This is a genomic window from Sphingobacterium sp. N143 (assembly GCF_030325625.1).
Lineage (GTDB): Bacteria > Bacteroidota > Bacteroidia > Sphingobacteriales > Sphingobacteriaceae > Sphingobacterium.
Map to the genome: position 1 here is coordinate 1 of NZ_JACAIS010000007.1, position 57,671 is coordinate 57,671.

33 protein-coding genes are annotated in these 57,671 nt (G+C 41.2%); 20 read left to right on the top strand and 13 right to left on the bottom strand.

Annotation, left to right across the window (positions count from 1 at the left end; translation table 11 throughout):
• A partial coding sequence (locus HX021_RS13855; RefSeq protein WP_286590998.1) for a hypothetical protein occupies positions 1–240 on the top strand: 240 nt, incomplete at its 5' end.
• Between the two features lie 375 nt (positions 241–615).
• On the opposite strand, the gene HX021_RS13860 is transcribed toward HX021_RS13855, so the two are convergent.
• Positions 616–2,739, bottom strand: a complete 2,124-nt coding sequence (locus tag HX021_RS13860) for an ATP-binding response regulator (RefSeq protein WP_286590999.1) — start codon at positions 2,737–2,739, stop codon at positions 616–618.
• Positions 2,740–3,061: 322 nt separating this feature from the next.
• On the opposite strand from HX021_RS13860, the gene HX021_RS13865 reads away from it, so the two are divergent.
• The 3 genes from HX021_RS13865 to HX021_RS13875 all read left to right on the top strand — a co-directional run bounded on the left by HX021_RS13865 (position 3,062) and on the right by HX021_RS13875 (position 10,578).
• On the top strand, positions 3,062–5,068 hold the full coding sequence (locus tag HX021_RS13865) for a beta-N-acetylhexosaminidase (protein ID WP_286591000.1): 2,007 nt from the start codon (positions 3,062–3,064) through the stop codon (positions 5,066–5,068).
• 365 nt (positions 5,069–5,433) lie between these two features.
• Complete coding sequence (locus tag HX021_RS13870) at positions 5,434–8,736, top strand: SusC/RagA family TonB-linked outer membrane protein (protein ID WP_286591001.1); 3,303 nt, start codon at positions 5,434–5,436, stop codon at positions 8,734–8,736.
• Positions 8,737–8,808: 72 nt separating this feature from the next.
• Positions 8,809–10,578, top strand: coding sequence for a RagB/SusD family nutrient uptake outer membrane protein (locus HX021_RS13875; RefSeq protein WP_286591002.1), 1,770 nt, complete (start codon positions 8,809–8,811; stop codon positions 10,576–10,578).
• A gap of 91 nt (positions 10,579–10,669) precedes the next feature.
• Here the strand turns inward: HX021_RS13875 and HX021_RS13880 are convergent, their stop codons facing one another.
• A complete protein-coding gene (locus tag HX021_RS13880; RefSeq protein ID WP_286591003.1) occupies positions 10,670–10,942 on the bottom strand; it encodes a hypothetical protein in 273 nt (90 codons plus the stop codon).
• 126 nt (positions 10,943–11,068) lie between these two features.
• Positions 11,069–13,303: a glycoside hydrolase family 2 protein gene (locus tag HX021_RS13885; protein WP_286591004.1), complete on the bottom strand. Its 2,235-nt coding sequence runs from the start codon at positions 13,301–13,303 to the stop codon at positions 11,069–11,071.
• Positions 13,304–13,883: 580 nt separating this feature from the next.
• Here HX021_RS13885 and HX021_RS13890 point away from each other — a divergent pair.
• A complete protein-coding gene (locus tag HX021_RS13890) occupies positions 13,884–15,488 on the top strand; it encodes a beta-N-acetylhexosaminidase (RefSeq protein WP_286591005.1) in 1,605 nt (534 codons plus the stop codon).
• 89 nt (positions 15,489–15,577) lie between these two features.
• Positions 15,578–17,083: an alpha-L-fucosidase gene (locus HX021_RS13895; protein ID WP_286591007.1), complete on the top strand. Its 1,506-nt coding sequence runs from the start codon at positions 15,578–15,580 to the stop codon at positions 17,081–17,083.
• A 163-nt stretch (positions 17,084–17,246) separates the two neighbouring features.
• Here the strand turns inward: HX021_RS13895 and HX021_RS13900 are convergent, their stop codons facing one another.
• Positions 17,247–17,891: an HAD family hydrolase gene (locus HX021_RS13900; RefSeq protein ID WP_286591008.1), complete on the bottom strand. Its 645-nt coding sequence runs from the start codon at positions 17,889–17,891 to the stop codon at positions 17,247–17,249.
• Positions 17,892–18,287: 396 nt separating this feature from the next.
• Here HX021_RS13900 and HX021_RS13905 point away from each other — a divergent pair, with 396 nt between their 5' ends.
• The 9 genes from HX021_RS13905 (at position 18,288) to HX021_RS13945 (ending at position 33,284) form a co-directional block, all read left to right on the top strand.
• A complete protein-coding gene (locus tag HX021_RS13905) occupies positions 18,288–18,986 on the top strand; it encodes a hypothetical protein (RefSeq protein WP_286591010.1) in 699 nt (232 codons plus the stop codon).
• A gap of 6 nt (positions 18,987–18,992) precedes the next feature.
• A complete protein-coding gene (locus HX021_RS13910) occupies positions 18,993–21,011 on the top strand; it encodes a hypothetical protein (protein ID WP_286591011.1) in 2,019 nt (672 codons plus the stop codon).
• 168 nt (positions 21,012–21,179) lie between these two features.
• On the top strand, positions 21,180–21,980 hold the full coding sequence (locus HX021_RS13915) for a tyrosine-protein phosphatase (protein WP_286591012.1): 801 nt from the start codon (positions 21,180–21,182) through the stop codon (positions 21,978–21,980).
• A gap of 262 nt (positions 21,981–22,242) precedes the next feature.
• Positions 22,243–23,826: a DUF3843 family protein gene (locus HX021_RS13920; RefSeq protein WP_286591013.1), complete on the top strand. Its 1,584-nt coding sequence runs from the start codon at positions 22,243–22,245 to the stop codon at positions 23,824–23,826.
• A 345-nt stretch (positions 23,827–24,171) separates the two neighbouring features.
• Positions 24,172–24,726, top strand: a complete 555-nt coding sequence (locus tag HX021_RS13925; RefSeq protein ID WP_286591014.1) for an RNA polymerase sigma-70 factor — start codon at positions 24,172–24,174, stop codon at positions 24,724–24,726.
• 56 nt (positions 24,727–24,782) lie between these two features.
• Positions 24,783–25,739 carry a FecR family protein gene (locus tag HX021_RS13930; protein ID WP_286591015.1) on the top strand — a complete coding sequence of 319 codons (957 nt, stop codon included), beginning with the start codon at positions 24,783–24,785 and terminating at the stop codon, positions 25,737–25,739.
• Between the two features lie 3 nt (positions 25,740–25,742).
• Positions 25,743–29,087 (top strand): SusC/RagA family TonB-linked outer membrane protein, encoded by a 3,345-nt coding sequence (locus HX021_RS13935; RefSeq protein WP_286591016.1) that lies wholly within the window; start codon positions 25,743–25,745, stop codon positions 29,085–29,087.
• A 22-nt stretch (positions 29,088–29,109) separates the two neighbouring features.
• On the top strand, positions 29,110–30,633 hold the full coding sequence (locus HX021_RS13940; RefSeq protein ID WP_286591017.1) for a SusD/RagB family nutrient-binding outer membrane lipoprotein: 1,524 nt from the start codon (positions 29,110–29,112) through the stop codon (positions 30,631–30,633).
• 173 nt (positions 30,634–30,806) lie between these two features.
• Positions 30,807–33,284: a phosphocholine-specific phospholipase C gene (locus tag HX021_RS13945; protein ID WP_286591018.1), complete on the top strand. Its 2,478-nt coding sequence runs from the start codon at positions 30,807–30,809 to the stop codon at positions 33,282–33,284.
• An 84-nt stretch (positions 33,285–33,368) separates the two neighbouring features.
• Here the strand turns inward: HX021_RS13945 and HX021_RS13950 are convergent, their stop codons facing one another.
• The 9 genes from HX021_RS13950 to HX021_RS13990 form a co-directional block, all read right to left on the bottom strand.
• Positions 33,369–34,712 carry a TlpA family protein disulfide reductase gene (locus HX021_RS13950; RefSeq protein ID WP_286591019.1) on the bottom strand — a complete coding sequence of 448 codons (1,344 nt, stop codon included), beginning with the start codon at positions 34,710–34,712 and terminating at the stop codon, positions 33,369–33,371.
• A 12-nt stretch (positions 34,713–34,724) separates the two neighbouring features.
• Positions 34,725–35,951 (bottom strand): thioredoxin family protein, encoded by a 1,227-nt coding sequence (locus HX021_RS13955; protein ID WP_286591020.1) that lies wholly within the window; start codon positions 35,949–35,951, stop codon positions 34,725–34,727.
• 48 nt (positions 35,952–35,999) lie between these two features.
• On the bottom strand, positions 36,000–37,484 hold the full coding sequence (locus tag HX021_RS13960; protein WP_286591021.1) for an aspartyl protease family protein: 1,485 nt from the start codon (positions 37,482–37,484) through the stop codon (positions 36,000–36,002).
• Between the two features lie 239 nt (positions 37,485–37,723).
• The gene (locus HX021_RS13965) at positions 37,724–39,259 is read right to left on the bottom strand and encodes a PKD-like family lipoprotein (RefSeq protein WP_286591022.1); all 1,536 of its coding nucleotides are present in this window, start codon (positions 39,257–39,259) and stop codon (positions 37,724–37,726) included.
• Positions 39,260–39,270: 11 nt separating this feature from the next.
• A complete protein-coding gene (locus HX021_RS13970; RefSeq protein WP_286591023.1) occupies positions 39,271–40,035 on the bottom strand; it encodes a DUF4843 domain-containing protein in 765 nt (254 codons plus the stop codon).
• A 44-nt stretch (positions 40,036–40,079) separates the two neighbouring features.
• The gene (locus tag HX021_RS13975; protein WP_286591025.1) at positions 40,080–41,522 is read right to left on the bottom strand and encodes a RagB/SusD family nutrient uptake outer membrane protein; all 1,443 of its coding nucleotides are present in this window, start codon (positions 41,520–41,522) and stop codon (positions 40,080–40,082) included.
• Between the two features lies 1 nt (position 41,523).
• On the bottom strand, positions 41,524–45,006 hold the full coding sequence (locus HX021_RS13980; protein ID WP_286591026.1) for a SusC/RagA family TonB-linked outer membrane protein: 3,483 nt from the start codon (positions 45,004–45,006) through the stop codon (positions 41,524–41,526).
• A 166-nt stretch (positions 45,007–45,172) separates the two neighbouring features.
• Positions 45,173–46,300, bottom strand: a complete 1,128-nt coding sequence (locus HX021_RS13985) for a FecR family protein (RefSeq protein WP_286591027.1) — start codon at positions 46,298–46,300, stop codon at positions 45,173–45,175.
• A gap of 209 nt (positions 46,301–46,509) precedes the next feature.
• Positions 46,510–47,082 carry an RNA polymerase sigma factor gene (locus tag HX021_RS13990; RefSeq protein ID WP_286591028.1) on the bottom strand — a complete coding sequence of 191 codons (573 nt, stop codon included), beginning with the start codon at positions 47,080–47,082 and terminating at the stop codon, positions 46,510–46,512.
• A gap of 388 nt (positions 47,083–47,470) precedes the next feature.
• On the opposite strand from HX021_RS13990, the gene HX021_RS13995 reads away from it, so the two are divergent.
• The 5 genes from HX021_RS13995 (at position 47,471) to HX021_RS14015 (ending at position 57,661) form a co-directional block, all read left to right on the top strand.
• Complete coding sequence (locus HX021_RS13995) at positions 47,471–48,457, top strand: LacI family DNA-binding transcriptional regulator (RefSeq protein WP_286591030.1); 987 nt, start codon at positions 47,471–47,473, stop codon at positions 48,455–48,457.
• Positions 48,458–48,617: 160 nt separating this feature from the next.
• Complete coding sequence (locus tag HX021_RS14000) at positions 48,618–50,969, top strand: GH92 family glycosyl hydrolase (protein ID WP_286591031.1); 2,352 nt, start codon at positions 48,618–48,620, stop codon at positions 50,967–50,969.
• Between the two features lie 9 nt (positions 50,970–50,978).
• A complete protein-coding gene (locus HX021_RS14005) occupies positions 50,979–51,698 on the top strand; it encodes a basic secretory protein-like protein (RefSeq protein ID WP_286591033.1) in 720 nt (239 codons plus the stop codon).
• A gap of 10 nt (positions 51,699–51,708) precedes the next feature.
• Positions 51,709–54,012: a GH92 family glycosyl hydrolase gene (locus HX021_RS14010; RefSeq protein WP_286591034.1), complete on the top strand. Its 2,304-nt coding sequence runs from the start codon at positions 51,709–51,711 to the stop codon at positions 54,010–54,012.
• A 730-nt stretch (positions 54,013–54,742) separates the two neighbouring features.
• The gene (locus HX021_RS14015) at positions 54,743–57,661 is read left to right on the top strand and encodes a SusC/RagA family TonB-linked outer membrane protein (protein WP_286591035.1); all 2,919 of its coding nucleotides are present in this window, start codon (positions 54,743–54,745) and stop codon (positions 57,659–57,661) included.
• The last annotated feature ends 10 nt before the right edge of the window (positions 57,662–57,671 follow it).

The window sequence follows — 57,671 nt, forward strand, 5'->3', positions numbered from 1 at the left end:
CGCCAGAGCCGATGGTATTGCCGTAACAGGTGGGAGAGTAGGTCGGTGCCTTTTTTTACACAGAAGCCCTTGCTGGAGACAGTCAAGGGCTTCTTGCGTTGGGATAGTTTTGATTTGGGGGCAGTGCCAGTGGAGCAGTGGACAGGGATGAACTGGTGGCCTGTATTAACAGCAGCACTATCCCAGTACTGCACGATATGGAAAGCAACCACTAGGTTTATTGCTTGCTTGTTGCTATGACACTGTTGTGCCTATATTTTACAGCGTTCCTCAGGCGATAAGTCATGCTATGGGATGTCCCCCATCGGGAAATCGTTGTATTGGCTGCGTAGAAGTGGCCGAGTATGGCTATTGCTGGGTTGATATGCTGTGATATCAACCTCTTCTAAGGTCTGATAGGTTCCTGAGCACTTTATGAAGGGATAAGGCCTAAGGTAGTGAGTTTCTTGTCTTGTTCTTGATCACTGATAGGAACACCATCCGGGGGATCTTTTATTCTTATGCCTGTAAACAGATCGCTAGACAAAACGGATAGGCTCTGTTACGATCGTGTGTTGAATCGTTGTTTTAGATCTTGTTATCTGTGTTAATTGGAATAGGGCAGAGTTCGCTTAATCACGAGATCATGGAGAGGATTGGGATAAGAGCTGCCGGATCAAATGGTTTGATCATCACCCCATCAAATTGATACGCTTGGCCCTCGGGTGTTCCCTTCACTAAAGTTTCATCAGCGGTTAATGCGATCACTTTACAGTTGGGGCCATTTGCACCCATATGATCTTTGACCATATGGAGGATATCCCAACCACTTGCATCTTTCATTTTGAGATCAGTAATGACAATATCTACTGTATTTTTCTTGAGATATTCCATCGCAGATTGGGCGTCTTGATAAACTTCCACCGTATTGAAATACTGCAAGGCCTGTTTTACAAATAAGTTGTTGATCGGATTATCGTCAATAATGACAAAATGTAAGTCCTTGGAAAACTTATCCAACGATAGGGTATTCCTGCTATCTTTCTTTTCGCCAGTAACCGGAATCGTTAAACTGAAGGTTGATCCTTTCCCGATTTGGCTTTTGACAGTTAATTTGCCCTGGAGCTGTTCTGTCATGAGCTTGGAAATGTGCAAACCCAGACCAAAACTATTTTTGGACTTGAGATCAGTCATATAATATTGTTCAAAAATATGCTGCTGGTCTTTTGCAGGAATACCCATTCCTGTGTCTATAACCTGCACATGGAGTAATGGTTTCGTGTCTTTTGTGATATATGCTTTGACCATTACCTCTCCCTTTGCCGTATATTTAATGGCATTGCTAAGCAGATTGGAGACAATCTGACGTAATCGGTAGGCACCACTTTTGATCAGGATATCGGGCGCTATATCAATATGGTTGATGAGCTTCAGTCCTTTCTTATCGGCCTGTCCTTGTTGCATTTTGACCAAGTTGGCCAGGAGCTGAGCCGGTGAAAAGTATTCTTCTTTCACTTCGAGCATGCCCGATTCAAGTTTGCCCAGATTGAGGATATCTTCAACCGTTTCATTGATGACATGAATGTCTTGTGTAATAGTATCTAATAACGCCGGATTAACCCGGTTGTTGGACGCATTGTCTTTTAGTAAATCAATGATGCTGACCAATGAATTGACTGGAGTACGTACATCATGGCTTACATTGGCCAAGATACTGGTTTTCTCCTTTGCAGCCTTCAATGCATAATCCCGGGCTGCTGTAATTTTACGCTCATAGATGACTGTATTGTAGTGGTAGTACAATAAAAGAGCGACCATAATGATCATCAGGATGAGCGAAGCAATAACCTGTTTTCCAAAAATCGATGAGTTCTCCTTATAAAGCGCAAAATCCTGTATTTCTGCGGCCCTTAAGTTTTCATCTTCGGTGGTCTTAATTTTGATCAAGGCCGTACTGATGGTACTGAACAATGCATAGTTGGATTGCAGAAGCTGCCTTTCCTTTTGCTGAAGCTGGGCAAAAGAATGCCGGATTTTATTGAAATCTTGTTTGTAGAAGGACTCGTTCTGCTCGATCAAAGTTTGTACTTGATTATGTATCGCGTTAATCTGGTTGATATTGAACTGTTGTTCAAATCGATCTGAAACCAAAGTGTCATCCTTAGCCCTAAAGATACGTGTGAAAAGCTTTTCTTTTTTTCGTACAATGGTATCCTTTGTGCTGACATTGAGAGCTGTGTCCCTCAAAATCCTGTTGATAATAGAATCAGCGTGTATTTTTTTTGCTGCAGGTCGAATAGTACGATTGGTCTTTGTGAGAAGAGTCAGTGAATCTTTTGCCAGGAAAAGCATGTTATCAACAGATTGTTTAATCTTTGCAAATTCGTCAGATAAATGAATATTTTGCTCCAATGAATTATTTGTTGATAGCGAAATACCCTCTTTGGTAGACAAGGAGGAAAGTGAATCAATATAAAACCGTAGTGTATCTAGATTTTTGGTATAGTCGGCTAAATTTTCAGAACTGAAGTCAACGGTGTATAACCGAAATGCATTCCCCGCGGCGTTGTAGGATGAAAACAGCTTATAGAATAAGGTCGTAAGCTGATTTTTTGAGCCATAAGCTTTATTGAGACGGGCTTCTGTTTTTTGATATTCAATATATTGATAGGTGAATATCGAACAGATATACACGAAAGAAAGAATCAGAAAGGCAATCAAAACCGTTCTGAAGATGAATATTTTTTTGTTATTTTTCACTTTATTGTTCTTTCAACCAATAAGTTAATGATAGCCTATTTTGTTTATGGACTTCAAATTTAAGACTTAAAAATGGAATCTATAGCCTATGGATGTCAATAAATAGCTACTTTTTAAAAATCTTACACAAACGTTTGATTGACCATTTGAATCGATGGATCGTTTTTTATTTTCTATTTTGCATCAACAAACCTAAGATTGATCCTGCCCCATGCTCTTGGCATAAGCAGATATCAGGCATAAATCAAAGAGAACCGGACCTGATGAAAGATGTCATCTGGGTAGGTTCATGAATGACGTCATTATAAACAAATTTAAACCGATGAAAAAAATCCTTATTTCTACATTGTTGGGGCTGCTTGTCTGGCAGGGGGCGTGGGCACAAACTGGAATAGATATCATCCCAAGGCCACAGGAAATTAAACAAGGTAGTGGACGGTTCCAATTGAATGGGCAGACTGCTTTGGCTTTTAAAAACTGCACTATAGAAGATGTACGTCTATTTGTTGACAGAATAAGACGGGCAACAGCATATCCATTACCAGTAAAAAAACAAGCTTCAAACAGTATTGAATTTGTACTGGACAAAAAATTAGATGTGCCGAGTGAGGAGGGCTATTTATTGCAGGTGTCCAATGATAAGGTAACTGTGATCGCGCGGAGCCAACAGGGGCTTTTTCTGGCGACACAATCCTTGCGGCAGCTTCTTCCAACGGCTATTGAGGCTTTGGGCCCGGCAGGAGAAAGGGGCTGGACCATTCCTGCTGTAGTGATCAAAGACTATCCGCGCTACAGTTGGAGGGGATATATGAAGGATGTTAGCCGTACATTCTTTGATGTCAATACCATTAAACGCTACCTGGATGTGATGGCTTTGTATAAGCTGAACACATTTCATTGGCACCTGACCGATGACCAGGGATGGCGGATCGAGATTAAGAAATATCCTAAGCTGACTTCAGAAAATGCTACCGTCTTTCATCACACGGAAAATCAACCTGCTGAACGCAGTGGCTTTTATACACAAGAGCAGATTAAAGAAGTTGTTCAATATGCCCAGGACCGCCACATCACGGTCGTTCCTGAAATTGATGTTCCGGGGCATTCATGGCCTACCATATTAGCCTATCCGGAGCTGGGGGTAAATAAGAACTCGTACCCGCACCATATATTTCCTTTCGTATCCTCCTGGGGATATTGGGGCAATCAGTTTACGCCCAACACATTGGATCCGACAAAGGAGCTGACCTACCGGTTTTTGGATGATGTATTGACGGAAGTAGCAGCGCTGTTTCCAGGAAGTTATATTCATTTTGGCGGCGATGAGGTGCGTCATGACCTTTGGGAAAAAGAGGCTCATGTACAAGATTTTATGAAACAGCATCAGATTAAAGATGTGAAAGCCCTGCAGAGCTACTTTGTACAGCGGGTTTCGGCGATTATCGTTCAGAAAGGGAAGAAACCTATTGGCTGGAATGATATTCTGGCAGATGCAGGCAATTTACCCAAAAATACAGCCATTATGAGCTGGCTGGGAGAAGAAGCGATCAAAGAGGCTACCAAGGATGGCTTCAAGGCCGTGGCGACTCCTGCTTCCCATCTGTATTTTGATATTACACAGGCAGACCGAAATGATGGAACAATGACAGACTTGGCTTATCCACAGATCAATTCGCTGAAAAGAGTGTATGAGTTTGACCCGTCCAATGGACTTAGTCCTGCTGAGGACAAGTTGGTATTAGGGGTGCAAGGGAATATGTGGACTGCATTGGCGCAGGATATCAAAGATATGAATGTACAGAATTTTCCACGTTTGCTGGCCGTCGCTGAAATTGGTTGGGCAGCCAAAGCTGATAAGGATTACCAGGCCTTTTATCATCGGCTCCAAGCCAACCTACCAAGACTGGATTCCATGCGTATTGATTATTATCGGCCTGGAGGATACATTGTCGGTCATTGGAATCGTGATGATGTTAAAGAAGAATACAGCATGCTTACGTTTGATGTCAGTGAAAAAATCTATGCCAACGGTAGGGCCCAAGCTGGATTTTTCTTTGTTGATGGACAGCATTTTTTAGAAATCGATGGCGTACAATTGTTGCAGGATGGCCGTGTTATTGATACGGACAGACATCATGCCTTGGCAGATAAATTTAGAGGTACAAATAAGATCAAACCCTTTTATTACAATTTTACTGTAAAAGATTATAACGCACAATCTACCTATACAGTTAAAGCGCGTGTTCGAGCAGTGGGTGGGACAGATTCGAAAGGTAATTTTACGTTCAATCTATCCCCAGCAATACCTTTTAATAAAATAGAACGCTGAATAAAATGATCGTTGAATAGCGCCTAGACTTCTCGGTATATAACACAAAAGATAACCATAAGAAACAGCTGCTTTGATAGCTGTTTTTTTGTGGAATCAAAGCGCTGTTTCATGTTGAGCCGAATGTTATTTTCAGAAAAAGCTGGTTTGCAAGTTGATGGAGTGATTTTTTATAAGCTTGCATTGATTTTGATAATTTTCGAATGAGGTTTCGTAAAAAGGTGAAAAAATAGTTTGATTTACAGAATCTTTTATTTAATTTCCTTTGATATTACGTTGTCTTTTGTTATTTTTTAATAAAAGATAGCGCACCAATAAACCTTTAGTAATTGTTATAAACTATTATCTAAACCACCATCTTAATTATGAAAAAGAACTATCTTTTTTATGTAAAAGCAAGGCCATTAAGTCTGTTAGGGCTTTGTCTTTTATGTTCCTCTCCTTTACTTGCAAAGCGCCTTGCTTCGACACCACATGATCTTCGTGTTGGGCAACAACAGGTTTCAGGTGCTGTGAAAAATGACAAAGGCGAACCCCTCGCCGGTGCTACCATTACTGTTAAAGGAACAGCAGTGCAATCTTCGACAAATGCGAAGGGTATTTTTAGCATTAAGGCCAAACCGGGCGATCTGCTGGTCATCAATTATCAGGGCTATTTAGCGCAAGAGGTTACCGTTGGCAGTGGAAATGTCTCTGTCACGATGGTTTCCAATACCGAGGCGTTAGAAGAGGTTGTCATTGTAGGCTATGGTAAGCAAAAGAAAGGAAATCTGACAGGAGCAGTAGCCGCAGTCAATTCCGAACAATTAAAGAATATTTCGCCATCCAACTTATCCAATACACTGGCTGGTCGGGCGGCAGGTGTGAATGTGACCAATACATCGGGCATGGCAGGTGCATCTTCTTCGTTACGCATTCGGGGTGCATCTGTTGAGCCCTTATATGTCATCGATGGCGTTGTGCGGGATAAGGCTGCATTTGATGCCTTGGAAGCCAATGAGGTTGATCAGATGAGTTTCTTGAAGGATGCCGGAACTGCAGCCGTGTATGGTACCAGAGCCGGAAATGGTGTCGTATTGGTGACTACCAAAAAGGGAACTTCGCAGGCCCCGGTTTTCAATGTACAGAGCAATTACTCCTTCAGTTCCCCCACACAGACATTGCTGGCCAACCTGACAACGGCTACAGATGAGCTGACTTATCAAAATCGGGTTTCCCAGTTCCGCTGGGAGCAGGGAAGCAAGAGCACGCCATGGGAGGCTCCAAATGGGCAGCTTGAATTTGACTATTTTAAAGATAAAAACTATAATGCCAATGATGTCATCTGGCGGAATCCTTTTAGTCACCGCCAGTCGATCGCCGTCAATGGCGGTGGTGACAAAATCACTTACTATGCCCTGCTGAGTTATAGAAAAGAAAATGGATCTTATAAATCTTTGGAGCATGAAAAATTCAATTTGCGGAGCAATATTTCAGCCAAGATAAGCGATGCGTTTACCATGGATTTCAATATCTCTGCCAATCAGACGAATTCTAACCGCTTCTTTTGGCCTTTCAGTACCTCGGCCAATGATGATGATTTTGATGTGTCGGATTTTTATCGCGTGACGTTCAACTGGCCTAAGATGTATCCTTTTTATCTGTCGGCCGACGGAACACCGAGCAACACGCCAACAGCTTACCCCGTGCAGACCCCGATGGGAAGCTGGCAGGCCTGGAATGTGATCGACCAGGTTATCGGCGACCGCTATATTGATCGTAAGGTACGCCAGGTAAATCCGATCATGACGCTCAATCTAAAACTGGATAAACTGGTGGAAGGCCTGTCAACAAAGCTGGTGGGAAGTTATGTGGCTGAAGATTATTTACGCAAGCGGTATATGAGCTTCCAGAAAAACTACACATTTACATCCCTGGATCCCGATGGAAATCGTTTTATTCCAGCTCCCCCGTCTGAAGATCGGGTGAATATATTCACGTTCAGCCAGGCGCAACCATTTATGGACTATAATCCACAACGAAAATGGCAATATCAGGTCGATTGGTTCTTAAATTATAACCGCAAGTTTGGAAAGCATTCAGTCGATGGCTTGGTTGTATATGAACAGTTCAAATCCGGAACGACAAATATCACCTCCCGTGCGGAAAACCCGGTCATTCCCCTGGATCAGATGTACATCTACCCGACCGATAGAAATATGCGATCCACAGATGCCTTCGAACTGGTAGATTCCCGGAGGGGGGTGATCGGTAGGGCCAATTATAATTATGGGGATAAGTATATGGCTGAGTTTTCATTCCGTTACGATGGCTCACCGCTGTTTCCGAATGATAAGCGCTGGGGATTTTTCCCATCCATGTCCTTAGGATGGCGTATGTCGGATGAGAATTTCTTCTCCGCACTGAAAAATACGGTCAATGATCTCAAATTAAGGGCCTCTTATGGTAGTTCGGGTAACTTTGTGGATATTGACGGCTACCCGATATCGCCATTCTCATTTATGGAAAAATATAGTTCTGTCATTACTGCCCGTACGGGTACGAAGACCGCAGTGCCTGGGTATATTTTTGGCGATACTTATTACACGGGACTGACTTACCTGGACAATCCGACGATGAACCTGACCTGGACGAAGTCCACGAGTTATAACATCGGTTTGGACTTTGGATTTGCGAATAATAAATTGACCGGTAGTTTGGATGGCTTTATCCGCAAGGAAACGGATATCCTTGGCGCACGTGGGATCAAAGTTCCCGATAATTATGGTAGAGCGCTGGCGCCTGAAAACTATGCTGCCAGAAGCTTTAGAGGCGGAGAGGTTTCCTTAAACTGGAATGATAAAATAGGAGCGGTTTCTTATGGTTTGAATGCCAATATGGGCTATGCTAAAGACCGATGGGATATTTTTGATGAAGAGCCGTCTTATGCCGTGGGGGGAAGGGAGCATTTTCGCTCTAAAGTCGGAAGACCTGAAAATCGGATCATTGGTTTGGAAGCTGCCGGGCTGGTACGTTCACAGGCTGAAGCAGAGGCATTGAAGGAGAAGGGATTCAAAACTTATGGCCGTGATCCTTACCCTGGTATGATCCTTTATAAGGATATCCGTGGTCAAAATTATTCGGATCAGCCTGATGGCATTATCGATGATAATGATATGCAACTGCTGTCTGAGAATAATACACCCCGTATAAACTATGGTTTTGGGTTTAACGCAAGCTGGAAAGGATTTTATGTGTCAGCATTATTTCAGGGGGTGTTAGCTTATGACCGTGTGATCAGCAATCAGGAGGGGCCCGGAATGCGGCAACATGGCGATACCTTTAGACCTTATTACCCGATCTGGACCGCTGATGTCTGGACGCCTGAAACTCCAGGTGCCCAATACCCGCGGCCGGTAGGCTATAACTGGCAGGAAGCCGGTGCGGCATCTTCCACATTCTGGATCCGAAATGGTGCTTATATGCGACTCAGGGATCTGAACATTTCATATACGCTGCCACAGTCCATCATGGAAAGGATAAAGATGAAAAGTGTCAACGTCTTTTTGAATGGAACCAATTTATTTGTTTTCTCACCCATGAAAGAGTTTCATGATCCTGAGCAAAAAATGTATGATTCCTATCCGGTAATGAAAACCGTTACATTGGGTTTAGATGTTAAATTTTAATTGAAGATGAATGATGATCATCATGAGGCCAGCTCCTGATTGTTCGTTGTTGAAAAAATAGATTGTATAGTTATGAAAAAAATATTTTACCCTTTACTTGCCCTGTTACTGACGACAGGATCCTGTAAAAATGTATTGGATATTGAGGATCTCAACTCGGTCAATGAGGACAAGGTCTGGAATGACCCCAACCTTGTCAACGCCTATCTTGCCAACTTGTATACTCTTTTTGAAAATTGGAATAGCGCTGCTGACAACAACTCGCAGCAGCTGGCAGGGATCAATTTTGCGTTGAATGCCGTGACTGTCAATAGCACAACGTATAAAGCTTGGGATTATACCACAATGCGTAAGATCAATACAGCGATTCAAAAGGTGGGCGAAAGCACGGGACTGGATGATGCAACGAAAAAGACCATGCTGGGCCAGGCTCTTTTTATGCGTGCCTTTATGTACTTCAAGATGGTCAAGCATCATGGTGGGGTACCTTATATTACCAAGCCCCAGGACCTGGAAACTGACGAGTTGAAAGTTCCGCGCAATTCGACAAAGGAGTGTTTTGATCTGATGGTGAAAGATCTGGATGCGGCGATTGCCTACTTACCGATGACGATCGGTAAGGGTGCTGCCGATTATGGTCGTATTGATGGCAATTTCGCATTGGCATTTAAGGCTAAGGTACTACTTTATAAAGCTTCCCCACAGTTTAACCCGTCCAATCCCTACGGAAATGCCTATTGGGCAGAGGCCAATGCGGTCAATAAATTGGCATACGAACAATTAAAAGCGCAGGGTTATAGTCTGACAGCCGATTATTACAATATTGCTTTGGTAGAAAAAGGCCCTGAAGTGGTATTTGCAGTGATCAATTCCTACCCGAATAAGGTGGCTAACTGGGACAATGGTGTACGGCCGGGATCTGAAAGCCGGGGAACAGCCAGCGCTGTCCCTACCTGGGATTTTGTCAAAGAGTTCCCGATGAAGGATGGCAAATTGTATAATGACCGTTCGGGGAAATATTATAAAACCGATGTGGAATTCTTACAGTCATATTGGGAAAATCGTGATCCACGTTTTGACAAGTCTATCGTTTGGAATGGCAAAATGTATGAAGTGTCTGGAAAAACCGGAAAGCGGCTGTATACTTCATTAGGCATCGCTGACCCGCTTGATGATTTTGGGGAGAATCCAAATGCCAGAACAACTTCTTCAAACCGGGATCGGTATACGGGCTTTTTTATCTTAAAAAACTCGAAGCTTTCTTTAAGACAGACACAAGTCCAGACACAATATGACGTTGATTTTGTGCTGATGCGTTACGCTGAAGTGATGTTGAATTATGCAGAAACAGCAAATGAGACCGGCGATCTGGCAACAGCCATGTCTATATTGAAACAGATCCGGATGCGGGCAGGTATCGAAGCTGGTAGTGACAATAACTATGGTATTGTGGCGGCAAATAAAGCCGAAATGCGGGAAGCAATATTAGCCGAACGTAATATCGAGTTCTGTTTTGAAGGTCATCGCTTTTGGGATCTCCGTAGATTGCGCAAGCTGGATGTGCTGAACAATAAAACAAAGCAAGGTATCGAAGCCATTGCTGTGAATGCAAATGGAACAGAAATGGACTTAACTGCAGCTGCGAGTTTGGCAAAAACCTATCAGCTGAAGGAAAATCAGTTCAAATACAAGGTGCTACAAGTGCCAAGTACAGGCAATAAAGTCAATATTGTTCCTGATACGTACTATTTCTTTCCAATAGCACAATCTGTTATTGATAAGAATCCGAGTATCAAACAAAATAAGGACTGGGGCGGAGATTTCAATCCTACATTAGAATAGGATTACGATACTGGAATAATAGGATGAGGCCCACCAAGATGCACATGTGCATCTTGGTGGGCCTCCTATTTTTAGGCCAGATTATGCTGTATTATTTTAGTTCAATGGTCTGAGCAGCTGTATCTTCTTTTTTCTCCTCTTGCAAGATGGAGATCTGGATGCCTGCGACCAGACTCAAAAGGATGACCACGCCGAGTGCTACGGGAAAGATAAATCCAATGATCACGGTAAGTAGCAGGGAGATATTGAGGTACTCTCGCCCATGTTTACCAGAGATTTTCACACGTGAGTTTAAAAAGGAATCAAATAGATCTTGAAGACCTTGAGTGATTGTTTTGCTGTTCAATGTTGTTTTAGTTGCCATGATGTCTATCTTTTAATGTTATTATTGCTGATTTGTTGATTCAAAGATAGCTGGCTCCGTCTGTCCCGACGATGGTCATTAGGCCAACCGGCCCACAATTTCGGTAAATGGCCCACTTTCATCGGTCTATAGCCCTACATGTTCTGTTTTTGATTTAGTAGGACCCGAGGCATCTTGTTTATAAGATGGATCGTAATTCCATTCAATGGTATCCGTCAATTGCTGGCCATCTTTTTGTGTTATTTTTGCCTCAATAATGTTCTTACCCAATTTTAACTTAACGTTATCGAAGATATAATGTACAGCTGTCTGTCCTGTTCGTACTCCTTTAATGGCATTTCCATTGACGAGCAAGGTGGGTTCGCCACGATTTGAATAGATGGTGACCGGAGTGATTTCATTGCCCCGGTTGATCATGCGCCGTTGTGTAATGTAAAGCACAGGCTCCTTGCTCCAGTTTGCTTTGTACCAATAAAAGCCGTCTTTCTTTAATTTTCGATCAAAGGAGACTAATCCCTTGTAATTTCGCGGGTTCACATTCAGTGCTGTAATCGGTGTGGCGAAATCAAAAGTATTCCATACATATGATCCTAGGAAAATGGGGCTTTTGGATATGACTCCCCAATGGATTTCATGGAATTTTGTCGCATATTCCTCTGGAAAGAATGAAGGATTGCTCCATTGATTGCCAAAATTCCCCACTTCTTCAGCCTGATCTTCCGGGATGGCCTCAGCTCCATATTCAGAGAAGATAATCCTATAATCTTTGAATTGTTGACTGATACGCTGTGCCCAGGATGCTACATCATCGGCCTTATCCGATTTATTTTCGAGCTCGCCATTGTACCAGCCAAAGTAATGGTTGATACCTTGCACATCCGCATTGTTGTTGACCGGATGGTCCACCACATTATAGCCGCTGACTGAGACGGTGTAACGGTCAGGATCTTCGGATTTCGCTAAATCATTAAGCTTGGTCGTCAGTTCAACGGTGTAGGTCGAAGGTGAATATACCTCATTGTGCAAACCCCAGATATAGATGGAGGGATGATTGAAATTTTGTCGGATCAACTCCTTCAATTGCTGTTGGGCATTATTATCTTCGAATGTTGTCACACGATTGACAAATGGAATTTCTGCCCAGATGACAAGTCCTATGCTGTCACATTGACTATAAAAATATTCCGACTGTTGATAGTGGGCCAACCGGATGGAGGTAGCGCCCATCTCTTTAATAATGGCGAGATCTTCGTCATGATCGGCCTGACTGAGCGCTGATCCCTTGCCCAAACGGTCCTGATGACGGCATACGCCATAAAGCGGATACTTGATATCATTTAAGAAAAAACCCTCACCGGTACGCAATTCAAATTTACGCAAACCCAAGGGGGCAGTAACCTCATCCACTACCAGCCCTTCTTTTTTTATCTGTGTCACGACTTTATAAAGATAAGGATCATCCAATCCTTGCCATAAATGTGGGTTTTTGACCGGAATTTGTTGTGATATGGTTTGACGCCCCTGCGGTAATAAAGTATAGGCTGTACGGTGTCTGGCCTTCACAGTTCCATCTTTTTCCAAGATGGTGGTCACCAGTTCAATCGCTTGTTTTTTACCTGATTTATTGTCTACTTTTATTTTTAGGCCAATATCAGCAGCTTTTTTGGATACATTTTTTTGCGTGATATAAATGCCTTTTGACGCAAAGTCGTTTACGGCAATATTGATTTCATCTGTAACAATCAGTTCAACAGGGCGGTAAATGCCACCGTACATCGGAAAAAGAGTATGGTTGACTGGGATAACCTGAGGAGTTGCTTCATTGTTTACTTTCACCAAAAGTTCATTTTCAACGCCGAATTGAAGCATACTGGTCAATTCGAAAACAAATGCTGAATAGCCGCCCTGATGTCTGCCGACAAAATTATAGTGACCATTCCGTTGAGAATTATCGAAGGTAATATCATTTTCACCTTTTTTTGCTGGCAGAGGCTTGTTGTTTAAATACACTTCCGTGTTGGTATTAACACCTTCAAAGCGGATAAAAATCCGTTTGCCTTTCCAGTCTGCTGTGGGTACAAATGTCTTACGGTAGTATGCGTCACCCACATAGAAACGCTCATTTTTCCCTAAACTTCCAGGCCTGATAGCTTTGGACTGCATATCTATGGCATTCCAGGTATGGGGCAGGCTCACCAATTGCCATTTCCCCTCAAACGTTGAGCTTAAGTCAAATGCTGAAGTAGAGAAGGGGCCTTTTTTGAATGCCCAGTTTGAATTGAAGGGAATAACTGTTCGAGCCTGCAGCTCCAGCAGAAACATTCCGATGAAAAATAGGGTATAAAAAATCTTTTTGATCATACGGTTATAAATTAGGATATCCTCTTGTGATGCCAAATATAACTAACAAAAAAACATTCGCTAAAGAACCGCTTTTCAGTGATTAGATCATTTTGCAATAATATTAATTATTGATTATTTAATTGTTTTAAATATTTGTTATTGTTTCTTTATTTGTCTGTTTGTACAAAATACACTACAACGTTTTCGAATCTTGCGCAAACGATTGAGTGTTTTTTGTCTTCAGCAATAACTTATAATTTATTTACCATTGTAAGCGGTGATGGATCACCAAGGAGATGAATCGATGAAAACCTAACAATATATCATGTATTTTAATGAAAGAGGGGTGTTCATGATAGGGTATTCATAACAGAAGAAGATATGATAGGGATTGTACTGGATTGTTAAATTAATTTTAGCATATTGCTATAGGCTAAAAAGTTCATTATCAAATGAAATGACCCAGTTGCAAAGCACAAAAACTGATGATCATACAGGAGCATGAATGCCCTGAGAAGTGATTCGTGAAATAAACAAACCGAGTGTAACGCGGTCATTGATACCAATGAAAACCAACACTTATCAATAATATTTAGATATGAAACTTAAATTAATCATTGTATTGTCTGTCATACTATCGCTATCCCAGAGAGCTCGGTCGCAAGTGGAAATTATTCCCCGCCCGCTGACCTATCAAGTTGGCCAGGAGAAATTGCTATTGAACAACCAGATTGGGCTTGTTGGGGATGCTGCTTTTTCCTCATCCATGCTGTACCTGCAAAAATTGATGTTAAGTCAATTCGGAATTTCAAGCTATTTGACTCAGCAGGATGCAGCAAAAATTGTTGTGAAACAGGATAGGACATTGGAGCATGAAGCCTATCGTCTCCAGGTTGACACAAAGCGTATTTCTATATATGCGGCTGATCAAGCCGGTGTTATCAACGCATGCTCAAGTCTTGATCAGTTGCTCTCTACCGCCGAACGCAAAAGAAATGCCTTGAGCCTCCATACGCTCGAAATTGTGGATAAGCCTCAGTTTGCGTGGCGCGGATTTATGTTGGATGAATCCCGTCACTTTTTCGGAAAGGAAAAGGTAAAATCGCTATTGGACTGGATGGCATTTTACAAACTCAATAAGTTCCATTGGCACTTGACGGATGAACCGGCCTGGCGTTTGAGCATTCAAAAATATCCTTGGCTGACCCAAATAGGGGGGATCGGCAACTATCTTGATCCGTATGCCAGCGTGCAATATTACAGCCAGGCGGATATCAATGAAATCATCGCCTATGCCGCAGAGCGGAATATTGAGGTTATCCCTGAGATCGATATGCCAGGACATGCTACGGCAGCAAACAGAGCTTATCCTTTTTTATCGGGCGGTGGTAATGAAAAACATCCCGACTTTACCTTTCATCCAGCAAAAAATTCTACCTATACATTTTTGACGGACGTTTTACGTGAGGTGAAATCATTGTTTCCTTCTGTCTATATTCATTTGGGCGGGGATGAGGTCGCTTTTGGCAGCGATGCTTGGAACAATGATGGTGAGATCCAAAAATTAAAAAAGAATCAGGGCTTAAAATCCAATAAAGATGTGGAGGACTATTTTATCCGCCGAATGGCTGATTCCGTTGGCAGAATCAACGGCAAAGTCATCGTATGGGATGAAATGGTAACGGCAAACCTTCCCAAAGATCAGACCGTCATGATGTGGTGGCGCCATGATAAGCCCGAACAGTTGAACAAAATTTTAGCACAAGGTTACCCGACCGTCCTGACCCCGCGTCTACCTATGTATTTTGATTTTGTGCAGCAAGAAAATCATAAGTATGGCCGTAAATGGGGGAAGGGATTCAATCCCATACGCGATGTCTATAATTTCGCCGGAAGCCAACTGGATAGTTTAGGGAAGCGAAAATCACAGATACTGGGTATTCAGGCCAATCTATGGACCGAAACGGTGACCAATACCAATCGATTGGATTATCTTGTATTTCCAAGGTTGGCGGCTTTGGCTGAAGCAGCATGGACACCTGGTAGCAAACGCGATTTCGATCAGTTTGCAAACACATTAAAGAAACATCTGTCTTTGTACCGTGAGCAGGGGATTTATTATTTTGATCCATTTATGGACAGCAACCCTGAACCAGTAGTGATCAAACAATCGCCGAAAAAGTATATCGATAATCCCAATTAACTAGAAAAGTTAGACACAAATGAATAACCGAGCGCAGCGAGCTCATTCATGCCCTCGAAAATAAAGCACAAATGAATAACCATATATACATGAAATATAATAGATTAATTGCAGGTTTGCTTTTAGGAAGCGCGCTATTGGGGGTAAAGACCTCTTTCGCGCAGTGGACTGGCCCCCGCAAAAAAGCAGAAAAAAGAATTGAAGTAAAATACGGTCCCCTAACGCCGGCACATCGGACGGATGAGGCGATGGAGCGCTTCCGGAACTACGGTCTTGGACAGTTTATTCACTGGGGCCTATATGCAATTCCCGGCAACGAATGGGAGGGGGTAAGTGCCCGAAAAGGAGCTGCTGCATCGGAATGGATCCGTACCTGGAGTGGGCCCACTGCCCCAAAGGATTGGAAAAAGACCTATGATAATCTGTACAAACAGTTTAATCCGAAAGGCTTTGATGCAAAAGCATGGGCTAAGCAAGCCAAGGATATGGGGGCAAAGTATGTGATATTCACGACCAAACACCATGATGGATTTGCGCTGTGGCCTTCAAAATATACAGACTATACCGTTAAAAAGAGTCCTTACAAGAAAGATATCGTCAAAGAGGTTGTCGATGCGTATACTGCCGCGGGAATTGATGTGTTTTTATATTTTTCAATTCTGGAATGGAACAATCCTGACTATATGTCTAAAGCTCCGACCACTGCCGACGAGAAAGCCAGGTTTGATAGATTCCTGGCATATACGCGTAATCAGTTGCTGGAATTATTGCAAAATTATCCACAGATCAAGGGCTTCTGGTTTGACGGGACCTGGGATAAATCCTGGATTCAGGCCTATGACTTTACCTATAATCTGGAAAAAGAGCTTCGCCAGAAACATCCGGGACTGATTATTGGCAGCAGATTCCGAAATGATGAGTTCGGAAAGCGACATTTTGATTCCAATGGTGATATGCTGGGCGATTATGAACAGGGTTGGGAACGGAAAATGCCAAAAGAGTTTGAATGGCTGGAAGGAAGGGATTGGGATTGTGTGATGACGATCCCGCCGAATGGCTGGGGTTACATGAAAGATTGGTCCGGGATCTATACAAAGACTTCGGATGATTTAATAGACTTATTGATGAACTGTGTTTCGATGAACGGTAATTTTGTCTTAAACTTCGGGCCGGATGGTAATGGACAGATGCATCCGGGAGAAGATAAATTGGCCAAAGAGATCGGAGACTGGATCAAGATCAATGGGGAAGCAGTATATGGCGTGAGGCATGCGGGGCTGGCACCATCCAAACTGGGATATTTTACGAAAAAAGCTGATAACCTTTATCTCACCGTGTTTAATCGACCGGTCAATAATATTGTACGCATTGCTGTCCCCAAAAAGGCGACCGAAGTACCTATATCTGCTGTCCTGCTTCAGAATGGTCAGTCATTGGACGTCAAACATGCTGATATTGGACTGGATCTCGACAAGAATACCTATTACGACGTCGTACTTCCAGCATCGTTTGTTTCGGAGAAAGCCTTTGTCATAAAAATGAAACTCGGTAATCCGAAGACGCAAACCGAAAAGCTGATGGATGCAAAAATGTAATGAGCAGTATGTTCTAAATCACCTGATGTTAAAAGAAGGGGCTGTCAAAAAAAATTTGGACAGCCCCTTCTCTTAACAAATCGCGCCCATCGCGATACGATGGCCAGAAATTTTTATCATGCCAAATATTAAATGAAAGGGATTAAACAAAATCAGAGGCATCTTAAAGAATAGCTAGCAATTCATGTGGTTGATGGATAAGATGATCAGCACCATGTTGACGCAGTTCTTCTTCATCTCGGAATCCCCAGGTCACACCTATTGCTGTTACGCCAGCATGAACGGCAGTATCCATGTCCACGGATGAATCGCCAACGTAGTAACAATCTTCTTTCCTGACATTGAGTGTGTGGAGTGTGTCTATCACAATCGCAGGATCTGGTTTTGGGGGATGCCCAGCACGATGTCCCAGCACAAGATCAAAAGGAATGTCCGGAAAATATTGTCCGATCAATGGCAGGACAGCCTCATGGTATTTGTTGGATGCAATGGAAATCAAATAGCCAGATGACTTCAGTGTATTTAACAGAGGAATAATACCGGCATAGGGATGGGTATGTGCAATCGTCTTTTCTTCGTAGTATGTTTTAAAGGCTGTGAGTAAGCTGCTTATGGTTTCGTCGGTTCGGGCATTTTCGGGAAGAGCCCGTTCGATGAGTGTCCGGACGCCATTACCCACAAATTTTTTATAGGCTTCAAGTGGATGAACCGGGTAACCATATTGCTGAAGGATGGCATTGCAGCTGTCACCCAAATCCTGTAATGTATCTAATAATGTTCCGTCTAAGTCAAATATAATAAGCTTCATGCCTTAAATCTAGTAAAAAATGATGACTGATTGACGTGCCAGACATGGATTAAATGGCCTTTTCGTGATTATACTAAAGTATGCCAGCGCAAAACAGGCCTTTACAAAGGCCGGAGTAGTTTCTGGACTTTCATTTTCCCCTGAAATCAGGGAGTAAGATACCCTATTGTATTTCATAAATTTGTGAAGAAAAAATAGCACAATGTTTGCTTGTATTGCGTAACATATATTGATTGGAATAAATTATTAATCGATACCGAACTGTTATAGCGTAGCATTTGCTTCAAATTGGCACACAACAACAGATGCTTATTGCTGATCTTGTAGCGGCCTGTTGGGAGCATAGCGAGCGCATTTATACCGATCAGGTTAAAGATTCATAAATAATTAAAACGGATGAAAAAAGTATTTAATGAGAAAGGGAAGCTGATGCGATTTTATGGATTTATCTGTCTAGTGCTGTTGACATTCAGTTTGTCAAGCTGCTTTGATTTTGTGGAGCAGATTGACCTAAAAACAAATGGATCCGGTCATATTGCAGCGACAATGAATCTAAGCAAAAGTAAAACGAAAGTTGCTTCACTGCTGAAAATGAAAAGTATTAAGGGGGTTCGGATACCTTCTCAGGCCGAAATGGAAAAGGAAATAAAGGCTGCGGTACAGCTCCTTAAACAAACAAAAGGAATTAGCAATGTACAGTACCAGACAGATTTCACAAACTATGTCGTTAAGATCTCCTGCGATTTCAGTCAGATTGAGTCGTTGAATGCTTTTTCAGATATTTTGGCGAATCGTTTTAAAACAAAGATATCGAATTCAAACCGGTATTATTATCAGGGAAATGTCTTTGAGCGGAAGTTTGTTGCTTCTGCAGACTGGAAAACCAAATTCAACCAATTGGGCAGCGACAACACCACACAGTTTGCAGATGCTTTCTATACCCAGATTGTTCGTTTCGAGAAACCGATAGCAGCGCAAGGGAACAATAAAGCAAAAGTAGCAGCCAATAAGAAAGCTGTGCTGTTGAAAGTACCATTTACAGATCTTGTATATGGTAGATCCTCTTTGGCAAATAAAATTACATTAATAAAATAATAACTTATGAAATTGAAGTTTTTGTTGGTGGGGCTGGTATGTATGTCCTGGATAGGCAAGGTGAGATCACAGGATCTGATCGGGCAAATTCCCGAAGATGCTGAAATCATTGCAGCATTCAACGTAAAGGAAATCATCCAAAAGGCCAATGCAAATAAGCTAAATGAGTTGCTGCAGAAAGCAGGCCTTTTTGACCGGATGGAGAAGCGGGGCGCGATGGTAGGCAGTGATATCAAGAATATGGGGGTTGATTTGTCACAAACAGCCTATTTTTATAGCAGAAAGACGGACAGTGTGAATTTCACCGAGTTTATTTTCCCTTTGATGAACAAAAGTCAGTTTGAGGCTTTATTGAAAGATGCTGGCGATTCCAGACCTTTTGCCCATGGTTATACCAGTGTTGCATTGAAGGCCGGAAGTGTACTGGTTTATAACGATCGCGTTGCCCGTTTTATTTCGGCCACAATAAATAGTTCATTTTTGGATAATGATTCGATTGCAGGTCGCTATGGTATAAGGAAGGTGGAATACATGAGCCCAAGTAGTGATGCCGATGTAGCTGTCGCAGACTCGGCCATAGCTGTAGAAGATTATTGGGATGATGCCGCCGCTGATTCAGTATCAGCGATCGTGGATTCAGCTGCAGTATGGGATGAGAAAGCGCTGGAAGTGCCTGCGCCACCAAAAATTGATGTCGTCAAACCTGACACAATCATCGTTGGAAACGCAGAGGAAACCGACGCAACCTTTCCCGATACAACTGTTGAAGAGGAGGTTGCGATGCACGACCCGAGCTACTACGATTCGTTATATACCGATTATGAGAACCAAAATAAGAAAAATGATTCCATTAGAAATGTACTCCGGGATAAATGGCTGACGGAGGAGGCTACACGTCTTCTGTCAGCATCCTATAAAGCACTTCCGGCTGTCGACCAAAGCAAAGTGCTTAAAAACTTGGGATTGGTCCGCCTATATATACCCCATGTAGAGCAGCTTTATCATAACCTCGTCCCTTATAGTTCGATTCCATATTATTACCTGGGCATGAATATCGATAAATTTAAAACAGGATATCAGGACGGTGTATTGGACTTATTGCAGGAGGGTGATGTTTTGAAACTGAAAGGTTCGGTCGGATTGGATAAGGAGCTTGCGGCAATGTCGAAACGTATGTATGCGAGAAAGCCAAACCCTAAATTTAAACAATATTTAACGGACAAGACATTTGGCTTCTTCAATATCAATATTAATTCGGAAGCCTACCTGCGGGAGATGCCGATTTATATGTCGAAATATTATGGAGGACTGTTGGGGGCACAACGAGAATTGGTGGAATGGGGATTGATGGCGCTGGAGATCGCCCTGGATGAAAAAGCAATTGCTCAGGTGATGCCCGGAGACCATCTGGTTGTTGTCAATGGTGTACGGAAATTCAGAAAAGAATATATTGATTATACCTATGACGACGATTACAATGCAACTGAAGTGAAGAAAACGAAAGATGAAACGCTACCTGTATTTATCTGGTTGTTTACCTCAAAGGATCAACGATTGATCAAGCGGGGGCTAGACCTTGCCGTTTCAAAAGCGGCCGGAAGGATGCAGGATGGTATTTATGTCTTTTCATCTAAGAAAGCAATGGACGTTCCTGTGTATGTCCTGTTAAAAGATGATTTGGTGCTGGTGAGTAACGACTCTTTAGCGTTACATGATATCCGTCAAAACAAAATGACCGTGGCAACGAATAAAGATTTTGTCAAATTGATGAAGCAAAATAAAATGTCTGCGGCATTTGATCTGAAGAAATTACCAACGATGTTAAAGGAAATAGGCGTTAGCCCCGGCAAACAATGGGAAGAAACGGTAGCCAAACTGAATGAATATGGAAGTACGGCCATTACCTCAAAAGGAATTGTCGGCAATCGCATGGAAGCAGAAATGTCCACACAATTACCAAAGACCAAAGAGGGCGCCATCAGTTACCTGATTGATCAGATCTTGGCTGAATTGAACAAAAAGTAAATGCTGTTTGTTACAATTAATTGTTGTTGGAACATCATCTGTAATATTATAGTTATATCTTTACAATGTTAAAATAATATTAAGGTGATTTGAACTGATTATATTATTTTTGCGTTTTATTATCCACGGATAAGAAAAACAGCTAAATGATATTAATACTTTTATGATATGGGGATATTTTCAAAACTGTTTGGAAACAAAACTCAGGATTCAAAAATAAAGGTTGTAGGTAAGCTCGCCTTTTTAGAGGTAGATATGCATAACCATATCCTACCAGGAATAGATGATGGAAGTCAGTCTATTGAACAGTCCATTGCGCTATTAAAAGGTCTGGGGCGGATGGGATTTGAGAAATTTATCTGCACCCCTCATATCATGGAAGGTGTTCATCCAAACTCAATGCAGACCATTGAGGATGCCAAAGATAAATTAGTAAAAGGAATAAAGCATCTACCCAATACCCCTGAGATTTTTCATGCTGCGGAGCATATGATTGACGACGGAATTGCGCGATTGATTGATGCCAATGAATTATGTGTTATGCCTGGCGGGTATGTGCTGATTGAAATGTCCTATTTGCAGGAATCTAAAGCTTTATTCCAAACGATCTTGGATATACAAAAGCTGGGTTATCAGCCTATTTTGGCCCACCCCGAACGTTATAATTATTATCATTATAATTTTAACATGTATAAGCAGATCAAAGATGCAGGCTGTATGCTTCAGTTGAACCTATTGTCGATCAGTAGATATTATGGTGTGGAAGTAAAGTCTGCGGCATTGACGATGATCAAATCCGGGATGTATGATTTTGTGGGTACAGATACACATCACAGTCGTCATCTAGCTGCCCTGGAAGATGTGGTGGCTAAATATCCGGTACGAGATTTACTAAAAACATGCCCGATCTTAAATCCTTCACTTCAAGATCATCTGGGAAATACCGATAATGTGATTGCGGCCGGATAAAGGTTCATAAATACGCAATAAACAAAAATAGATGCCCAAACGGGCATCTATTTTTGTTTATTGCGTATTGTGTTTACTATCGCTGGATTATTTTATTTCCGTTTGTATCTTGCATCGTGGATATTTCGAAAATTTGGCTACTTTTGGATCTAGCATTTTTCAGATAAACAGTCCATGTTTAAATTTCATTTTTAGGATATCAGTAACGATGAATTTTGAACATGTTAAGTACCATCTACCGGATGGAAAAAAATATTTATAGATGAAAGGAAACAGAATTTTTATTCAAGATTGGATCGCACACCATACTTATCAAAAAACAAACGAGATCGATAGCTATTATTTAAAGGTTGCCAATGAAATCAACGAAAATCTGTCGACGTTATGGTTTGAAGACCAGGAGACAAATGATCTCGTGCAGCGTGATGCAGTAAAGACCTTAAGCATTTATCTTACCTGTTATTTGGAGGATGTCATTGCGCATACCGGAATTTTCACCGCTTTTAGAACCATCCATAAAGAATTGTACAATCAATTCTTACCTTTCTTTCAGGACGATGATCTAAACGATTATTTTCCGGAGGATATCAATAGTGAAGATGTTGCGGTATTAACCTGGCTATTTTTTAGTGAACGGAATCCGCACCTGTTTATTGATCCACATGGACGTTTGATCCAGTTGGTAACGGATTTGGCTTATGCCATTCTGGAGGAACATTATGAGGTAGCCCCAGAAAATGAAAAGCTGAAGTCGGAATATGTGCTTGATGAGGGGGCAGGTTATTTTGAAGTCCGTAATTTTATTGAAAAACTGGTGGCAACCAACTACCTAACTGCGGGAGAATATAATACCAATCTGAATCACTTAATGCAGGTTGCAGAATTGGGAAGATATCAACATGATCAGGTTCAATTGCAACAAATGGTCTATCGTGTCCGTGATAATCATTTCAATAATTATAGATTACATTTGTTTGCACTTAAATCGTCTGAGTTTGCTGCAGAGGTGATTGGCCGGAATCATGGTCTTTATCATACCGTAAAAACCATGGGCAATCGTATCCATAGCTTTTTTGACTATGTAAAAACGGATGATGATTTTGTGCATGTAAAACATATCGGTACAAAAACTGCTTTTAAGATCCATAAAGATTCCATTCAGGAATTTGTTGCGCCAACAGAGTCCCTGTCCTTCTATATGGAAATTGTACCTTGGAAAGACGCCTGGAACCTATCTGGGATCATGACTGTCGTAAATCCAGAGGAGGTCAACCTTGAGCTACCCGAACAGTATGAAATGACCTATCGTATTGAGGCCATGAATGGGAAGGAAAAGACCTTAAAGAAAACGGAAAAGCAATTGAAAGACATGGGAAAATTATTCCAAGCAGAGCAAGGTGCGGCCGTTGCCTTTATGGAAGGAAGGGAAGTCAAAGATTTTGCTATTGATTTTTTTAAGAAGTATCAACAAAAATATCCGAGTAAAGAGGAATCACCATTGCCAGAGTCTAACTTAGATATTGCGGATGATGCTAAAGTAACCGTGTTTTTTAATCCTAAAACCGGACTGGAGGTTTTTGGTGGAATAGAAGAGTTTTTTCCATTGCCACATAATCCCTTTATGAACAAGGAAGCAGATGCGGAAATACCATTTGCGCGCTATTTCTTGAATCTTTTGGTGGAAGATTATTTCCCGAGCGAACTGCCTAAGTATTATGCCGGCCTGTTCAAAGAGACGGTTGATAAGCAATTTTTCTTCCCATTGAATGAAGCTGTACTGGATTTTTTCCTTCGCTTTTATAAACGGGGCAGCTACTTCATTGGGCCATTCCCCTTATTAAAATAATGCCACAATTCCTCGAAATTGGTCTTCGCCAATTCGAGGAATTGTCCTTTATTCGATCATCACCTTTGTCCCTCCTGTTGATCTATTATGTTTTGCTGTTGCCTGTTTTTCCGCAGCTCGTTCAGTATATCGATCAAGGAAACTTTATTCTTTTTATCTAAATCGCCGCAGTCAAAAACTGTTTAGGGCTGCTACTTTGGCATGGTGATGCCAATATAAAGGCAATATATCCTACACGTTAAGGGCTCAATAAATCAGAAAGATTATGGGCTGACTTCACATTTTCATTAAAATATATTAAAAAATTCTACCTAAACTTGTAACATCAATTATACGTGATTAAGCATGCCTATTGAAGATTACAAAGTCCTGGATTTTAAAAATTTCTTTTTATTATATAAAGATAAGGTATACAAGTATGCTCTTTTGCATCTTAAAGAGGATGCTGCTGCGGCAGATCTGGTTCAGGAAGCTTTCTCAAGAATCTGGAAGAAATGGGAAGAAGTGGACATAACAAAGAATCCCCAATCTTATCTCTATACCATCGCCAGGAATCTGGTTTTTGATGAACTCCGTAAACAAAAGGTAAGGTTCCAATTCGATGTCGATGCGGTTCATTCAGACAAATTGGTCGACAATTCTAATGAAGAGTCTATCCGTTTCAAGGATCTTGAACGGACATATAGAGCAGCTATTGAAAAGCTTCCGGCGGCACGTCTTCAGATTTTTTTGATGAGTAAAGAAGAGTTCTTGGACAATCAGGAAATTGCAGACCGTCTAGGTATCTCCGTAAACACGGTAAGGGATCAATTGGTCAAGGGAAATAAATTTGTCCGGCAATATATCCTTGATCATTTTGAAATTTCATTAGCCTTAATGATTTTTTTAAGAATTTTTTAAACCAGCATCGTCTTATCGTCCTTCAGGTACGTATATGTATTTAAACGACGATATTGATGAAAGACAAAAAGATAGCTGCATTATATAAAAAATACCTGCTTGGGGAGCTGAGCCCGCAGGAAAATACCATCTTTCTTGACTTACTGACTTCCTGTGATCCAGATGAGCTACCCGAACTGGAAGAAGTAATTGCCTTGGTTGATCGCAGCTGTGACCTCAATAAATCGATTTCTGATGATATTTTTTATGCCATCACTGGCGCCGAATTATGTCCCAAAGTACAACCTATCTGGAAACGGAGATGGGCCAGTATCGCTGTTGCGGCGTCCTTATTATTGGTTGCTTTTGTAGGGTTATTTTATCTTCTCTTTGAATCAAGACCAGCGCGTCCTGATGATGTATTCATGCAGTATTCCAACTCGACAAAGTTTGTCAAACGGTTGACATTATCCGATGGAACACGTATTTCCTTACGTCAGGGAGGGCAGATAGATGTGCTTTCTGACTTTAGGACAGACAGCTTGCGTAAAATTAGGTTATCTGGTGAGGCCTTTTTTGAGGTTGCAAAAAATCCAAAGAAAGCATTTGTTATCGTAAACTCAGGTGATTTTGATGTCCGTGTGCTGGGGACCGCCTTTAATCTCATTTGTTTACCTCAACAAGCCCGATTGATGCTGAACCATGGCAAAGTGCAGGTCACGCACGACGAACAACATTCCATCATACATTCAGGACAGCAAGTAGCCTATGATGTGCAGCATCAGCAATTCAAAGTATCAGCGGTGGATACTGTCGCAGCCTCCACTTGGAAGAGTGATCTTTTGTCATTTAACCAGATTCCACTTGCTCAGATCGTGGACGACCTAAATAATCTATACCCAGATCAAAATCTACAGTTAATAGATTCATTCCAGATGAGAAGCTTTACCGGCTATCTACCGGCCAGTGATCTGGAAAAATCTTTAAAAATCCTCAATACAGCATTTAATCAAACAATTATCCATAAAAAGTAATTTATGAAAAGAACCAATTACTATTTAAAAATTATGGGGGGAGCGTTGCTATTTCAATCCTTAGCATTTCAAACCATGGCCTCCCAGTTTTCAGTAGGCGAAGGAATAGGAAAGATCCTGACCAGAATGGAACAGAAATTCAATATTAAATTCGGGTATGATGCCTCAATAGCCAGCCAAAAAGTGAATGAATTGGCGAATGTTGAAAAACTGAAAAAAGATCAGATTATCCAATTTATCCAGTCGATTTCAGATGGAAACCTTGAGGTTAAGAAAATTGACGATAAACTCTATGTTATTTCGAAGAAAGTTGCAAACAGCTCCAAGGCTGCGTATACAAGGTCGGTAACAGAACAAAAGGAGGTGCAGGGTAAAGTCGTTGATCGGGAAACAGGAGCGCCGATTGCTGGTGTTACTGTACGTGTAAAGAACACTGCTGTGGCTGCAACAACAAATCAGGATGGGGTCTTTAAATTGTCGAATACCACAGCGAATACCATTCTTCAGATTTCCTATATAGGATACGAAACTATGGAGATTCCGATTGCACAGGCGGGAACAATTACATTGGCGAAATCGTCCGAAGCATTAGCAGAGGTTGTTGTAACAGCATTGGGGATAAAACGAGAGCAAAGAGCCTTGGGCTACGCCACACAAAGCGTGAAAGGAGAGGACCTGACTCGTGTGAAAGGGGTAGATGTCGGAACAACGCTAACAGGACGTATTTCCGGGGTTAGGGTATTGAACAGTACCGAATTTAACAAAACCCCGGAGATCCAGGTTCGTGGGCTCACCCCGATCTTGGTCATTGATGGGGTTGCATACGAAAACATGGATCTGAGAGACGTCCCCGTAGATAATATACAAGATATGACTGTCTTGAAAGGAGCGACTGCTACTGCACTTTATGGAAGTAAAGGTGAAGGTGGCGCTATCATGATTACAACCAAAAAAGGTTTAGCCGAAAAAGGAACTGAAATTACAGTGAATACCAATAATATGTTCTTTTCGGGGTATCTTGCCTTACCTGAGGTACAACACAGCTACTCTTCGGGAGAGTCGGGTAAATTTAATAATGACGACTATGTCTGGGGAGATAAGCTTGATATTGGCCGTACAGCGGAGCAATGGAATCCAATCAGTAAGCAATATGAAGTAGGTGAGCTCACTTCAAGAGGGAGAAATAATTTCAAGAATTTTCTGGAGCCGGGATTTATTACGAACAATACCGTGAGTTTTACAAATCAAGGTGAGCATGGAAGTATAAGAACATCTATCAATCACATCTATAATAAAGGACAATATCCAAATCAGAAGCTGAATTTGACGAATATTTCAGTGACAGGAACCACAAAGATCAGCGAAAAAGTTGACCTTGAGACTAGACTGGGATATAACCGAAGTTCTTCTTCTACCAATTTTGGATCAGGCTATGGAGACCAAGGCTATATATATAATATCTTGGTCTGGACCGGTCCAGAATATAATTTGAGAGATTATAAGGATTATTGGCTGGTCAAAGATCAATCCCAAAATTGGATGTATAAAGGTTGGTATGATAATCCTTATCTTATCGCCAATGAGAAAATTACTCCCGAGTTGATCAATAAAGTCAATGCCGCTGTAACATTAAATTATAAAGTCAATGACTGGGCTAAATTTATGTTACGTTCGGGATACGATTATTATGGTAAAACCAGAACGCAGCAAAACCCAATTGGGATTTATGGAACTCGGGGTGGATTTGAGGATTTCGGTGGATTCGATAGTAAAGGCAAATATATGCGAGCCGATTATAATGGCTTTGCAACGACCAACGATGCCATCTTCACCGCAAAGAAAAACTTCGGTGACTGGGGAGTAGATGGATTACTGGGTGGATCTATTTTTTATCGTAAAGACAATAATATGATCGCCAATACAGCGAATGGATTATCCATTCCTGGCTATTATTCCTTACGAAATTCAATAGATCCAGCTAAAGTGGTCGAGTCCCGCGTTAAGGAAATGCGAAATGGTTTATATGGACGACTTTCTTTGTCTTGGCGAAACGCGGTGTTTTTGGAAGCAACAGGACGGAATGACTGGGTGTCAACCCTGAGCAGGGAACATCGTTCTTATTTCTATCCTTCTGTTTCAGGAAGTGTGGTGGTTACAGATCTACTGCCATCAAAACCGATGTGGTTGGACATGTTTAAGGTCCGGGGATCTTGGGCTGTCACTAAATCTGTCCTAGATCCGTATGAGGTGAATTCAACTTTTTCGGTCACAAGTAATGTTTGGGATGGATTGCCAACAGCATCATATCCAAATATTATCAAAGATTATTCTATTTCCCCAACACAACGCGATTTAACAGAATTTGGGTTTGATTTTGCTGTTTTAAACAATAGATTATACGGTAATTATACACGCTATTATCGTTTGTTGCATAATCAGATTGTCAAAGCAAAAATTTCAAAAACGACAGGGTTTGAGGAGCGGCTTATCAATACAAAAGAAGAGGAAATGACGAAGGGGCATGAGATTACACTAGGTGGAACCCCTATTAAACAAGAGAGTTTTCAATGGGATGTAACCGTAAACTTTTCTCAGAATATGCGTTATTTCCATCGGTTGGATCCACAATACTCAAAAGATGCATTATATGTAAAAGAAGGTCTGCGTGCCGACTATATTGAAGATAGGGATTGGGAGCGAACTCCGGATGGACAATTGGTGCTTAACAGTTCGGGTATGCCAATTTCTGCACAATATGCAAATCAACTTATTGGATACACTGCACCCAAATGGTTTTGGGGGTTCTCCAATCAGTTCCGTTATAAAGATTTTTCATTCGGTTTTAGTTTTGATGGACGTATCAAAGGAATGTCTTATTCGACCATGAATGAACGTTTGTGGCAAACGGGCTCGCATCCAGATTCGGATACACCTTATCGTTATGAAGAAGTGGTCAATGGAAATAAAACTTTTATTGCTCCGGGGATGAAGATTGTGTCTGGGGCAGTGACTTATGATCGATATGGCCAGATTACTGAGGATACCCGTGTATTTGCGCCGAACGATCAGGTGGTGTCTTATGAGGGATACTATAAAACTGCCTACTCAGGACGTTGGAATTATTGGGATGAGACATTTATTAAATTGCGGGAATTGTCATTGAGCTACCGGATGCCAGATAAGGTCGCGTCGAAATTTAAGGCCAAACGTGCAAGTATCGGTGTAACTGGTCAAAATTTGCTGTTGTGGACAAAAGAATTTCGTTTCTCAGATCCAGATACAGGATCTGAAGACCTGAACTCGCCGTCCATGCGTTACATTGGTTTTAATATTAACCTAACTTTCTAAAAATTATTAAACACAGATGAACATGAAAAGATTATTGACGTATATCCTCCTGGGTACTCTGATGATATCCACAAGTTGTTCCAAATTTGATGAGATCAATACTAATCCTGAGACACCATCAGTTGTTAAACCATCCATGTTGGCCACCCGTATCATTTTAAATTTGGCACGTCAATCCAGCACAAAATCCTTTATGCAACCTTATATGTTGACCAAAGAAATTGCCTGGACGGAGTTGACCGAAGGATATCAGTATAACAGTTTAGGTGAATGGGATATTTCGATGACATCGATCAATGATGCTCATTTTATGGGTGAATTTGCAACCGATGAGCAACTCAAGAGCTCTTACAATGGTCTGATGTACTTTGCCCGGGCGACGAAGTTTTATGAAGCAACCATGAGCGTTGGGGATATTCCTTATAATGATGCACTAAAAGGGGAATCTGATAAAATCTATTTCCCGAAGTATGATACTCAGAAAGATGTATTCCTTGGGATTCTGAATGAGTTGGAACTTGCGGACAAATTGTTTGCCGAAGGTGCTAAATTTGATGGTGATCCTATATTTGGTGGTGATGTCACGAAATGGAGAAAATTGGTAAACAGTTTTGCATTGAATGTTTTAATTCAGTTAAGTAAAAAGGAAAATGATGGAGAACTTCATATTAAAGAACGTTTTAAAACTATTCTGGCTAATAAACCAATTTTCGGTAGCAATGCAGATAATTTTCAGGTTATTCATGAAGATAAAGCAAGTCAAACTTATCCTTTTTATAAGATAAGTAATAGTTTTGTGATTTATCCCGTGGTGTCAACCGAAATTATTGATCGTCTAAAACAATATCAGGACAGAAGATTATTTTACTACGCAAATCCATCTGCATTACAAATTAAGAACGGTAAACAGTCCAATGATTTTAATGCATATGTTGGTATTGACCCTTCACTCTCTTTCAGTGAAATTGCCGAATTAAAAAAGAAAAATGATTATTCTAAACTAAATGACCGCTATACAGAGCTCGTCAGTGGTGAGCCAACACAGCAATACAGCTATGCACATTTATGCTTTGTCATTGCGGAAGCAGCGGCCCGTGGTTGGGTGGCTGAATCCACAGTCGACTGGTACAAAAAAGGGATCGAAGCTTCGATGCAATTTATTGCTGAAAATACGCCTAATACGGCTCAATATACACACAATATGCCATTGGATGCTGCATATATCAATGCTGCATTGAATGTTTATGGTAATGAATTTCCCCCTATGCTCGAAGAGCAATTGGAAGAAATCATCACACAGAAATATTTAGCGAGTTATCTGCAGGGACGTATGACCCCTTATTATGATTATAGAAGAACCGGATATCCCAAATGGAAGATTAATCCAGCATCTAGCCTGAATGCCGTAGCTCCTGATAAAATTCCGGTACGTTGGCGTTATCCTGCATTGGAATATAATTATAATGCAGAAAATCTGAATGAAGCCATGCAACGTCAGTACAAGGGTAATGATGAAATCAATCAGTTGATGTGGATTTTGAAATAGATCAAGATGATTTATGCTGTTGATTTCTCATTAGCATTAGATAACTGTCCCCGTGCACAATATCAATCGTGTGCGGGGATTATTTATTAAAATAGTTACATAAAAAACGGGTGGTAATGGATATATTCGTCCATAGACCAATGTATTTGTAAGAGAGACAAGAATTTTTAGTTATGGATAGTAGAAGAGATTTTATTAAGAAAGCGTCGTTGTTGGCTGGTGTTTTTGGCTTACAGAATGCTATGCCAGATGCCATTCAACGCGCCCTGGCCATTGAGCCTGTAACAGGGAGTACCTTTTTGGATGCCGAGCATATTGTGCTGCTTATGCAGGAAAACCGTTCTTTTGATCATAGCTTCGGAACTCTTCGCGGGGTTCGGGGATTTAATGACCCTAGGGCAATCAAACTACCGAGCGGAAACCCTGTATGGTTGCAGTCGTCGGCTTCCGGCAAAACCTATTCACCTTTCCGATTAGATATCAAAAACTCAAATGCGGCATGGACTGGAAATTTACCGCATTCATGGGAAAATCAAATGGCAGCCCGTAATCAGGGGAAGCATGATAACTGGATTGAAGCAAAGCGCCCCGGAGGAAAAGTCCTCAGTGAGATCCCACTAACAATGGGCTATTATACACGGGAGGATATCCCCTTCTACTATGCCTTGGCAGATGCCTTCACCATCTGCGATCAACATTTTTGTTCTTCCATTACAGGTACGACAACCAACCGGCACTTTTTCTGGACCGGAACCTGTGTCCCACATAAAGGAGCGAAGCCTTTGGTACGCAATTCAGATATCTATTTCAATCGTTGGGCACATTGGAAAACCTTTCCGGAACGTCTGGAGGAAGCAGGTATTTCATGGAAAGTATACCAGAATGAAGTCAGCATGGAGAGCGGCCTAAATGGTGAAGAGCTATTGGGTAATTTTACAGATAACAACCTGGAGTGGTTTGCGCAGTATCACATCGAATTCAAAAAGAGCCATCTGGATTTTATGCGTAAACGTGTCGTTGAATTACCTGCCGAGATCCAGGAGCTTGAAAAAGCATTGGCCAATAATGGCACAGACAGTGTGCAGAAAACGCAAAATAAGCTTAAGCAAAAGCAAGAACAACTGAGCAGTTACAAGAAACAATTGGAGCGGTTGACCGAAGAAGCTTTTCAGCAGCTTCCAAAAGAACAGCAGACCCTCCATGCGCGTGCATTTCAGACAAATGAAGGTGATGAGTTTTATCGTGAGACAATATCTGTTACCCATGAAGGGGAGCAGATTAAGGTTCCCAAAGGGGATGTGCTCCACCAATTTAGAAAGGATGTCAAATCTGGAGGATTACCCGCAGTATCCTGGCTGGTGGCTCCGCAGTGTTTTTCGGATCACCCCAGCGCACCGATGTATGGTGCTTGGTATGTGTCAGAAATTTTAAATATACTGACTGAAAACCCTGAGATTTGGAAAAAGACAATCTTTATCCTCAACTACGATGAGAATGATGGTTATTTTGATCATATTCCTCCATTTGTGGCCCCAAATCCAGCAGATGTCAGCTCCGGAAAAACCTCCCCTGAATTAGATTATAGTGGTGAATATGTGAGTTTAGAACAGGAACTTGCAGATGGTGAGAAAAAGGAAAATGCTACTGCAGGCCCCGTAGGTCTAGGTTATCGGGTACCATTGATCGTGGCCTCTCCCTGGTCCAAAGGAGGATGGGTCAATTCAGAAATCTGTGATATCACATCGACAATTCAGTTTATGGAACATTTCTTTGAAAAGAAACTCGGTAAACAGGTGAAAGAAGATAATATCAGTTCCTGGCGGCGAGCTATTACAGGAGACTTGACTTCTGTATTCCGAAAAGCTGAGGGAACCAATGTGGTAGACCTTCCTTTCTTAGATCGTAATGAACAGATTTATACAATAGATCAGGCGAAGTCTAAACCGCTACCAAACAATTTTCATGTTTGGTCTCAGGAGGATGCAGCACAGCTGCGGTCAGCTGGACAGTCCACCTTGCTGGCAAAACAGGAGCGTGGACAGAAAAATTCTAATGCACTTGCGTATGAGCTGTATGCCAATGAATCTATTGATCTGGCGGGGGGACAAATCAAACTAAGGATGCGTGCCGGAAATCAGTTTTTTGGTGCAAAATCATTGAACAGCCCATTTAATGTTTATAGCGGTCCCAGTTACAAGGAAGGGGTGAATTTTTGGCCTTTTGCAGTAGTCGCAGGGCAAGAATTGCAGTTTGATTGGAATTTGGCCGATTTTAAAGACGGTTATTATGATCTGACTGTATATGGGCCGAATGGTTTTATGCGTGGATTTCAGGGGAAGGATGAACAGCTGTCTGTAACGGCACGTTATGAAATCGGTAAAAAAGGACTGCCAACAGGCAATATTATCTTGGAAGCCCATAATGATGGACGTAAATCACTTCAGGTAGAGGTAAAGGATAATGCCTATAGCACATGGCGGAAGAAGACTGATTTACCTGCTGGAAAATCAGCGAAATGGCTCATCGAATCTCATAAAGTCAATGGATGGTATGATATCTGTGTGCATATTGAGGGATCTGATTTTGCCCGTCAATTTGCTGGTCGTGTAGAAACAGGAAACCACTCAAAGACCGATCCGCAATTGGGATAATAACAACGAGTAACTAGTGCCAGGACTTTCTATAATCAACAAAGGCTATCATGTGATAGCCTTTGTTGATCAATTTAATATCATTTACTTGTTGCTCCATTCTTCAAGTAAAGCCTTCAATTTAGGGTCGCTGGGCCTTGGACTATCCGCTGAAATGAGGTTCCCCTGTTTGTCTATCAAAATATAACGTGGAATAGAATTGACTTTGTAAGCATTGGACAACTCGTTGTCTGACCCTGCATGCAATTGGATTCCTTTCAATTTTTTTTCGTTGACATAGGCTTCCCATTTGGGTTTATCCTGATCAACTGAAACCCCGACAAACGCAACCGGTTTTCCTTTAAACTCTTCATTGAGCTTTTCCCAGTGCGGTTCTTCACCACGGCAGGGCCCGCACCAAGTTGCCCACATGTCGACCAGGACGACTTTTCCTTTGAGATCAGCAAGCGTTGTTTTCTTGCCGGTGATGTCAGGGTAACCAAACTGAAATGCAGGGAGACCTGTTTTTGTTTCGACCAATTTGGCTTCTACCGCCTTGGCACGATCAACCTGCTCGGGTAATGTAAAATACTTTTTGTAGGCCTCGTTCATTTCCTGAAAATCACTGTAGGATCGGGCACTTTCCAGGCGCTGCAAAACATATTGTCCCTTAAGGACATCAGGACCTATGGCGGCCACTTGCTGATCGAATGTAGGTTTGGTGGATAAGTCTAGTTTACGATAAATCATATTGCTCATAAAACGATCTCCATACGGGAATTTGAGTAGTTCGGGGCTTAAAAACCGGTCGGCATTAAACTGTGTATAAAAATCACTCATTTCTTCTTTGCTCGGATGTGCGGTACGCGGCATGTATAAATAGGAAATGGCATAATATGCAAAGTCATAATCCACAATTTCCGGGAAGAACTTATCAAAATTCGGATTTCCGGTTTTGACACTTTTCTTGATACCGTCTAATTTCCCTTTAAACTCTTCCACTTCTGGGAAGAAATCTACATAGGTACTCATGCCCCCAGGTGTCGTCCCTTTGTCATGTAAGCTTTTTGACTGCTTATCCCAATTGTACAATGCTTCATTTTCAGCTGTATTTTTCCCCGTGAGCTCATAATCACTTTGCGTTAACCGAATATGTAGATCGTCATTACCCTTAAAGTAAAAGCGGAATACTCCCTGCTGACTGAGAGCGTTGCCCGAACCGAGAGCGTACAGCCCTTCATATTCAGGGATGAAGCGAAAACCGAACCTACCTTGGGCATCAGGAACCGACGTTGCAATTTCTTTTAACCGCCCGTTGAGCACCTTAAACAGGCCAATACGCTTTACTTTTGCAGGGTCCGTAGTACCAGTAACATTACTGGGCTGTTGCGCCAATGTGATCATAGAGAAAACAAGGGTCGAAACTAGTAAAATGGTTTTTCTAATCATGATTGAGTTTGTTTAACTAAGGTTAAATGGAATAATTTTCTTGATGTCTTTTGCCTGGAATAATTTGCTGTCCTTTTTTGCAATGGCTTTCTGCAATGCGATAATTTCATTTTTTCGCGTGGCAACTGCGGTCGATGTCAGATCAGTACGCAAATGGGCATCGACTGTGTGAGCAGCTCTGGCATAGTCTTTTAGATAATAATACAATAAGGTTAACCGGTAATTATCCACTGCATCGAAAGGCTGTTTACGTTGTTGTTGCTGGTATTCGTCCAACAATTGCTGTAATATTTCTGGTTTTTCTGCCTGGTCAATGATAACCTGTCCCAGGGCATTGCTCCTTAAGTCCCAGGTAGTGAAAATCTTATATTTATCTATCAATGTCAAATAGGTGGCTGCATCTTTAGAACCGCTATAATAATCGGTGATGAAACCCGGGAGAAATATAGCCCATAGTTTATCATTGAAAGTAGGTCGTATATAGGCCAACATGTGCTGTAGGCTGTCTAATTGCCGCGCTGTACCATATTGTCTGCTTTTTGCTTTGGCCACTGCTGTGATTTTGTTTCGGAGGAGATTGCCACCGTACATGTTGATCAGCTTGGGCAGGTTATGATAAGCCCAGCTGTTGTACTTTGGAAACCCTGTTACGGAATTGGCCAGAAAAGCCGTCTCATGGAAGAGGTCTTTTTGCTGATCAAGATAGCCTTCTAACTCGGCAAAAGTATGCTGCTCGCCAGTTTTGATAAAACGCTCGCTATAGGCCGCAGGGTATGGATTATCCAGTGACCGGTTAAAAGCCAAATATTGATTGGCCACATTGAGCTGTACGCCTTTCTTTAACAGGGACACAAATCGATTGACATCGAAAAAGCCAGATTCGGTCAGTATAGTTTTACCGTCTGGATTGACAATCACATAAGTAGGGAACCCCGGGGCACCATATTTTCGTGCTAATCGCTTGCCATCCATCTCTTTCATGACATCGGTTTTGAAGAGAATATAATTCGCAGCGAGTTCTGAGCTGACTGCAGGAGCAGGAAATACCTGTTTATCCATTTCCGCACAGGGCATACAACCGACAAAATAAAGATCGACCAAGATAAGTTTATTTTCCTTTTTGGCCTGTGCTTGACAGTCAGCATAACTTCCTTGAAAGGCTTTTTCTTGTGCATTGGCCAATGTATGGCGCGAAAGTCCACAACAGGTTATGATAATATAAAAAATGATCCTTTTCATCTGATTTCGTTTTAGAAAAAAGAAGTATATCTCCTTACTTCTCTTTGTTTAAATACTTATTGTGCTATTGTCGGCTAAGGTAATAGAGATGCTATTTGCATGGGCTTTCGCCTGGATTTCTTCAATAAATGCCGGATTTTTTGTGAGCTGGTCCACTGTATAGTTGTCTATACGCTGGATCAATATGCCTGATTGTATGCCTTCTGGGGTTTCGGTTGCACCTACTCGGCCCAATGTCTTCAATTGCCCCGTATTGTCCCAACCAAATTGATAGTTTTTTATTAGAAAATCCGAAGGTAGCGCATGCAATTTGTTGGGGGAGAAATAAACTTCACCTTCAGCCAAATTGATTGTCATATTGTACCTACTGAGCAGACGGACACCGATAGAGCCATCAAATCCGGGTTTCCATTGTTCATTCGCCGCACTTCCCCCCATTAATGTTACGGGTAAGTTTTTCATCGCTGGAAGTGAAGCGATCGTAAATTGATAGCTCTTACCTGAAAAAGTAGGGGAAGATACACCCATACTCACTGTAGCAGCTTGAGCCTCGGGTTTGAACCCGCTGACGAGCAGTCTGTTCTGACGGACGAAAGGGCGGAAGCAGATCAAGTCATAGGAGGCTCCGGTGTCAAATACAAAATGTCCAGGATAACTTTTATTTTGTACGATTTCCAATTGCCCCGGAAGTATCATTACGCCAGCAGGCATCATAATCGGTACTGGAGTGCCCTTTCCTGGGTATTGAAAATCACCAAAATCATACAATGACAACAGGTTTTTGTCGTAGTCGATATGGGTAATAAACTGCCGGATTAATGTATTACCGATGATACCGTCACCATCTCTACCCATCTCAGGAAAAATAGCAATACCTTGCCCGCCAAGTTTCAGCGTATCCAATAAGATGGTATTGTTGTCGGATACCTGGATTTTGGCATGACCGCCAACGACAGAAGCGCTATTCTCTCGGGTGACTTTTAGACCAATAACATCTGCTAGTTGCTGACTGACAGCCATCCCATCTGCGCCGGTATCAAATAACAGGCGTAATGGTTTTTCAGAGCCATTAATCTTCACTTGGAGATAGATGGAGCCATTCTTATTTTCGAAGGGGATGACAGCCCTTAATGTTGACTTATTTTTGCGCTTCATGCCATAAAGCTGGTCAAATAGGCTGAAATGGACTAATTTTCCTTGCGGATCAACAAGTGCCTGGGAAGTAGATGTCTTTTCTTTGGCATCAGTGATCTCCATTTGCAGCAATTCCCCTTTCGAGGTTTTCTTTTTTGACAGTATATGAATTGCTTTTAATGGATAGTTGTTAATGATCTGATTTAACCTGAAGTCTGCTCCCTCACCGGTATGTCCTGCAACTGAGAAATTTGGTGCTAGAGCATCAGACAGCAGTGAGGTATCTTTTTTTTCAAAAGCAGTAAGCAGTTTTGCTGGGATGGTCTGCGCAGTCGCAATAATACTGTTCACCGTATATGTTCCAAGGAGGATCAATTTTTTAATTTTAATCTTGCTCATATAATCACTTTACTAAGTAGTAACATTTTTTTGTTATGATAATATCACCGTAAGCAGCCAACTGGAATGTGTGCCAGTTGGGCTGCTAAGGCAAACATAAACGTGAAATACTTTAAAAATATATCTTCATAGTCTTCTTTAGGCTTAATAAGCCAGACTCTTTGGCGCTGTATAGATACAATTGGGTGCATGCCAAATCTTTGAAGATAGGGTTGTTATTTGTTTTATATTATTGTTGGCTATTCACGATAACAGACATCGACGATTTTGCCAAAACCGCTGTATGATTCGGCCAGCTTCGGTGCCCCAGATAAATTGATGTCATAGAAATCCATTTTACCGCTTGTATTTGGGCTAATAGCGTCATAAGTACATACGATCAGTCTTTTTGCAAATTCGTTATATCGGCTGTTTCCGATGATGTAAGCCAATTTTTGGAATTTAATTTTGGATATTCGGCGTGTGCCAGCATCTAATGCAAGACTATGCTTTTTATTAAATGGATCGTATTGGTATATTTTGCTGCCCATAGTATAGTAGATATATCCGAAGGTCGGATCGGCGGCTATCCATTCTGCAGATTCCATTTGATAGGGGTTTTCAATGTCGTCAACGGCTAAAGGATTGAAGACTGTTCCATCATGGGTAAAGCGTACCAGTTTTAATCTATTATTCGTTGGATTTTTCAGCAATGCATAGAATTGATTGGTAGCGGTCAATACACGTTCCATATAAACCAGATCCATTTTCATGTCTTCAGGTGTAAACAGTTCAGGATCACTGGAGCTTGGAATCAATAAGGTGTAATTTGTACTATTATGAACTAAGAAACGTTGGTTCTGTTTATCGAAAACTACAGCGTAGGCACTGTAATTTCCATAATATGGAGCAATAAATTTCGAAATATTGAGCCTGACTCCACCATTTAGACGATTGATTGTTGACCCATATAGCATGTTTTGAGTCACATTTTGATGCATGAGTACCCCTTCACTATCTAATATATAACACATATTTTTACCACCTCCGACAGGCTGAATAACTTCTGCGTGATAAGCTTCAGGCGTGGCCCGAAAGATCTCCTTTCTTAAGTTCCGAAAATCCGTCCAAGTGTTTTGCTGGTTATCAAAACTGATGGTTGTTTTATCAGTCCCCACGTAAATTCTATTGACATACTTGCTTTGAATTGCATCTCTATCATTCAGGAACATAACCAGTTTTGGAGCACCTTCGACCTCCGTTCTTGCAAAGTTTTTAAGAATATCTTGATAAAATTCGTATTTGAATGTTGTTAAATTGTAGTTTAACATATCCAATCGAGATTTCCCATCGATACTACTAAGGACCAGCCAACCATTTGAAAGGACAGAAGTGACACTGAGTTTTGTGATAAATTCTGACAGGGTATTGTTTGATGTATTGCGAACCCTTAAATGTAAATGATAATTAGCTGGGGCTAAACTGATAACTGTGTCTAAATTTAGCTTGTTGCCCAAAACTTTCTTTTTATCACCGTTTAATACTGTCGAACTTTGGTTAATGGTATACCACTCATAGGTATAGTTGCTAGGATCTACCTTCCCACCGCTTGAGAGGTTCAGATTCGGCTCGATCTTAAATGATTGTTCATTGTAAGCAAGGTAGGACGAGTCAATTCCACCAATCTTCAACGTATCAAAATCGGTATAGGTATAATTTCCAAGATCTTTTTGACAAGATTGGAAGGCATTTAACACTGAAATGCAAATGATTATGATAAATAGTAATCTCTTCATGTTAGGTTATATTATTGCGCATAAACGCCTAATTCCATAGGTTTTCCGTTATCATCTAAAATCGGATTTCCTGTTGCTGCCTGTTCATCCAAATAGGATTTCAATCCAAAAGTCCAAGCCAGTATACCCGAAGCAGAGGGTATATAACTGGGGCTTGTCAGTTCCTCTAAATTGAGGCCAAAGCGTTCAATTAATAATTTGAACTTCGTTCCTGAGAATTGACCTAAATATGCAATTGTTAATGATGCATAGTTAGATTTTGCTGGATCCCAGAAATCCGGAGCTCCGGGGATGTCATTGGCTTCTAATGTGAATTGGGTAAAGTAACTTGTGTATTTATTGTTTCCTGTGCCTATCTCTTGACTGTTCATTGAAGTAGAAAAGTTTTCATTGGGTTCCAATTTAAATAGCAGGCCCAAACTTTCTTTTTTTAGTTCTGTGCTGCGGAGTAATTTGACCTGTAAAGTATCACTGACTTGACCGGCTTTAATTGTAAAGCTTTTGTTTTCAATTGTATAATCTCGACCTTTTACTAAAGTTGAAGCTGGGTCAATGACAAGTTTATAAGGCCTGTCTTTCTCTGATGTACCGCCTGTGGTCATCACGATGACCGGAAAAACTGTTTCTCTTATTTTGGGGTCTACATAACCGAAAGAATAGATCCCATAATCTACCGGGATATAAGTTTGGTTGCTCAACTTATTGTTGAAATATATGTTGTTCTCGCCAGTATATGTTGCGAGGTCTGTTTTCTTACAGCTTATAAATAAGCTCATGCATAACAGACAAGAAATTGCTGATTTTAATATTTTCATGATCATTACCTTGGGTCAGTTTCAGATTGTGGGATTGGAAATGTATAGCTTTCCACGCCAACTGATTTATTTGTTGTTGTAGCTCCGTTGATTGTTCGGTTATCATTGCGTTTGTAATAATACCACAGCTGTCCTTCTCCATAAAATTCTTTGCGATACTCCTTTTTGATATTATCCGCGAGATCTGTTGTGCTTGAAAGAACATCACAATTTCTATTTTTACGCAATTCATTTAAATAAGCTAGCGCTTTGGTCTGATCAGGTTCGCATTCTGAGGCAATTAAGTACATTTCACTAATGCGTATACCAGGAACAGTATATCTAAAATTGCGATAGTTTGTCGCGGAAATGTCAGCATATTTTAAGAAAACGGGATAGGATTTCCCGCCGTTAGAGCGCCAGTTGGAGGCATATCTGAAATCGTTTTCCCAATTTTCGTAGACCGTATTAATAAACTTATTGGTTGTACCAGCACTTAGGATGTTTCTGTCTTCCAATGCAGGACTAAAAAGCTCATCATAATTTTTGTATAAATTCGCACTTTCAAAGGCCAATAACAGTTCCATACTAAACACTCTATTGATCTGTGACACGTTACTGAGATCAGATGCTTGTATCCATGGAAACTTAGATTTTGCAGCGATGACCGCTTCAGCTGCTTTTAAAGCATCTTCCTTATGACCACCCCATAAGTTTGCCCTAGCCTCAAGACCTTTGGCCGCGAAATAGTTGAAGTGATAGTTTCTGAATTGGAGAAAGGGTTTAGCACCCAACTGGATTTCACCGATCGTTTGGTCGATCTGCTCCATATGTATGGCAGGATCATATTTGAGCAATAAGTCAGTGGACTTTTTTAAATCTGCTAATATATTGACTAATACGTCCGTACTTTTAAAATAGGGTGCCGCTTCATAGGTCGTATTTGTATAATAGGGAATAGTCTGCGCTTCTTTATTGACCGAGAATGCTGGCGCGAACAGACGGAGTATATCCAAATAAAGATAGGCCCTTGCGGTTAAGGCTTCTCCCTCCATGAGGCCCCTTGTCTGTGTGTCTAAAACCTGACCATAGGTATCCAAATTTTCCAGAAATCTATTGATATTGGTGATGTTCACGTAGAGGTTGGCCCAAATAGCATCTAACTGTGCTTTTACATCTTTGTCCCCATAGTTAAAGTTATTCAATTGCTTACGTGGTTCACTTTGTGCTGCGGAGATATAATAGGTCTGTGCAAGAAGATCCAAAATTTCCAGATTCAGGGTTCGGCCGTAAAGTTTGTCACCACTGATATTGAGATAAATACCATTCAACGCATCGTAAAATCCCTGCGGTGTTTTAAATACCTCTTCCTCAATAAATTTATCTTCAGGTTTGACATCTAGCCATTTGTTGCAACTGGTCAATCCAAAGCTAAGTGTAAGTACCGTTATTGTGAGTATGTTTTTCATCTTATTTAAATGTTGCGTTAAGACTTAGGGAAACAGATCTGGTGAAAGGATAGTCTATACCACGTTCCCTTCTTACCGTTGAACTATAAAATAGGTCATTGAATATACTATTGATCCTTATTGTTGATAGGTTTAGACGATCTAACCAGGTTCTGTTTCTGAATTCGTATCCAAGGCTTATGCTTTCTCCTGTGAATGTGTTTTCACGTTGTATAAAACGTGAAGACATTGGGGTGATGTCAGTAATACTAATCCCTTTAAATTGCGACATATCCCCAGGATTTTGCCACCTGTTGTAAAGAGCACGTTTATCCTGGTTGTTTTTTACAATTTCTTCCTCCGACATGTTCTCTACCTTATTATACAAAGCCGTGTTGAAATTATCTTTATGTAGTATATAGCGGACCAAAATGTTTGTTGTAAATCCCTTATAGGAGAGCGTTCCTCTCAATACCCCTTCAGCTAGCGGCTGTGAGTTTCCAACCGGGGCCAGGTCATCCGCGTTATAATTAAATGTCTGTTCACCTAATTTGGTGAGAAACACTTCACGTCCGGATGAAGGATCTATTCCTTGGGACCGTACAGCCCATAGTGTATTTGGACTATAGCCGTCTCTGTATCTGATCAACGCATTACTCTCTTTCATCTCGTTGTTCAGGGAATTCAGTTTATTATCAAAGTCTGCATATTTGGCTTTCAGCATCGCACCTGTTAAACCAAATGTGAGTACAAATTGGTCTTTGGGTCTATAAATTGGTGAGTAGTTGATTGTTGCTTCCAGCCCTTTATAGTCTAATGTTCCTGCGTTAAAAGGATAGGCTGATAAACCCGTTGATGAAGGAAGTGTGACAGCAACAACTAATGGATCCGTGAATTTGTCATATGCATTTAGCTGTAAATTCAGCTTGTTGTTGAATAAGGTGGCATCCATACCGACGCTGGTCTGTCTCGTTCTTTGCCATTTCAAATCTGGTGCTCCCAACGCAGACATGCTGATCCCCTGTCCAAAACGGTTAACCTCCGAATTGTAGTCAAATACGGACTGACTTACATTTCCAAAATTCTGGTTTCCCGTGATACCAATATTTCCCCGGAGACGTAGCATATTAATCCAGCCCAATTTTTTAGCAAAGGCTTCATTATGGATGTTCCAGCTTGTACCAAAAGAATAGTATGGCGAAAATAAGTTGTTGGAACCAAAACTTGTGGAACCATCTAAATTGTAGTTTACATCAAAATTGTACCGTTGGTCATACGAATAATTGATGGAGCCGACCAACGAAGTCCTACGGGAGACTCTTGTGCTGGCTGAAGGTTTGGAATCTTGTTCAAAGCCGAAAGCAAAACTTGGATTGCCATTGCTTGCTGCTGGAAAACCTACTGCCTTATATCCGTTGAGACGATTTTGAGATTCACTTATTTCTCCACGGATGTTTGCTGTAATGGCATGTTTACCCTGTAAGATCTTTGAGTATGTCAACATTGCATTGGCGGTATATCCAAAGGCCGATGTTTCTTTATGGAGCAGCGAACCTTTTTTTCGGTTTTCTACTCCTTCAAATATTGAGTTTAAGGGTGATAGGAAATCATCTGAATTTGTTGTTGCTTTACTGATCTGCCCACTTGCAGTTAGACGTAGAGCTGAATTGAAATCGTAGGTCATCATCAAATTATTATTGATGACATAGTTTTTTGACGTATTAAAACTTGAGAGATTGGCATTGTAAATGGGATTGAATACATCCCAAGAATAACCATTTGTCCGTGCGTCTTCTCCGTAGGTTAAAAACTTTTCAGCAGCAGATAGGGGTCTGTAGTATGGATTTGTATTTACCCAGGTGGAAAAGCTTCCGTAAGGAGATTCGTTGCCTGTATAGCCTGTTACAAAAGCTCTATTGGCAATGTTTAGTTTTCCTGTACGATAATTCAGGTTCAAGTTTGCTGCCCAATCATCGCGGCCAGAGCCTTTCATGGCTCCTTTCGTATTTTTATAATTGACACCAGCATCAAATACGAGCGCTCCTTCTCCACCACGTGCACTCAATGAATGGCGATGTGAAAAGCCTGTTTGAACAGGAATTTTTAACCAATATGTATTTACTCCGCTGAGTACTTCCTGCAGCCTGGCATTATAGACGCTATCCAACAGGAGTTGTTGCTCAATTAAATTACTTCCAGCGGTATAGCGCCCTGATAAGCGTTCAAATTCTAATTTTTCAGCAGCGTTCATCATGTTATAACTGGAAAGATCTGGAATTTGAGCCTGCATATCCGTTGTATATGAAAGCATGATTTTGCCTGCTTTCGGTTTGATCGTTTCGACAACAATGACCCCGTTTGATGCTCTAGAACCGTAGATTGCTGTGGAGGCAGCATCCTTTAAGATGGTGACGTTTTGGATGATATTCATATCCAGATCCATAATGGTTCTTAGGTTGGTTTCAAAACCATCTAATATGAACAAAGGCTGATTGGGATCTGTAGAAAATTCATCTCGAAGGGTTGACGTCGAAATACTGGTTTGTCCACGTAGTTCAATTGTTGGGAGCATGTTGGGATTTGATCCCAGGGCGTTGTTCTCTATTTGGATAAAAGAGGGATCCAGTGCCCTTAAGCCGGCAATCACATTTTGATTGTTGACCATCTTAAGCTCTTGCCCCGAAAAAGAAGCTGTTGCTCCTGAGAAACTCTCTTTTTTGCGGGTCATCATACCCGTTACCACAACTTCTTCGACTTTGGTTTCTGCTTTATTGAGTCTGATCACTATCGGTCGGCCAGTAAATTTGGCCACAAACTCGAAGGGTTCATACCCAATGGAAGTCACCATGATGGTCTCTCCTGCGGCAGTCAGTGGAAGGTGAAAGGATCCATTTGCAGTAGATATTACCACATTTTTAGGAGCCAATTTGAGACGTAAGGTAGCGCCAGAAATTGGTTTCCCTTCTTCATCCATAATTTTGCCTGTGATTAACTGCTGACGGGAGTCAAAGATCTGGTTTAATCGTAGGGCGGGTGATGTTGGGGTATTTTGAAGATTACTGGAATGTTCTTTTTTCACCACAACAGTTTTATCGAAGAAATCATAGGATAAATTCGCATTTCCCAAAATGACATTCAACACCTGTTTGAATGGCGCATTTTTGATGTCTGCCGATAGATCAATAATCTGGTTAATGTCATTCTTTTTGTAGAAAAAAGAATAACCACTCTGTTTTTCAAGATTTTTTAGGATCGATTCCAAACTTGATTTTTGCTTTTTTAAGCTAATCTGTTGGGCGTAGGTATGTGCATCTACTTGAGACAGACCTAGACCGATCAATAAGGTAATTAAGTTGATCCTCATGAGAGATCTGGATAAAGGGCGCGCAAAAAGAGGCTTTTGTTTTTCATAATTTCGCCCACAATGTGATACATGGTTTGCATCCAAAGCGGTGAAATGAAAATCTTTCTCCTTCTTAATGAACGGAGTTAGGGTAAATTTCATTAAATTCGTTTGGTTTTAACGTGTTAATAATTTAGAAGTTAGACGATACTTTAATACCAAAAAGCTGAACGGGTTCTGCGCCAACAGGATCCGTTTTTTATTGGTATTGATAACACCTGTCAAGGAGGAGATTTTTTACTTTTCATCCTGTTAATATTTGTGTTGGTTATGTAATAATTAAGTTAATTCTATTGTTTTCTCCGACGATGGCCTTGGCATTGATATCGGCATAATTTAGAAGCTCAATTAGCTTATCCAAGCTTAAATTGCGCGGAATTTTGCCACTATATTGAGATGCTTTTCCCTGCCTTTTATAGGTTACATCAATATCGTACCAGCGCGCGATTTGTTTGAAGACTTCTTCCGTATTCGACCCATCAAAACAAAATTGTCCTGTTTTCCAGCTGAGGACTTGTTCTATATTGACTGCAGTAGCACGTAATTTTCCATGTTCAACTTGGGCCTGTTCGTTTGGCTTGAGCTTGACGGCACTATTCTCCCGGGAAACAATGACAGAACCCTCCTCCAGGCTTGTCCGTATGCCTGAACCGTCAGGATAAGCATTGATATTGAATTTTGTGCCCAGTACTTTGGTTTGTTGATCTCCTGTCCTGACAATGAAACTTTTCTTATCCCTGGCTTTGGTTACCTGAAAATAGGCTTCGCCTTCTAGCTCCACAATCCGATCACCCTCGTCAAAAGCAGAAGGGTAGGTTAGTTTAGAATCGGCATTGAGACTAACCAGTGTCCCGTCAGCCAATACAATTTCATAGGTAACCCCTTTGGGTGTTCGGAGCGTGTTTTTCTGAGGGATAACCTTGCCTGTTGTTGCATGGCGATAACTGACTTTCCCTTGTGCATCTTTTGTAATAATGGTCTCATCGATTTGAACGCTCTGTTCTAAAGCAAGATCGTCCAAGTTAATTTGTTTCCCATTCGCTAAGGTTATGACAGCCTTTTCTTTGCCTGGAGAAATAGAAGCTAAGAGTGCATGTGGAGCGATCCGCTCTGTATGAGGCCAGTATTTAAAAGTGAAAAAACCGATCAGCAGAATAGCTGCGGCAGCACTGATGTAACGTAAGTGAGTTAACCTATTGGATCTTTGTTCTAGGGCACCAATCTCGGTCAATAAACGCTTCTTGGTGCTTTGTTGAATCGCCTCATACTGTGCTTCAGGTATTTGTTCTGATGTTTGTTCGTCAAACCAATCAAAGAGATGCTTACGTTCCTCAATGTTTTCGGACCGGCTTAAAAAATTGGTAATCAGTCTATATATATCTTTTGCTTGCTTCATAAATCGCAGTATTATACTGGTCAGTTATTATACAAGTGATCGAAAACAGGAACAGCTTCTACTCAAAAAGCAAAAAATATATATTATTTTACAAGTAATGCTCTTTCCGCTTAGGTTTATGCACCTTTAGGCCTTAGCAGTGTATACCTCATGTACTGGACCATGATACGGAGCAAGAGACTGAAATTGATAGGGGGATTCATTGTTCCTTAAAAGAACAAGACAAAATGAAACAATTGACTGGTTGCTGTGCGTAAATGCCGAATGGCTTTATTGATATGTTTTTCAACAGTAGACTCGCTGATTTCTAATTTTTGTGCAATTTCCTTATTGCTCATATAATATTCACGGCTCAGTTTGAATACGGCTTTACACTTCTCCGGAAGATTCTCGATTTCTTTGGTCACCACGTCAATGATATAACGATAATAGAGTTTGTCTTCTATGGCGATGGTTTCATCAGGCAGTTCCAGTTGCTCAAAATCTTGTGTGATTTTTAGTTTCATTTCCTTGCGGTACTGGGCAAGTATCAGGTATCTACAAGAACTAAATAAATACGCCGGAAGCGATTCTATTTGTTCGATCATACCACGATTTTTCCATACCGATAGGAAGAGATCATGTAATATGTCTTCGGCGACTTCAGCACTGGATATTTTTTTTGCAATAAAAGATATCAGGTCAGGAGCAAATAAATCATAAAGTACCGCAAATGCTCTTTGGTCCCCTTGGCTTATCAGGGGAAGAAGTTCTTGGTATTGGTATGATTTACTGTTTTTCATAAGGTACTAGTTGCCAGTAAATTTATAAAAAAAATAGTACTTTCATTGCTAACTCCTTAAAGTCGCACTTTTTTTTGCAGCATAATACAAAAAGCCCTTCCTATGTTTGTAGTATTGATACAGTATTGATGAAGTATAATTCAAGTAGTAATAAGGATATACCTTTTGGATAGTACAACCATAGGACTTGGTGGTATGGAATCTGTAATTTGGAGCCTGGTAGATCATGTGATTCCACTGTGTTTAAGGTTGTGTTTTTCGTTGATCTGATTCACTTTTTGCATGATGCATACGATGGTGTAATAATTTATTGGAGCTTTGTTTATTGTAACTTCGGAGATGTTCGCATTTATTTTATAATTTCACCCTAATTTTATGAAAAGCTTTTATGGCCAAATCAATTAAAGAAATTGCACATGAACTCCATGTGTCTAAGTCCACTGTTTCGCTGGTGATCAACAATAAGGCAGAGCAGGCACGGATCAGCAAAGAATTGCAAAAGCGGGTAATGGATTATGTTGAAAAGGTAGGCTATAAGCCAAATGCGCTGGCAAAAAGCCTGGCGACAGGCCGCTCAAATACCATTGGACTTATCGTGGAGAATATTGGGGATTCTTTTTTTGGACCATTTGCATTATATACGGAAGAGCTATTTAGGAAAAAGAATTACCATGTACTTTACAGCAGTACCTTGGGGGATCCTCAAAATGCCCGCGATATCATCGATTCCATGCTGGAAAAAAAAGTTGAAGGAATTATATTGGCACCTACCGTAAATTTAGAAGAATATCAACGTAAGATTTTGGACAGTGGGGTGCCCCTGGTGATCTTTGACCGAAATTCACCGGGAGTTGATACACATTATGTGCACAGTAATAATGAGGAGGGGAGCTGGGATGCATGTACGCATCTAGGGGCCATCGGTTGCAAAAACTTTGGTCTGGTTACTATTGACTCGGATCAGCCACAGATGCTGGCTCGTAAGAAAGCCTATTTGGACTTCTGTGAAAAGAATGGCATGCAGCCACGGGTATTACAGCTCCCCTATCAGCGTCTCAAGCAGCGAGGAGCACAGATGTTACAACGCTGGGCATCCAAAAATCACGAATTAGACGGGTTGTTTTTTACGACCAATTATCTCTGTATTTTAGGTTTGAAGGCTTTGCGCTCGGAAACTGCCGATAACTTTGAATTTCCCATGCTCTCTTTTGATGATCATGAATTATTTGATATTCTCAGTCCTAAAATCTCTTGTATACGACAGCCGCTCGAATCATTGGCGAAAACTTGTGCCAAAGTACTGTTGAAAGAAATCGATCAGGGGATCTCTACACCGAAGGAATATGTGATCTTCACGGAATTGGTTGCGCGCTAATACGTCCGGTCGACCAGATGATGCTTTGTGAAATACCAATGGATATTGTAAAAATCATAGGACGTAAGTATTGAAGCGCTTGTGTTTTTTTTGAATTCGTATTCTTTTTTATATCTTTACTAATACGTTTTAGTATAAATATTTTTATATATCCTAAATAATGAAGAAATCATTAAGTGTTTTTCTGGGCTCATTGCTGTCCTTTGGTTTGTTTTGCGCAAAACCGGTTTTGGCACAGAAGTTTAGAGGGCAGCAAATGGAAGCTGTCGATCTTGTTAATCCATTGATGGGTACTGAATCCAAATTTGAGTTATCCAATGGTAATACATATCCGTCTATTGCAAGGCCATGGGGGATGAACATGTGGACCCCGCAAACCGGTAAAAACGGAGACGGTTGGCAATATCAGTATACGGCAGATAAAATCCGTGGTCTGAAACAGACACATCAGCCTTCACCATGGATGAATGATTATGGTGTTTTTTCCATTATGCCCGTTACCGGTAAACCTGTATTTGACCAGGATGAACGTGCGAGCTGGTTTTCGCATAAAGCAGAGATCGTAAAGCCTTATTATTATTCAGTTTATTTGGCAGATCATGATGTTACAGCGGAGATGACACCTACCGAACGTGCCGCGTTATTTCGGATCTCCTTCAATAAAACAGACGATGCGTACATCGTTTTGGACGCTTATGAGAAAGGGTCTGAAGTCCAGATTATTCCAGAGAAAAATATGATCATTGGCTATTCTTCGAAATATGCACGTGGTCCTTTACCGGAGAATTTCAAAAATTATTTTGTCCTCGTTTTCGATCAGCCTTTTGCCAGCGTAGCTACCTGGGAGGGCAAAGAAAAGAAGGATGGTCAGCTTCAGATCAAAGGAGACCATGCCGGGGCAATTGTCGGATTTAAGGTCAAGGACAAATCCAAACCTGTTCATGTAAAAGTAGCTTCTTCCTTTATCAGTGCTGAACAGGCCTTATTGAACCTCAATGAGCTTGGCGATAAATCGTTCGACCAAATTAAAGAAGATGGCCGCCAAATATGGAATACTACTTTAGGTAAGATTAAGGTGGAAGGCGATGATATCGATCAATTACGTACATTCTATTCGACGATGTATCGGACATTATTTTTTCCGAATAAATTATATGAAATCGACGCACAGGGAAAAGTTGTCCATTATAGTCCTTACAATGGTAAAACATTGCCCGGATATTTATTTGGTGGTACAGGCTTCTGGGATACTTTCAGGGCTTTATATCCTTTTCTCAATTTTATGTACCCATCCATTAATAAAGAAATGCAGGAAGGTTTGCTCAATGCTTATCTGGAAGGTGGTTTCTTACCTGAATGGAGCAGCCCGGGATATGCTGATATCATGGTCGGTAATAATTCGGCTTCAGTGGTTTCAGACGCCTATATGAAAGGTTTACGGGGCTATGATATTAACAAATTGTACGAAGCGTTGCAACATGGTGCCAATAACGAGGGCCCAATGACTGCTGTCGGTCGAAAAGGGGTCGACTATTATAATCGCTTAGGTTATGTTCCCTATGATGTTAAAATCAATGAAAATGCTGCCCGTACGCTAGAATATGCTTACGATGATTTTACAATCTATCAATTGGCCAAGGCCCTGAACCGTCCAAAGGCGGAGATTGACCTGTATGCAAAAAGGGCGCAGAATTATAAGAACCTGTTTGACCCTTCTACCAATCTGATGCGTGGTAAAAACAAAGACGGGAAATTCCAGACGCCTTTTAATCCATTGAAATGGGGTGACGCCTTCACGGAAGGGAATAGCTGGCATTACTCCTGGAGTGTTTTTCATGATGTGCAGGGGCTGATTGATTTAATGGGAGGAGAGAAAACGTTTGTCAATATGCTGGATTCTGTATTTGTTCAGTCACCAGATTTTGATGATAGTTATTATGGTGGTATTATCCACGAAATCCGCGAAATGCAGGTGGCAAACATGGGCCAATATGCACATGGTAACCAGCCGATTCAGCACATGCCATATCTATATAACTATGCCGGTCAACCATGGAAAACCCAATACTGGGTCCGTCAGGTCATGGACAGAATGTATAAGCCGACGCCTGATGGTTATTGTGGTGATGAAGATAATGGCCAGACATCAGCCTGGTATGTATTTTCAGCATTGGGTTTTTATCCGGTCTGCCCGGCAACGGATGAGTATGTGTTAGGAGCACCGTTATTTAAGAAAGCGACTTTAACGTTTGAAAACGGTAAAACACTGACCATAAATGCGCCACAGAATTCTGCGGAAAATGTATATGTGAATGCATTGCAAATGAACGGAGCGAACTATAACAAAAACTGGTTGAGCCACCGCGCGCTTCATGAGGGTGGGGATCTTAATTTTGAAATGACGGCAAAACCTAATTACAATAGAGGAACAACGTTTGATGCAGCACCTTATTCCATGACAAGCGAATTGAAGTCAGGTGTGCAATCAACCAGATCAAAAAAGAGAAAATAACGGACGATCATGAATTGTAAATATCTTAAAATAGCCTGTGCGCTCATCGGTCTTGCCTACTCCTGTTCACTCCGTGCGCAGAATAATTGGCAGCATACCGAAAACGACCGTAAGACAGCTGTGGATACGGATAGTATCACCAAGAACGGATATACGTTGATCTGGATTAATAAGGATAAAAATTTTAGTCCAGCTTTAAAGGAGAGATTGGTGGCGGCGTATTTCACCAATTACCCAAAGCTGGCCAAAAAATATAATAGGAATACCATTAAAAAAGTATCTTTTGTTATTGACCCAGACTATAAGGGTGTGGCTGCAACAGCTGGTGGTATCGTACGTTATAGTCCAGCATGGTTTGCAAAAAATCCCGGGGATATTGATGTGGTTACTCATGAGGTGATGCACATCGTTCAGGCCTATCCAGATGGGGCAGGACCTTGGTGGATTACGGAAGGAATAGCGGATTTTGTCCGATTTGACAATGGGATTGATAATACAGGGGCAAACTGGACGCTGCCGGATTACAGCGATAAGCAAAAATATACCGACTCTTATCGTATTACAGCACGATTTCTCTATTGGATTAATACGCATGTGAAAAAAGACTTTGTCAAAAAACTAGATGCCGCAATGCGTAGCAAAAGTTACCGGGATGATTTTTGGAAAACACAGACAGGTCAGACAATTGACGAGTTATGGGCAGCTTATAGCCAAAACCCCAAGATTTAATTCGTAAACGATGAACATAAAAAAATTAGTTTATTTAGGTTTGTTCTGTGTACCTTATTTTTTGAAGGCACAGGAGGCTAAATTAATTCAATATGTAAAGCCTTTGATAGGCACAGCCCGTATGGGGCATACTTTCCCCGGGGCAACAGTTCCTTTTGGGGCGGTGCAATTAAGTCCGGATACAGATACATTATCTTATGCCGTAAATGGACAGTATAATGGTGATGTGTATAAGTACTGTGCAGGTTATCAGTATGATGATCCAACCATTGTGGGCTTTAGCCATACCCATTTTAGTGGTACTGGTCATTCTGATCTTGGCGACATACAGATTATGCCCACACAGGGTAAAGTGCAGCTGAACCCAGGAACGGCTGATAGACCACAGGATGGATATCGGTCGCCCTATTCTCATGCCAATGAGCATGCTGAACCGAATTATTACCGTGTGCTGCTTGACAAGCATCAGATTAAAGCTGAACTGACCACTACGACCCGTGTCGGTATACATCGGTATACCTTTCCAGCGTCTGATGCATCCCATCTTATTGTGGATTTGACAGCCGGTATTTATAATTACGATGGTAAGAACGTTTGGACGGTGGTGAAGGTCCTGAACGACTCAACATTGGTGGGGTATCGGCAGACAAATGGGTGGTCAAGGACACGCACGGTGTATTTTGCACTAAGAACATCTAAGCCTTTTAAGAATTATGGCGCTAGATATGGAGACGGAAAACCGGTATACAATGGTTTTTGGCGCAAGTTTGACCAACAGAACAATTTTCCTGATTTAGCAGCACATAATATCAAATTGCATCTGGACTTTGATACAAAAGCACAAGAAGCTATCCTGATGAAAGTAGCCCTGAGTCCTGTCAGTATGAAGAATGCGCTAAGCAATATGCAGGAGGAGGCTCCAGACTGGAACTTTGACGGTTATGTCAAAGAAGGACAGGTCGCCTGGGAAAAAGAACTGCATAAAATTGAAGCCGATATGTTGAACAAGGAGGACCTTGTCAATTTTTATACGGCCATGTATCATGCTAGCTTAATGCCCACAGTCTATATGGATGTGAATGGTGAGTATAAGGGATTGGATCAGGAAGTCCATAAAGCTGAAGGGTTTACGAATTATACCTCCTTCTCGCTTTGGGACACCTTTAGGGCATTCCACCCCTTGATGAACCTGATCAACCCCACCAGGAATGCTGATATTGTTGCATCGATGATGGCACATTATGACCAGAGTGTATTGAAGATGTTGCCAATCTGGTCACATTATGCGAATGACAACTGGTGCATGAGCGGTTATCATGCTGTTTCTGTTGTTGTGGATGCGATTTTGAAAGGTACATATCAGGGAAATGCCGAGGAAGCATTGCAGGCCTGTGTCCAAACGGCCAACACACGTAATTATGAAGGAATAGGCCCCTACATAGATAAAGGGTATGTTCCTGATGACTTATCGGGCACATCCGTTTCAAATACGCTGGAATATGCTTATGATGATTGGTGTATCGCCCAATTGGCGAAAAAATTGGGTAAAGAGGATATTTATGCTACATTTTCAAAGCGGGCGGAGCATTGGAAATCCCTGTATGATCCATCGATTGGTTTTATGCGGCCAAAGGATTCAAAAGGAACGTTCCGGGCAAAATTTGATGTATTGGATACACACGGACAAGGATTTATCGAAGGGAATTCGTGGAATTATAGTTTATATGTGCCACATCAACCGAAGGAGCTGATGGAACTGATGGGGGGCGCACAAAAACTGGAATCTTACCTGGATTCTTTGTTCAGCATGGAACTTCCCGATAAGTATTTTGAGCATACCGAAGATATTACGCGGGATGGTATCATTGGAAATTATGTACATGGAAATGAACCTTCCCATCATGTGGCCTATCTGTATAACATAACCCAAAACCCATGGAAAGCACAACAGCGTTTACGGCAGATCATTCGAAATCAATATCATAATGGCCATGCTGGATTAGGCGGGAATGATGACTGTGGACAAATGTCGGCCTGGTATTTGTTCACTGCACTGGGCTTTTACCCTGTTGCTCCTGCTGCGGATGCCTATTGGGTAGGCAGTCCACTCGTAAAATCTGCAAAAATTAATTTTGAGAATGGAAAACAACTTTCTATCATGGCCCGTAACCAATCTGAAAAGAATGTATATGTGAAGTCTGTACGCTTCAATGGAAAACCTTTGGAGAATTGGAGCTTATCCTACGAGCTTATAAAGAATGGCGGGGAGCTGGTTTTTGAAATGACCGGCAAACCTGATAAAAGGAAGCACTGAATGTATTGATTATGGATAGAAAGACCGGTCATTTAATGATCGGTCTTTTTTTGTGCAGTATCATTCCTGCACATGTTGATTCGAACTGATGTCCTGGCGCTGGCAGGGACACAGCTCCCTTCAGGGGCCGCGATAATGGAATGGAACGCATTTGGAGTTTACTTTTATTCAATATTAGTGAATTTGTTGGGACTTATGGAAAAAAATATCTTTATAAGGTGTTTTTTTAAGATTTTATTCGATTTTAGGAAGATAAGGTTAAATAAGATGTTACAATTTGAAAAAAAAATTAACGGTCTATTTTTTTAGCAAAACACTTTTTTCTGCAGCTCTGACAAAGGTTTTTAGGGTAAAATAGCTTAATGGTATAAACTAAACCAGTTTAGCAAAATGAAAAAATAAGAGAAAAAATTTTTTTTTCTCATTTTTCTATATAACTTCAATATAACCAAGAAGGATAAGTGTTGACCAATTAAACAAATAAACCAAATTATATCATTGTATTAACAGGTGTAATGCTAAAACGTTTTTATTATAAACTTTAAACCTTAAATTATGAGCGTAATCTTATTTGATTCTGCATAATTGTTTGGGTAAGAATATGACCAATTTTCTTATCCCGAAAATCATGCAAATTTAATCCCTATTCCAGGGAAACCATAACCAATATACTAGAAAAGTAAAATAACCTAATTATATCATTCCTATGTACATGATTAAAAAAAGGTGTTTGAGTGGACTTGTTCTCTTAGGGCTGTCCTATGCTTGCTGTTCTTTAGCTTTTGGTCAAGACAAAACAGTGTTGTCCTCAACCGATAGTCTTAAGCTCCAGATAGGAACCGCAAAATTGGATTCCATATTTCGCATTAAAGTCAGCCAGGTTAACCCTGTTGAGATCAAGAAACAAGCCTTATTGCCCTATTCCGCTCTCCAGCAATATTTAAAAGGGAATAACACGGGATTGTATGTTACTGAACCATCGGGGGAACCTGGTGCCAAGCAACCGATGTATTCCCGTGGCATTTCCAGGCCGCTGCTTTCTGCTATTGATGTATTTCAGAATCAGCCGCTGGTTGTTGTTGATGGAATTCCTTTAGTCGGCGAACATCCATTTGCTTATGCCGTTCAGACCTATGATCTTGAGCGTATTGGACCTGCAACAAATCTTTTTGCTTCTATCAATATTGATATGGTGAAGTCGATAGAAGTCCTAAAGGATGTGGCTGCAACGGCAATGTATGGCCCCAACGCAGCAAACGGTGCCATTGTCATTCAGACCAAACCGTATAAAGCGGATAAGACAAACCGAATCGCCGTAAATATGTATACGGGATTGGCACAGCGTCCACAAGTCACGACAATCAATGGTGAATATGAGAACAAGTTCAGAAAGCAGTTTTATGACTTATATACTTCCAACGGTAAATATGATGATGGCGATACTTATCCAGTTTATCTAAGTGACTCGCTCAATATGAATTATTTTGGTCGGTCGGATTGGTCAGACTCCTATTACAATAATGGGCTGGTCTATAATCTGAATGCCAACCTTTCCGGTGGTGGGCCCCGGGCAAATTTTCAATTTGCTGCTGGGTCGACACAGGACAAGGGAATAGCAGATCAGGTAAAACTGAATAAATATTATGCTTTGTTTGGTCTGAATATGCGCCCATTGACCTGGTTGACTTTTTCCATGCAGGCCAATATTGCCAGACTGGACCGTAACCGTAACCTGAATCTGAGGGATCGGTTTGCTCAATTGGCCTATTTCCCGGATTTGTCTGCACCCTTGTCTCCCAACAAAGAGGTGTATGATGAGTATTTGAGCTATTATAAAAAAGGGTTTGACAACAATAAAACAAATCTTGTTCAGGGGTATGGAAAGCTGCAGTTTGACTTCGGCAATTTTCATTTCCTGTCGACAGGAATGGTGGATTATAATGAAGGATACCGGGACCAATTCTACCATAGTAAATTGATGGAGTCCAATAATTTTGCCTCCAATTACTACGGTTATAACCAACGTGCCATATTTGACAATAAAGCTTATTATGATTGGAAAATCAATGAAAAAAATAGCTTGAACTTATTAGTCGGAAATAGCCTGCAATGGGATACTTATCGGTACAATTATGCCTATGCCTACAAAGGGGTAAATGATTTTATCAAAGTAAACCTCATCGAAGATGATCCCGATAAGTCAAATTACCTGGAAGCGACAGCATATCCTAAACCGTTAATTTTTAAGTTCTTGGATCGTATACGGCATAATCTCGTATCCTTTTATGGGAAAGCAACCTATCACTATGATAACAAGGTTGAGGCCTCGTTATTGTTAAGATCTGATGGGTCATCCAATGCGCAGCCAGATGCAAGGTGGATTTTTACGCCTTCATTGTCATTAAACTGGAATATAAAAAATAGTTATTTCCAGTCGGATAAGGGTTTGAAGGATCTGACAGCCCGATTAAGTCTCGGGCGTATCGGCGTGAACAATATATTTGACGATTTTGCCCAAGGGCCTAACTATGTTGCCCAAATGGGGTTTACAGGCAATCAGCTTGTAGCCGGTTATAATGCAATAGCGGGTTTGGTCCGTCCCTATGAATCCGGATGGGTTGGTTATCACATTCCCTGGGCCTACACGGATCAAGTCAATTTCGGAATGGACTACGCGATCGAAAAAAAGAATTTTAATATTTCCTTTGATCTTTACTGGAAACAGACCAGTAATCAGTTGATTAATATCCCTTCTTATAGTGAGTATGGCTATAAATCGAGTTATTCGGCAGGAATGGATGTCCAGAATATGGGGGCTGAGTTGACAATTGGTCTTGACCCTATTCAAACGGAAACATTTAAATGGTCGACTGCCCTGAATATATCCCACAATCAAAATAAACTCAAAGCTTTACCCAATGGCCTAACAAAACTGGTGATTGGAAAAAATCTGCTTGAGGTAGGTAAATCACTGGACCAATATTGGCTTCTTTCCAATGAAGGTATCTATAAGACAGACGCCGAAGTACCTCAGGGAATGACCTACAATGCTATTCAATTGCATGCTGGAGATCCAATTTGGAAAGACCAGAACAATGACAATAGCATCGATGACAATGACAGAACATTGCAGGGGCATCGTCTTCCTGCTGTCTTTGGTAACTGGTATAATAATTTTGTGTTTGGAAAATGGGATTTGGGGATCAATATGTACTATAATATTGGCCGGGAGCTGATTAATCAGGAGATGGCCAATCGCTTTGATTTTATCAATAACGAGGGGGCAAGAAATATAGATGCGATTAAGGAAATAACCTATTGGGAGAAAAGAGGTGATTATAGTCAATACCCGCTGTATAATCCCTGGAGCAGTGTGATTGCTTATCAGGCGGAACAAGATCTTTTTTTGGAGAATGCGTCTTTTCTCAAGGTACGGGCGGTTACTTTGGGGTATAACCTGACGTCGCTTTTCGCCGGGCGAAAACAGCGGATAAAGAATGCCTATGCTTATATCTCGGCCAATAATGTGGCGACAATAACATCTTATAGTGGGGTAGATCCAGAGATCGTGGACTTTACAGGCTATGACCTGGGATCTAAATTGCGCATCCCCCGGATATACACCCTCGGTATTAAAGTTGACTTCTAAAACGAAAAGA

Excerpts from the sequence above, each read along its gene's own strand:
- HX021_RS13865 (WP_286591000.1), top strand. The coding sequence starts at position 3,062 with ATGAAAAAAATCCTTATTTCTACATTGTTGGGGCTGCTTGTCTGGCAG.
- HX021_RS13870 (WP_286591001.1), top strand. The coding sequence starts at position 5,434 with ATGAAAAAGAACTATCTTTTTTATGTAAAAGCAAGGCCATTAAGTCTG.
- HX021_RS13875 (WP_286591002.1), top strand. The coding sequence starts at position 8,809 with ATGAAAAAAATATTTTACCCTTTACTTGCCCTGTTACTGACGACAGGA.
- HX021_RS13880 (WP_286591003.1), bottom strand. The coding sequence starts at position 10,942 with ATGGCAACTAAAACAACATTGAACAGCAAAACAATCACTCAAGGTCTT.
- HX021_RS13885 (WP_286591004.1), bottom strand. The coding sequence starts at position 13,303 with ATGATCAAAAAGATTTTTTATACCCTATTTTTCATCGGAATGTTTCTG.
- HX021_RS13890 (WP_286591005.1), top strand. The coding sequence starts at position 13,884 with ATGAAACTTAAATTAATCATTGTATTGTCTGTCATACTATCGCTATCC.
- HX021_RS13895 (WP_286591007.1), top strand. The coding sequence starts at position 15,578 with ATGAAATATAATAGATTAATTGCAGGTTTGCTTTTAGGAAGCGCGCTA.
- HX021_RS13900 (WP_286591008.1), bottom strand. The coding sequence starts at position 17,891 with ATGAAGCTTATTATATTTGACTTAGACGGAACATTATTAGATACATTA.
- HX021_RS13905 (WP_286591010.1), top strand. The coding sequence starts at position 18,288 with ATGAAAAAAGTATTTAATGAGAAAGGGAAGCTGATGCGATTTTATGGA.
- HX021_RS13910 (WP_286591011.1), top strand. The coding sequence starts at position 18,993 with ATGAAATTGAAGTTTTTGTTGGTGGGGCTGGTATGTATGTCCTGGATA.
- HX021_RS13915 (WP_286591012.1), top strand. The coding sequence starts at position 21,180 with ATGGGGATATTTTCAAAACTGTTTGGAAACAAAACTCAGGATTCAAAA.
- HX021_RS13920 (WP_286591013.1), top strand. The coding sequence starts at position 22,243 with ATGAAAGGAAACAGAATTTTTATTCAAGATTGGATCGCACACCATACT.
- HX021_RS13925 (WP_286591014.1), top strand. The coding sequence starts at position 24,172 with ATGCCTATTGAAGATTACAAAGTCCTGGATTTTAAAAATTTCTTTTTA.
- HX021_RS13930 (WP_286591015.1), top strand. The coding sequence starts at position 24,783 with ATGAAAGACAAAAAGATAGCTGCATTATATAAAAAATACCTGCTTGGG.
- HX021_RS13935 (WP_286591016.1), top strand. The coding sequence starts at position 25,743 with ATGAAAAGAACCAATTACTATTTAAAAATTATGGGGGGAGCGTTGCTA.
- HX021_RS13940 (WP_286591017.1), top strand. The coding sequence starts at position 29,110 with ATGAAAAGATTATTGACGTATATCCTCCTGGGTACTCTGATGATATCC.
- HX021_RS13945 (WP_286591018.1), top strand. The coding sequence starts at position 30,807 with ATGGATAGTAGAAGAGATTTTATTAAGAAAGCGTCGTTGTTGGCTGGT.
- HX021_RS13950 (WP_286591019.1), bottom strand. The coding sequence starts at position 34,712 with ATGATTAGAAAAACCATTTTACTAGTTTCGACCCTTGTTTTCTCTATG.
- HX021_RS13955 (WP_286591020.1), bottom strand. The coding sequence starts at position 35,951 with ATGAAAAGGATCATTTTTTATATTATCATAACCTGTTGTGGACTTTCG.
- HX021_RS13960 (WP_286591021.1), bottom strand. The coding sequence starts at position 37,484 with ATGAGCAAGATTAAAATTAAAAAATTGATCCTCCTTGGAACATATACG.
- HX021_RS13965 (WP_286591022.1), bottom strand. The coding sequence starts at position 39,259 with ATGAAGAGATTACTATTTATCATAATCATTTGCATTTCAGTGTTAAAT.
- HX021_RS13970 (WP_286591023.1), bottom strand. The coding sequence starts at position 40,035 with ATGAGCTTATTTATAAGCTGTAAGAAAACAGACCTCGCAACATATACT.
- HX021_RS13975 (WP_286591025.1), bottom strand. The coding sequence starts at position 41,522 with ATGAAAAACATACTCACAATAACGGTACTTACACTTAGCTTTGGATTG.
- HX021_RS13980 (WP_286591026.1), bottom strand. The coding sequence starts at position 45,006 with ATGAAATTTACCCTAACTCCGTTCATTAAGAAGGAGAAAGATTTTCAT.
- HX021_RS13985 (WP_286591027.1), bottom strand. The coding sequence starts at position 46,300 with ATGAAGCAAGCAAAAGATATATATAGACTGATTACCAATTTTTTAAGC.
- HX021_RS13990 (WP_286591028.1), bottom strand. The coding sequence starts at position 47,082 with ATGAAAAACAGTAAATCATACCAATACCAAGAACTTCTTCCCCTGATA.
- HX021_RS13995 (WP_286591030.1), top strand. The coding sequence starts at position 47,471 with ATGGCCAAATCAATTAAAGAAATTGCACATGAACTCCATGTGTCTAAG.
- HX021_RS14000 (WP_286591031.1), top strand. The coding sequence starts at position 48,618 with ATGAAGAAATCATTAAGTGTTTTTCTGGGCTCATTGCTGTCCTTTGGT.
- HX021_RS14005 (WP_286591033.1), top strand. The coding sequence starts at position 50,979 with ATGAATTGTAAATATCTTAAAATAGCCTGTGCGCTCATCGGTCTTGCC.
- HX021_RS14010 (WP_286591034.1), top strand. The coding sequence starts at position 51,709 with ATGAACATAAAAAAATTAGTTTATTTAGGTTTGTTCTGTGTACCTTAT.